The sequence below is a fragment of the Alkaliflexus imshenetskii DSM 15055 genome (genome assembly GCF_000517065.1).
GTDB classification, from domain to species: domain Bacteria; phylum Bacteroidota; class Bacteroidia; order Bacteroidales; family Marinilabiliaceae; genus Alkaliflexus; species Alkaliflexus imshenetskii.
Genome location: NZ_KI912105.1, coordinates 3,168,041 through 3,225,711 on the forward strand (window position 1 = coordinate 3,168,041; position 57,671 = coordinate 3,225,711).

Below are 57,671 nucleotides of genomic sequence, written 5' to 3' on the forward strand. Positions count from 1 at the left end.
AAATTCCCGGCGCGCCAGGCCGGTTAATAAATAGCCCATCTTATAATAGTCGGGCGTATAGTCTTTGTAGCTGCCAAGGTAGGCCTTGTCAAACGTATATTTATCTTTTTCAACCAGCTGCGCTTTCAGTTCACGGTTAAACTCAAACGAACGCCCTCGTCCGCTCTGTGTAAGAGTGGTCTCGGTAGCTACGGCATCTCCTTCCAGAAACCACATGGGCAGATGTAAGCCAAGTACGCCGCCTACAGCTTGTTGTCCAAATGGATAGGATAGTATCTTCGTGAACCCCTGGTTTAATTTGTCTATTTGTACCACATGACGGTATTCGTGAATGGCCAAATGTTCAAGCCAGTCGGTTGAGAGGATGTTTTGATGCGGCATGGCATAAAACTCGGTTCTGCGTGGTGCCCAGGTGACAAAGCCGTTTGAATAGGCCGTTTGGTTATGAATGAGTAAGTCAACCCTTCGTGGCGAATGGCTCATGGTACCTGAAATGCGGGGTGCCATACTGTCCATAAATGCCGCCAGACGCAGCGCTTCTGTTTTGAAGCTCTCTTCAAATACAATTCGAGCAACAGGCGTTTTAATCTGCAGCCATTTTATCCGTGCAGGGTCTGAACCCGAAATGTAGTATTGTGCTGATAAATGGGTTGATACAAAGAGAAGCAGAAGAAGCTTGATTAATCTCATAAGGTTTACTGACTGATTTATTTACGAAGATATTGATTATTGATTGGCCTGCCGTATTTAAAGTGTCAAAATTTACACCTGCCTGGCTTTAGTTCCGTGTCAAATAGAGCATTCGCATCGCCCGGTATCTCAAAATAGAAGCCGTAAAAAGTGAAATGTACTTTTCAGAGATAAAATAGACCGACTCTTTTTCTAACTTTCCCGTCAATTCGCCGTATTATTGTGGTTTAATCAAGGGGTGTTTTGAGAATGGATAAGCATAGAATGGTGATCTATCAGTTGTTACCACGACTGTTTGGTAACAGCAATCAAAATAGAAAAGTTAACGGTACTATTGATGAGAATGGTTGTGGTAAACTGGCCGATATCAATGATGGGGCGCTGCAATCAATTAAAGAACTCGGCGCCACGCATGTGTGGTTCACCGGCATCATCGAACACGCCACTTGTACTGACTACAGTAGTTTTGGCATACCAAATGACTCTCACGATGTGGTTAAAGGATTGGCCGGATCGCCGTATGCCATTAAAGACTATTACGATGTGGATCCGGATTTGGCAGTGAATGTGGATGCCCGTATGCAGGAGTTTGAAGAGCTTGTTGCCCGAACACACGCGAATGGTCTCAAGGCCATCATCGATTTGGTTCCCAATCATCTTGCCCGGAATTATAAGTCTGATTCGGCTCCTGATGGAGCAGTTGCTTTTGGTGCCAACGACGACCCTTCGCGCTCATTTCATAAAGACAATAATTTCTATTATCTGCCGGATACAGAGTTTGTTGCTCCTGTGAAAAACCTTTCAGACAACAATTGGCATGAGATACCTGCCCGCGCAACCGGCAACGATTGCTTCTCACCCGCTCCTGCTATCACGGATTGGTATGAAACAGTTAAACTCAATTATGGTATAGACTATTTGGGTAATACCCAAGCTTCATTTGATCCAGAACCGGATACCTGGCTGAAAATGCGCGACATTGTGCTTTTTTGGGCAGCAAAGGGAGTTGATGGTTTTCGTTGTGATATGGCCGGTATGGTGCCAATCGAATTCTGGCGATGGATGATTGGAGAGGTACGCCGTACCTATCCCGAACTGCTCTTTATTGCTGAAGTTTACAATGCCGACGAATACAACGATTTTATTTTTAAGGGCGGGTTTGACTATTTGTATGACAAAGTGGTGCTCTATGACGGTATACGAGCCGTTGTCGAAGGTAAGGCATCTGCATCATCCATATCATCATGTTGGCAAAAAACAGATGGCTTACACCATTTTTTGCTCTACTTTATGGAGAATCACGATGAACAGCGGCTGGCATCTGATTTTTTTGCTGCTTCGGCTGAAAAGGCGATTCCAGGAATGGTTGTAGCTGCCACCATGTTCAACAATCCTTTGTTAATCTATTTTGGTCAGGAGCTTGGTGAGCGCGGTATGGAGGCCGAAGGATTTAGCGGGTGTGATGGCCGAACAACGATTTTTGATTACTGGAGTCTGGAGCTCATGCATCAATGGAAAGGCGATGGCAGCTGGTCCGGTGAAGCGCTCCCCGAAGGGGCAAAGCACCTCAGAGGCTTTTACTGTAATTTGCTCAATCTAATTCAGGAGTATCCGGCGTTTTTCAAAGGCCGTTTTTACGACTTGATGTGGGCTAACAAAGAGAATGCTGCCTTCAACAGTGATGCAATTTTTGCTTTTTTGAGATACGATATGGGTCACGTTTATTTGGTGCTGGCCAATTTCAGCTCTCAAATGCAATCCTATAAGTTGCGCATCCCCTCGGATGCCATGAATCTTTCCGGAATGGATTCGGCCAGATTTTATTATGGAAAGGATTTATTGCAGATGAATAAAGGTATTCAGTTTCCCGGTGAAGTAGCCTTGAATGGCGGGTTTGGAGGCAAAATTGAACCTTTTTCGGCAGCAATTTATGAGCTGACCGGTCAGTTGGCACAGTGATTTCAGCATGAAGTGCTTACAACTGCTTTTCAGATTCCTCGTCATAAACCAAAAAGTGGTTATGTAACAGATGAATTTTACTTTACATTGGTACATTTTGTTTGTATATTCCATAGAGCTAATCCTGAAACCTTAAAGAAAAAGCGCCATGGGAAAAGTAAATTTCACTTTCAACATCACACTTGACGAGGACGAATTTATCAGAGTTGATGACCACCTCTTTACCACACGCGAGACGCTGAGCAGAGAAGAGCCAAAGGTTCATCTTATCCGACCAAAGTTTTTAGAGCTGCTTAAGGAGTTTGAAGGAAAACTCACCATGAAAATGGTTGACGAATGGATGCTCCTGTCGCGCGCGCTCGACCAGTGTTGCAGTTTCGAGAATAAATGGGACGACAAGAAAATTATCGAAGAGTTGATTAAAGGCCATGACCATCCGGTGAGCTGGTATGTGAGGAACTGCAAAGCGGCATAATCTGAGCCGGCTTTTAAAGCTGCTCTATTGTAAAGAATTAAAGCAGGATACACCAACATTTAATTGTTGGGTTGTCCTGTTTTTTTATGCACTTTTTACTTAGTTCATCTGTTTTATTGAGTTTTTTCCAGATTGTAATTCTGGAACTTATGGCTGTTTTTTCTATCCCTAATCATTGGTGTCCGGTTAAAATTTAATACTAAACAATGAAGTCTTTATTCATGAAGCTTCAGAGAGTTTTAAGCTTCAATGGGGCTATTTTTTCGCCTCAAGGAATTTCCGTTAAGAAAATCAATTTTATTGTCGTCAGAAATTCGGACTGTTTGAGCGTAGCGAGTTTCCGAATTTCTGACAATAGAATTGATTTTTAGGAAATTACTTGTAGCGGCGGCATTTTTTGTTTGCTTTTTTTGCTGTAGAAAAAAAGTAAAAGCCCGTGCGGCTAGAGCACTTAAAAGAAGGTTTGTTTTTTTGTCGGACAACAATGATCCCTAATCATAATGTAATGCCACGAACCTGCTTTTTAAGATGGATTTTTTGTGGTAAGTTTGCTGGTTACTATTTTATGCACATTAAGTTGGTCCCTAAATACTTGAAATTTTTTGGATTATGATTGATAGCTCACAGGTGGTTATTGAAAGTGTGGTGGTTCACCACATCGGTTCCCGTGCCGAAGGGCAGGAAGTACGATACTCAAAGGACAAGTTGCGCCTTCAGGATGAAGATTTGGTTGGAAACCTGCTCAAGACTTACTTCTTCAGCGCCTTTAAATCGGAAGCTTACTATAATTTCATTGGAGCTGAAGAGGGTGCTGCAGGGTTGATTTACCGCCTGGCCGAGGAGGTATTCAATGATGCATCAAACTTTTATAATGCCTCGTTACAGATGGCCGGCTTTCTGCATGAGCAGAGTAACCATCCCAAGATTCGGGGAGGTGAGTTTTATCTGGCGCTGTTCCGAAATTGCGTGGTCGATGGCGAAGTAGTGGATGCGTTGGGGCTGTTTAAATCGGAAAATAAAGAGACCTTCCTGAAAGTTTATCTCAAAGACCAAAATTTTGAGCTGGGGTCACATGATGGGATAAATATCCGGAAACTCGATAAGGGCTGCATCATTTTCAATACCGAGCGCGAAATTGGATATAAAGTGGTGATGGTTGACAACATCAATAAGGGTAATGAGGCCCGTTTCTGGAAAGAAGATTTCCTGGCACTCCAGCCACGTGAAGACAGTTACTATTTCACACAAAACTATCTCAATCTTTGCAAAGGGTTCGTGCAGGATGTTTATAACAAACAAAATCAGGTGGATAAGCCTGAGCAGTTTGATTTCTTGAATCGTTCGCTCGATTTTTTTGATAAAAAAGGGACTTTTAAGCAGGAAGATTTTGAACGTGAGGTGGTTCGGTTTCCCGAAGTATCGGAAGCATTTACCGATTACCGACATCAGTTTGAAGAGGAGAGGGGTATCCCGATGAACGACAGCTTTGATATCTCCAAAAGTGCTGTTAAATCTGAAAAAAAGTACTTTAAGTCGATTCTGAAATTGGATAAAAACTTTCATGTATATGTGCATGGCCGTCGCGAATTTATAGAGAAGGGCTTCGACTCCCAAAAGGGAATGAATTACTACAAGCTGTTTTATGAGCAGGAGATGTAGTTTGAGGTGGTTGTTTTTACAGTGAGTATCGCCATGTACACTCTGCCTTATTTGTCGATGCTTATACCGAAATGGGATGTTGCATTGAATATGTATTGTTTTGTGTAGCCTTATTTTTTAGTTTTAAATGAATATTATCCGGCAGATTTCTCTTAATCTGCGTTATCACCAAAATGGAATTTAAACAACATACTGCTTTCATTGAACGCATCACGTCGCAACTGGGCACTGATGCTACTGAGTTTCTTAACGCTTTATCGGCCGACCCTGCCATATCGGTGCGAAAAAATACAATGAAACATGCTCCGGTTGATTTAAGTGAAACGCACAATGTACCGTGGTGCAATGCAGGTGTCTATTTGTCTGAAAAGCCTGTGTTTACATTGGATCCGCTGTTTCACGCGGGATGTTACTATCCTCAGGAAGCCAGCAGCATGATCATCGATTGGGTGGTGCGTGATGTTTGCAAACTGCCCGAGAATCCGAAGGTGCTTGATTTGTGTGGTGCCCCTGGAGGTAAGAGTACTTTGTTGGCCTCCTGGCTAAGTGGCAACGGATTGTTGGTGGCCAATGAGGTGATTCGTAACCGGGCGGTTATTCTTTCGGAAAACATGATAAAATGGGGAGCACCAAATTGTATTGTTACACGTAACGAGCCATCAGACTTTGCTGTTTTAGATTCTTTTTTTGATTTGATGGTTGTGGATGCGCCTTGTTCCGGCGAGGGGATGTTTCGGAAGGACGTCAGAGCTGTGGAGGAGTGGAGTGAAGGCAATGCAGCCATGTGTGCGCAGCGTCAACGGCGGATACTGACCGAAGCGTGGCCAGCCTTGCAACAGGGTGGTTATCTCATTTACAGTACGTGTACGTTTAATCCTGCAGAAAATGAGGAGAATGTGTCATGGTTTTCCAACGAGTTTGGCGCCGAAGTACAAAGCGTTATTGCTCCCGAAGCATGGGGTCTTACTTCAATCGCCATCGGGAATGGGAATGGTCTGGCATTTTATCCCAACAGGGTTAAAGGTGAGGGATTTTTCATCGCAGTACTTCAAAAAACTGCGACAGATGCCAATACTGGTCGCAAAGAGCGGAGCCGCGACAAACGAAAAGGTAATGCTGGTAAATTACCGGTTGATGTGTCAGGATGGCTTCAAAATAGCCGGGAATGGTGCTATTATGAAGAGCGGGCTGGTTGGCGCGCGTTTCCCATGCATTTTAAATCTGAATTGCAGATGCTAAAGTCTGCTCTTGGCGTCCTTAATTATGGTGTGCTGTTGGGGCAGCCCATGAAAAACATGCTGATTCCGGCGCATGAGTTGGCGCTCTCTACAGCATTAAACAGAGATGCTTTTATTTTTGCTGAGTTACAAAAGCAAGAGGCATTGCGATATTTAAAGGGAGAGTCATTGTCTGGTCAGATGGTTGAAAGGGGGTATGTAATAGTTGCTTACAAAAATTTACCTCTTGGTTTTGTCAAGAATATCGGGACCCGTATGAACAATCTTTATCCATCCGAATGGCGTATTCGTATGGCTCTACCCGAATAGTGTGTTTGGTGTATATAAATTTTATACATTTGCGCCTCTTTTAAAGTGAGAATCTTAAAATTGGGATTCACAATGAAGGGTTTATATTAGGTTCATCCTTCTTAATCGTTTTATTTTAATTCCGTTCGGAAATGAACTTCCGGTTTATACTGAATATTTTTGGCCGGGTACTCACACTACTTGGTCTGTTTATGCTCTCCAGCATCATTTGGGCGCTTTTTTATCACGAGCATGTGGTAGATGAGCTGCTGCTCTCATCTGTAATTACGATGGCTACAGGAGGAGTTATGTATCTTTTTACGCTCCGAAACCTCAAAAAAGAGCTAAGTTTAAAGGATAGTTACTTTACCGTTACATTCACTTGGGTCATAATCTCACTTTTTGGTGCTTTGCCATATCTGTTTACAGGTGCCATTCCCAATGTTTTCGATGCACTTTTCGAGACGGTGTCGGGATTTACCACCACGGGATCGTCCATCCTGGTTGATATTGAATCATTGCCAAAGAGCGTGCTGTTTTGGCGAAGCCTCACCCATTGGATTGGTGGTATGGGCATCATCGTTCTGGTAGTGGCCATTCTGCCATTGTTGCGCATTGGTGGATATAACCTGTTTAAAAATGAAGCATCAGGAATCTCTTATGAAAAACTAACACCAAAAACGGCAAGTACGGCCAAAAGACTTTGGGGAATTTATGTGGTGCTAACCTTTATTTTAATGGGGCTGTTAATGTTAGGCGACATGAGCTTTTATGATGCCATGAACCATGCGTTCAGTACCATGTCAACCGGAGGGTTTTCTACCAAAAATGATAGTATTTCAGGGTTCTCGACATTTTCGCAGTACACAATTATCCTCTTTATGTTTTTGGCAGGAGCCAATTTTTATCTCCATTACCATTTTGTGAAGGGGCGTTTCAGGCGGGTATTTGAAAATGTTGAGCTCCGTACCTATTCCAGCATCATTGTTTTGGTGGCTGTTGGCATTGCAATCATCATTTACAGGGAGGGTGGATTGACCATTGAGAAAGCCCTTCGCGATGCATTTTTTCAGGTTGTCTCCATCATTACCACCACCGGATTTGCTACTTATGACTATTTGATGTGGCCTGTTCCGGCATGGACAATGATTTTTTTGCTGATGTTTGTGGGTGCATGCGTGGGCAGTACCGGTGGCGGGGTAAAAGTTATACGCCACGTGGTTTCTTTTAAAAATGTGTTTCTGAATTTCCGCCGTATGCTTCACCCAAACAGTGTGAGCCTCCTTAAAATTAACAATGAAGTTATTGATGATGACAAGGTTGTGAGCCTCATCTCATTTCTTGTTCTCTATATTTTTACATTCACCCTTGGCTCCATTGTGATGGTATTTTTGGGTGAGGATATTTTAACAGCAGTAGGCTCTGTAGCGGCCAACATGGGTGGTGTGGGGCCTGGTATAGGCTCTGTTGGGCCGGCCAGCAGCTACGCCCACATCCACGATGCCGGAAAAGTTGTACTCTCCTTTTTAATGATTATTGGCCGTTTGGAACTTACTACGGTATTGATTCTGTTCACCAGCCTTTTTTGGGATCGGTAGTTTTTTATTTTTCCGAGTCCTTCAAGCGCAGGTCAAATACATCTTTGCGTCGGTCTTTAAGGTTTCGCACGCTGCCATAGGTATGTAGTTCCGACAGCAGATCCAAATCCACGTCAGAAACAAGAATCATTTCGGTATTTGGTGTAGCTTCAGTTTTAACACCATTGGTAGGGAATGGAAAGTCGCATGGCGTAAACACAGCTGATTGGGCATACTGTATGTCCATGTTGTGCACTTTTGGCAGGTTTCCAACCGATCCGGCAATGGCAACAAAACACTCGTTTTCGATGGCACGTGCCCTGGCACAATATCTCACCCGACTGTAGCCGGTTTGAGTATCGGTCAGGAATGGCACAAAAAGAATTTTCATTCCCTGGTCGGCTAAAATGCGTGCCAGTTCCGGAAACTCTACATCATAGCAGATGAGTACACCTATCTTGCCGCAGTCGGTTTCAAACACTTTAACCTGATTGCTGCCTGTTAGTCCCCAAAACTTCACTTCATCGGGTGTTACATGAATTTTTTCGTAACTGTCAACGGTGCCATTTCTGCGACACAGATATCCTATATTATAAAGTGTGTCCCCTTTCATTAAAGGCATACTTCCGGTGATGATGTTTACGTTGTAGCTGATGGCCAGCTGCGTAAATCTATCGCGTATGTCCTCGGTATATTCGGCCAGTTTGCGAATGGCTTCGGGTTCCGAAAGGTGGTTGTATTTAGCCATCAGTGGCGCGTTGAAGAACTCGGGAAACAGAATGAAGTCACTTTTATAACCCGATACGGCATCCACAAAATACTCTATCTGCTCATACATATCCTCAGGCGTGGCATAATGACGCATCTGCCATTGTACCAGTCCCAGCCTTACAATTGATTTTTGTTGGCTTAGCGACTTTGTCTTTTTTGTGTAATAAATGTTATCCCATTGTAGAAGCACTGCATATTCTTTGGATTCTTTGTCGCCGGGAAGATAGCCTTTGAGTACCTTCTTAACGTGAAAGTCGTTTGATAGCTGGAATGTCAGGGTGGGGTCATAAAGCTCTTTAAACTTAACCTTTTGGATAAAATCCTTAGGCGAAAGCTCATTTGAATATTTGTAGTAGTTGGGGATTCTTCCGCCAAAGATTATCGCTTTCAGATTAAGCTGTTCACACAATTCCTTGCGGGCATCGTACATCCTGCGAGCCAGTCGCAATCCTCGGTATTCAGGTGTGATAAATACATCAATGCCATAAAGCACATCGCCTTTGGGGTTGTGGGTGCTGAAAGTATAGTTGCCGGTTATCTCCTCGTAAGTGTGTTCATCGCTAAACAATTCATATTTCACGATAAGTGAAAGCGCGCAGCCAGCTACTTTTCCGTCAACTACCACAGCAAGTTGTCCTTCGGGAAATATGTTGAGAAGCGTCTGTATGTGATGTTCCCTCCAATATGAACCGGGCCAGTTGCTATATGCCTCTGTCATTGATGTCTTGAGTTGCTGATAATCTTCAATGTTCAGGTTACGTAGCTCTACATTCTTTATTTCTGCCATAAAATTGTTTTTTCTATTATTCCGTTACCTTCTCTAAAGTAAATAAAATAAAGCTTTTTAGCAATTATAATTTGGGGCTCCAGCTTTCTATTATCGGTGAGTCACGTGATTATTTAAACGATTTTTCCGGATGGATATCTGGTATGTTTTTGGGAGATTTTCGTTTGAAGGGCAAATTTCTTCAATATTATTTTTGCAGATTTTGCCGGTGGTTGCATGCACATTCTGTTTTCGAATTGTATTATCTCTCTTCGATTTGGGATTAGTAATTATTGGTGATATTTTTTCTATGAGTGATATTTTCTTTGCCTGATTTTGATGATAATTATAAATTGAAAGATTCTTATATGTTGTTGTAGGATAATAATTTATAAATTTATGAAGCTGTATTATTACACAAACTGTAAAATTGTGTCAGTTTCTTAAGTCGATGTTTATGAGAAAATTTTGTACGAACCTATTAATCCTGCTCTTTATTGGGTGTTTTGGGGTTAACGCTCAAAGTGGACTCCCTCTCGTTTACGAGGTTGAGAACACTGGTGCGGGATGCGAAGTGCCACCTTTGCCCAGCCCATCCCATCTTACTAATAACCCAATGTTGCCCGACCCTTTTGCCTGGTCAGATGGCAGTGGCAGGGTTGAAACATTTGACCAATGGGCATGCCGCAGAAATGAGATTAAGAAGGAAATTGAGCATTATGAGATTGGCCTTAAGCCCGACCGGCCGGAGCTTATATCTGCAACTCTGAATGGTACCACCTTAACGGTTGAAATTACTGAAAACGGAGAGACGCTTGTGCTCACGTCATCAGTGGTGATACCTGCCGGAGATGGGCCTTTCCCGGTGGTTATAGGCATGAATACTGGAGTTGGTAGCCTACCTGCTGAACTCTTCGAAGGTGTTATTCAGATTCCATTTATGCACAACCAAGTTGTAACCAGTTCACATCAAGGGGTAAGGGATGATGATGCACCCTATTTTAAGTTGTATCCGAACCTTAAGCATGTGGGTTATTACAGTGCCTGGTCGTGGGGTATTAGCCGTCTTATTGATGGCATTGAGATGGTGCAGTGGCAACTTAAAGCAGACACTAAGAGAATTGCCGTTAGTGGTTGTTCCTACGCAGGAAAAATGGCACTTTTCGCTGGCGCTTTTGACGAGCGCATTGCTTTAACCATCGCACATGAGTCGGGAGGAGGGGGTGTAAACGCCTGGCGTGTGGCCGAAACATTAGGCAACGTGGAGAAATTGGGTAATACCAACTACTCGTGGTTTATGCAAAGTCTTAAAACCAACTTTGATGGCCGTGTGGGAACATTGCCTTATGATCATCATGAGTTGATGGCCATGATTGCGCCACGTGCCCTTTTGGTATTGGGTAACCCTCCATGGACCTGGCTTGGTGATGAAGCTGGTTATGTAGCCAGTCGTGCCGTAGAGCAGGTATATAAAGCGTTTGATATTCCGGATAGATTTGGTTTCGTGTTTAAATCGGCTCCAAACCATTGTGTGCTTCATCAAAACTCATTCCCTATTGTGCAGGCATTTATTGATAAGTTCTTGTTTGGCGACGAGTCTGCTGAAACAGAGGTGCGTTTGCATGACTTTCCAAATGTTGATTATCAAAAATGGATTAGAGAGTGGATGGTACCTTAACTTCGCCTCCTCTCATCAAGCGCAACGGCTTCTGAATTTACCTCTATCATATAAAAACAACCCCTGTCCGGCAATTCGAACAGGGGTTTGTTTATTTGTTCATGGGAATTTTGGGAATTTCTTGAAATCGGGATCTCTTTTCTCAAGAAATGCGTTTCGTCCCTCCTGAGCCTCTTCCATCAAATAAAACATAAGCGTAGCATCGCCTGCAAGCTCCATGATTCCGGTTTGTCCGTCAAGTTCGGCATTTAGTCCGCGCTTAATCATCCTAAGTGCCATTGGGCTGCGTTGTAGCATAATTTTACACCATTCGATGGTTTCTTCCTCCAGTTTTTCGAGGGGCACTACTTTGTTCACAAGACCCATTTGTTCTGCCTCAGCTGCCGAATACTGCTTACACAGGAACCATATTTCACGAGCTTTTTTCTGTCCCACATGGCGTGCCAGATAGGAGGAACCAAAACCGCCATCAAAGCTTCCAACCTTTGGGCCACTCTGTCCAAATATGGCGTTTTCACTGGCAATGGTAAGGTCACAAACCACATGCAGAACGTGGCCGCCACCAATGGCGTATCCATTTACCATTGCCACCACCGGCTTAGGCATGGAGCGTATGCGTTTGTGTAAATCGAGTACATTCAGACGAGGTACGCCGCCTTCATCTATGTAGCCGCCATGTCCCTTCACGTTTTGGTCACCGCCGGAACAAAATGCCTTGTCGCCCTCACCTGTGAGAATGATGACGCCCACATCCTGACGTTCGCGACAGATGTCAAAAGCATCGATAAGCTCTTTAACGGTTTCCGGGCGAAAGGCGTTGTAAACACGTGGACGATTGATGGTTACCTTTGCAATGCCTTCCCAGGTTTCGAGGCGTATGTCCTGATATTCTTTTTCTGATTTCCAATTGAGTGTCATAGTATGTCAGATTATGGTTTTACTTTTTGTTGTATGGTTAACAGCGTTTTGGATGAAAGGTTTCTTTTGTTGCTAAAGTTCGTTCTTCAGATATTTGAAATACTTCTTCAGCAATTTACCATTCTCCACATTGGGTGTAAACACTTCCAATATTGCAGGTTTATCGGAGGGTTCAAAAAATCTGTCAATGGCTTGTTTAAACTCCTCGTTGTTGTGACAGGCGCTATAATTCAAGCCAAAAGTATTGGCGATGCCTTCACATCTGGTGTCGTGCTTTGCTTCAAAGTATTGCTCCAGTTCATCGGTATCGGTAGGGCCGGGAATGAATCGGAAAATGCCACCTCCGCCGTTGTTTACAACCAATATTCTGAATGATGGGGGAAGGTATTTATGCCAGAGGCCGTTAGAATCGTATAAAAACGACAAATCGCCCACTATCAGCAATACTGGTTTTTGGGATGTGTAAGCAGCTCCGGCGGCTGTGCTTACGCAGCCATCGATGCCACTGGTACCACGGTTTGCGTACCATGTTTGCCCTGCCGGCCAGTCAAAAAGCTGGGCATAACGCACCGGCGTGCTGTTGCCAAGATGCACCTGCATGGGTTGAAATTGACATTCGCTCAGCGTTTTAAACATGGCAAGATCGCACCAGGCCAGTTTGTCGAAATATTGCTCGTGACGCTCGTTGGAGAATGATGCGCGTTTTTCCCATGTGTCGCGGAAGCGTTTTTCGCGTGTCTCCATTTTCTCGGCCACCTGCTTTAATATTTGTGGGGCATTGCCTTTTATTATGCGTGACAAAGCCTGGTAGGTGTCGGTAATCTCTTCCTGATTAGAAAAATGCCAATGTATTTGTGGGGCGCGGTTTCGCAATATTTTTTTTATCATTTTGGAAAGCACCGGAACATCGAGCGTGATAAGCAGATCGGGACTGAACATGAGTTGCTCATCTTCGGTAATGGTGGATACCACCCGATCCATATTTCCGATGAATTTCTCATTCTCCAGATTTGAAAGAGTTTCGGTAAGCACTACCACATTTTTGCCGGCCAAAAGGTCTAGCGCTTCGGCCAACTGTTGATTTTGATGCATGGCTCCTGTTAAAACCATCACCCGTTCGTAGCGCTCAATTTCGGTTATGAGGGTGCCAACGGCCTCATCTGAAAGGAGTGAGTCGCCGCTTATCACATCAATTTTTCTGGCTGTTTTTGGTGGATATACAGTTTTCCCATATAGGGGCTCACGCATTGGTACGTTGATGTGGATTGGGCCGGGTGTGGCTCCAGTACATTTCTGGAAGGCTTCATTGAGCATTCGGTTCATATACCATTCGTCATCGGCATGGCCTCCTGAAAGTGGAAGGGTGCACTGGTAACGAATGTAATTGCTAAATATGCCCGGTTGGTTAATTGCCTGGCCATCGGCCTGATTTATCCACTCTTTAGGCCTGTCGGCAGTTATAACAACCAACGGAATCTGCTGGTAATAGGCCTCTGCCACCGCCGGTGCATAGTTTAGTGCTGCCGTACCGCTGGTGCAAACCAACGCTACCGGCTTGCGCGTTTCGCGTGCCAATCCAAGGGCAAAGTAGCCTGCGCTGCGTTCATCTACAATGCTAAGACACTCAAATTTTCCACAGCCCGAAAACGAGATAATCAGCGGTGCATTGCGCGAGCCGGGGGATATAATTACCTGTTCAACACCATGAAGGTGACACAATTCTACCAACGCCTTTACAATAGGCTTATCCGAAATGGGTTTACTCATTATTAAAATTATTGATTGATGAGCCCGGTATGGGCTTCGTTCTTTACCTGTGAAATTACTGAAAGCAGGGTGCGGCTTTTTTCTTTTGTCTCTTTCCACTCTTTTTCTTCGTTGGAGCTGGCGGTAATGCCCCCGCCTACATAAAGAGTGGACTCATTTTTCGATACTTTCATGCACCGTATGTTTACAAAAAGATGCATCTCATTTTCGGCCACTGGGCCAATGAATCCCCCGTAGTAGTAACGTTTGTGCTTTTCTACACGCCTGATTAGGTTAAATGCTTGCTGCTTGGGTTCACCGCACAATGCCGGTGTGGGATGCAATTGTTCAACCAGCTGGCTCATACTGCCAGCCACACTGCTGTACGGAAATTGATAGCTGGTTTTAAGGTGCGACACATTTCCTGCATTTACAATCACCGGGCCATGTTTATCAACGGGAGCAATGCGGAATTGTTCCAGAATTTTATCGATGTAGTTGCTCACAATACCTTGCTCTTCTATCTCCTTTTCCGACCAGTTGTCTGTTTTTAGGCTTGCAGAATCTCGTGTTCCGGCAAGTGAAACGGTGGTGCATATACCAGCTGCATGTTTTAGCAGAATCTCGGGAGAGGCTCCAATCCAAATGTCTGTTTGTGGGGTAAACAGCAGATATACAAAAGCATTGGGCAGATGCCTCTGTAGCGATAAAAAGATGTCGGGAAGCAGTGATGTAAGATTTTCATCCAACACAATTTCTCTTGAGAGTATCACCTTTTCAACCGCCCCATTTTTAAGGGCTGTCATCATCTCCTTGAACTGATTGCTGTATGCTTCGTATCCAAAATTGTCATCCTCCTCTTCGATGTTGAAGTTGAGCTTGGATGCCTTTTCTGTTATGGATTTAAAAGTTTGTTGAGAGCTGACATTGAACCACCAGCCGGGTATTTCTGAATCGTTAAATGGGAATACTACAAAAGATTGGTTCGAGGGGGGTGTGTCAAGCATCGCGAAATGAAACTCAAGAGCCTTGTCAATTTCCAGACAAGTGATGTCAGATGCATTGGGCAAGCGAAAAACTGTGAAGCTTTTCTGCTCGCTCAGGTGTCTGTCAATCTGGTTTTTGAGTTCTTCTGTCATGCTTCTTTTGGTGTCTCAAACCTATGAAAAAAGGAGTACAAAGATAGCCAAAAAAAAGAAGGTTTTTAGTTCATCTGCCAATGAGTGGATGTTTGTTTTTTTGATGCCATGTTTGCAAAAAAAAGGGAGCTGAAAAATCAGACTCCCTTTTTTGTACTATAATTTATGGATGCTTAATCATGGTGTTCGTGATGGTCGTCCTCAACTTCGAAAGTGATAAATGCCTTGTTTTCATTGCCGGCTTTATCGGTAACATAAATGCCAAGATGGTAATCTCCATGCTCTGCATCATGCGGAATCTCTATTTCGAGAATCAACACATACTGTTTGGTTCCTGACTCAATGGAGCCCTCTTTGTGAAAGTGCCACTCTTCTTCTTCGTGACTGTGTTCACCGCCATGTTTTAATCTGATAACCTGACTATGCGTATGGCCATCTGAATTGTGGTGAATATCCACCTTCCATGATGCCAGCTCTTCATTGTCGGTAAGTATGGCTCTCAGCTCGAAGGTATCGCCAGGGTGAAAATGTTCATCGTCATCAGGGGTAACAATTTCAATCTCGGGTTTGGTTGTATCAATGTTGTCATCGTCGCTGCAAGCCGAGAATTTTACTATTGCCAAAAGTGAAAGGAAAATATATTTCAGTTTCATTTTATTGTTTTTTTAGAATTTATAATGGTAAATCACATTAAAGCCACATAGGCACTAAATTGTTGTTGAATAAATCATGTTTTAATAAGAGGAAAGTGTTGGTGGCCCTCTCAGCAAATAGTGCGTTATTCGATAGAGTTTGGTTGTTTCAATAAGTCGCAGGGCGATGGATTCAATTTTGCTGCACAGATAAGGTCTGAATGAGAAAGAGGGCAGGTCGAAAGGCAGAAACTGTAGGTTTTCGTAGGGGCAGCTGGCTTCCTCCTCCATGCAGTCGTGGCCGCACTCCTGATGCGACTCCTTTTCGGTGTGAAAGAAAGAGAAATGCACTCCTTTTCCCACTTCCGTTCCTAAAAACGAAAATGCGATAATCAGTACAACTATTTCTCTTCTTTTTATCATGCTGTTAAAATGTGATGTTTAGCATTACCTGAATGTTTCTGCCTGGCTCCGGAATCTCAAGTTTCCGATAAAAACTCATGTGGTTGTAGTATTTTGTGTTTAGAAGATTGTGCCCCTGAATGTTGATGCTGGCCGGAAGCTTACCGATTGTGACAGGGATAAACATCCTGGCTCCAAGCAGAATGTATCCCGCTGTTCTCTCCTCGTTTCGCGAAATGCGATTTTGATTGGCTACTGCCTTGCTGTTAACCATCAGTTGAACACTCTGCTCTTTTTTCGCTGGATTTAGTGCGTATGAAATCTCAGTGAAAAGATTGGCCGGAGGCGAGAATGGCAATGGATATGCAGCGACATGCTCATCCGGTTTTTGACGGTTGTAAATCCATTCGCCATTTATTTCGATGCTCCAGTGGGATGATAAATGTTCATTGTATGAGATTTCCATCCCACCAAGAAGTGCTTTCGATTCCATATACCGGTAAATTTGCCCGGTATGCGGCAGGTGACTCCATTCGGCAGTGGGGCTCAGGAAAATATAGTTCGAGAATAAGTAGATGTATGGTGATATCAACAATTTACGTTTGTCGGCGGTAATGGTTAACTGAGCATCGGCAAATAAACTCTGTTCGGGATTTAGATGCTGGTTGCCAGCTTCGTGTCTGAAAGAGCCGTGGTGCACACCATTGGCCGAAAGTTCGCTCGCGGTGGGTACTCTGAAGCTCTTTCCAAAATTCATTGATAAACTCCAAAATGATGCGGAATGATACCTAAACCCAGCCAGCCAGCTGATGTTGTCAAAACTGCGGCTCACTTCCATCGCCCGTTGCGCATAAAAGGCCGATGTTTCCTCGTTCACTCCTCTGGCAAGCATGTAGTTGTAGAGAATTGGGTCATAGAATGCCTCCGTTTCAACGTTTGCGATGTCGTAACGCATGCCCGCGTTAAAGTGCCAGTTTCTGTTCAGAGCAAAGTCGTGTCGCACATAGATACCGGTTGTATACCGGTCATAATTTGGTAGTAGAAATCCGTAGCCTCCGGTTCGGTTGTGTTGCCACTGCCATTGAGTACCAGCGGTGAGGGTATGTTGGTTGGTTAGGCGGAAGTTCCATTTTGCGTTGGCACTCAATGTTTGCAGCTTAAACTCCAGCTCCAGGTCAGGATCAACAGCAGGGGGTGTCAGATTTCCGAAGTGGGTATGAAATTGCGACCATTCCTGACGCAGGTTTAGCTGATATCCTATGTCTGCGGTAATTACCGAGTGTGGTGTTTGAATCATTGTGTTGGAAGTGGCTTTCCAGTGCTCCACGCTTTGATATGGCAACTCTATGTTACGGTAGTTGCCGTCGTCTTTCACTCTGTTGTTATCGGGGATGCCATGTGCCCCGGGAAAAAAACCTGATTTTTGCCACACACGACTGGTCGAAACACTGCTTCGCCAGTTTTCGCCAACAAGACCGCCCTGTAGAAATAAGTCCTGCTCTTTGCCGGCACTGTTTTTTAAACGCCGATTTTCGATAGGTACGCGTCTGGTAAGGTATAGGATGTTGTCGGTTGGCACCCGGTAGTCGCCATAATCGAGCACTGAAATACGTCCTTTAAAAAAATAACTGCCATTGTTTTGTTGTAAAAGCAACGAACTTCCTGCCGTTTCGTTAACACTTTTACCGAGAAGCTGCCATGAGCCTGAGAATCCGGAAGGTGGCACCCGGTTTGAGCTTATCTCCAACACGCCGCCTATGGCATCACTTCCATGTTCTATGGATGCTGCACCTCTGATTATTTCAACTCTTTCGGATAAAAATGGGTCTATTTCCAATCCGTGGTCGGCACCCCATTGCTGTCCCTCTTGTTTCACGCCATTGTTAACCACTACCACACGGTTAAATCCCATTCCACGAATGACAGGTTTTGATGCCGAGGCACCAATATCCATTGTGTTGAAACCCGCCTGACGATCGAGCGTTTTAACCAGCGTGCCATTTATTTGTTGTGATAGCTGATTGCCCGAAATGGTTTGCCGCGTAAGATTCGGCGCTGTGTTTAGCCGGGTTCCGTTTATCGCTACTTCGTTTAATTTGACATCCTCCGGGCTCAGTTTTATCCTTAGGTGGTGATGTCCTGAAACAATTAAAGTGGTGTCAAATGGCTGGAAACCTATAAAAGTTACGTTGATACTGGTTGATGATGCCGGTATCTGGTTGAATATAAAACGTCCGTTGGCATCGGTAACGGTAAATCCGGATTCCGTTTTCACATGACAGCCGGGCATTGGGCGATTGTTTTCGTCCAATACCAGACCTGCAATATGATATGATGTCTGTCCTTTTGCTAATGTAAACAAAAGGCAAAGCATCAATATGAAAATGTGGCGCATGTGGTGCTTAAAAAATGTTGTGAATCAGAAGGCGTGAAAAGCCATCTGGCTGAATGCGTTTTGCTTGAAGCTTTGTGCTGACGATTTTTTTCCGATGACAGCAGACAACACTGCATAGTGCCTAAATAGGCAACAAGTCATCAAATCAGCACTAAAATGCTTGCTTCGAAAAAGCGGTTATGTGGCTATACGCGAGTTGTTGCAGGAGGGGCGCGTAATTGTTTTTGGCAACCTTCAAAATTGCTGTGGAGTGATCGGGTTGGAGCAATGATTTCATCTTTTGGAAGCATCAACGGCTTGTGGTTTTCATTCACCACATTATCCGGAAATAAAACAAATTCGAACTCGCATAGATGGCAATGAACCAGTTGATCATCGTCAATGGTTGTGTCGGCATCGGAATTTGTTTTTGAGGGAATTTCGCAATGGTGGGAATGACAGCACGATGTGTGTTGTGCATTTTCATTTGTATGATGCTCAATGCGGTGCACAGACTGATATGCCAGTGTCCATAGCAGCAAAGCTGCCATTAGGGGGGCAATATTTTTCAGGTGTTTACGCATTTTAAAATCATTCTAAACAACAAAACTAATAAATAGACTCGAAGGTTCACCATGGTTAAGCATTTTTAACTGCTCCTTTCAATCGTTATTCACAGTTTTAAAACTGCAATTCATCGAAAATAGGTTTGCCGATATGGATTGAAAATTTAATTTTGATTCATAATTAACGTAATCATGGTTATTTAAAAACATATCAAACATGAAGAATTGTAAGTCGTCCGGCCGTTATGGTTTTGGCATTGTGGTGTTACTCACTGGCTTGGTTCTCCTGGGAGGCAACCTTGGATTTATCCCGGCCAATATTTATGACGTAATCATCAGCTGGCCTATGATACTTATAGCCATTGCCCTTGTGAGTTTTATCAATGGGGAATTTATTGGAGGGCTGATTTTATCGCTTATTGGTGGTTATTTTATGGCGGTGAGTCACATCGATAATTTTTCTGCTTACAACATCTGGCGCTTTTGGCCTGTGTTGCTTATTCTGCTTGGTTTTGCCATTTTAAAGGGTAAAAAACCCAAAAAACCGGCTATGGTTTATCACTCCAACTCCGAAGATTTAATTGATGAGGTTGCCATTTTCGGCGGTAACGTTACACGCATCGAATCCAAAAAATTTAAAGGTGGCTCCATCACTTCCATCTTTGGTGGAAGCGAAGTAAATTTTGTGGATGCGTCATTGGCAGATGAAGGTGCTGTTATCGAGATGACTGCCATATTTGGTGGAGTGAAATTGATTGTTCCGCGCGATTGGCACATAAAAATAGAAGTGGCAAGCGTATTGGGCGGCTTCACCGATAAGCGTGTACCCGGAAGCGAGCATGGCGACAAATCAAAGGTGTTAATTATTAAAGGGGTTACCATTTTTGGTGGTGGAGAACTTCTTAGTTATTGATTTTAAACTCTTCAACCAATGCTACATCCGGTATTGGCCCAACGGCACTCTACCCTGCTTCTTGTCGGATTCTGGGTAACTCATGCATCGGTTATGGCCATTTTGTTGCATGTGTATGGCGACCTTCCCTGGTATGAAAGTGCTGTGGATGGCGCAGTGTACAATGCAGTTCTGGTGGTGCTGGGTTTTGCTGTCTGGTTTCCGGTTGGTTATGCGCGCCGAAACTGCACTGTGCCCCGATTGGTGCTCAACAATATGATGGTAGGTGGCGGCGCAATTGTCATCTGGCTGGTGGTGTCAGGGGTTGTGTCCCGACTGTGGCTCGGCGATAATCCTGAGTATGTAGCGCTTGCCTCACGTATACTGCCATTACGGGTGGTTTGGGGTATCGATCATTTTGCAATGATAATGGGCATGTATCACTTTTTTGTGTTTTATCGCGACCTTGAACAGAAACGGTTGCAGGAAGAAGTGTTGAAAAAGCAAATCAAGGAGTCGGAACTGAAATCTCTCAAAGCACAGCTAAATCCGCATTTTCTCTTTAACAGCCTAAACTCGGTAAGTGCACTCACCATCACAAACCCGGAAGGTGCCAGAAATATGATAAACCAGCTTTCGGAACTGTTGCGTTATGGTCTTAAAAACAAGCATACCGATTTAATATCTGTTCGCGATGAGTTGCAAAATATACGCAGATACATGGACATTGAGAGGGTTCGGTTTGGTGACTTGCTTATTTATGAAGAGGAGGTTGATGAAGCGTGTCTGGATTTGAAGCTACCGGCAATGATTCTTCAACCATTGTTCGAGAATGCCATCAAACATGGTCTTTATGAGAGTTTAACTCCGGTAACTGTGAAAGCAAAATTTGCCATGAGCCACGATTCACTTGATGTGCTGCTTGTAAACAATTGTGATGCATCTGATGGCTCGCCGACAGGTGCCGGTCTGGGTATTAAAAATACTGTTAACATCCTGCGAAACCTCTATAATCGCGAAGGATTGCTGAAAACCATACCTTGCGATGGTTTTTTTGAAGTAAGACTAACCATCCCTCAAACTTTGTAACGATGTCTGATAGCTCAAAAAATCGAGTGTTAATTGTAGATGATGAAATGCCGGCTCGCACCATTATCAGAAGTTACCTCGAGCATTTTTCGGATATTGAGATAATTGGCGAGTGTGCCAATGGATTTGAGGCTATGAAAGCTATCAGGGAGCTGAATCCCGATTTTATCTTTCTGGACATTCAAATGCCAAAGGTGAATGGCCTTGAACTGCTCGAAGTATTGGATAATGCACCTTATGTAATTTTTACAACTGCCTACGATGAGTATGCGCTAAAAGCGTTTGAATTAAATGCGGTAGATTATCTGCTTAAACCATTCTCCAGAGAGCGGTTTGGACAAGCTGTGGAAAAGGTGCTCGATAAAATTCGTAAAGGTGAACCCAACGACAACCTGATTCATCAAAAGATACGCGCTGAAAATGCCGAATTGCTAAACCGCATAGTGGTGAAAAAAGGTAGCAGCATGTCTGTTATTCCGGTGCAGGAGGTGCTCTTTTTCGAAGCTCAGGAGGATTATGTGATGGTGCATACTACGCAAGGGCGTTTTATGAAGAATCAGACCATGCACTTTTTTGAAAGCCATCTGCCCGATGATACTTTTGTACGCATACACCGTTCCTATCTGGCAAATGTTGAGAAGATTACCCGCTTAGAGCCATACGATAAGGACAGCTATATGGCACTTATTCCTCCTGACCATAAACTTAGAATCAGCCGTGCCGGATATAAAAAACTAAAGGATCGGCTCGGATTTTAGTGTGTTGACCTTATTGGTGTAAAATGCTACATTTAGTGGCAGGTTTGTATCTTGTGTTTTGATGGTTATATGGTTGAACATGAATAGATATACTTCTCTTTTTGTGGTTGCTCTTATGCTTTTCTTTGATTTAAAAGGTCAGGAGAATGCAAAAACGGGCTGGAATTTCGGCGTGCTACCCGCCATCTCTTTCGATTCTGATTTAGGCTTTCAGTATGGTGGTTTGGTTAACTTTTTTGATTACGGCGATGGTGCTCGTTATCCGGTGTATAACCATTCGCTCTATTTTGAACTGTCCCGCTTTACAAAGGGGAGTGGTATATATCGTTTTTATTATGATTCAGACAGATTGCTGAAAGGTTTAAACGTAACTACGGATTTATCCTATATCCCTGAACAGGCTTATGATTTTTATGGCTTCAATGGCTTTGAATCGGTGTATAACAAAGTGTGGGAAAACGATGCGCATGAGGATTACCGAACCCGCATGTTCTATAAAATGCAGCAGAATCTGTTTCGCTTCAAAACCGATATACAGGGTGCCATTGCGCAAGGAAATTTCAGGTGGATTGCCGGATTCAACCTGCTCAATTTTAGAATTGGGTCGGTGGATGTTGACAAGTTAAACAGGGGTAAGAAGGATGCGGACAAACTGCCGCCTGTATCTGAACAGCCTGGATTGTACGAGAAGTACATTAATTGGGGGCTTATTTCTCAAAACGAGGCCAATGGCGGCTTTATACCTGAAATAAAGGCAGGCTTGGTTTATGATACCCGTGACAACAGACCCAACCCCATGCGTGGCATCTGGACCGAAGCTGTTCTGGTGGGGGTGCCCGAATTTTTAGGCGCCGAATCGGGCTTCACGAAAATATCCATCACGCATCGTCAATATTTTACCTTGATTCCCGATGACTTGTCGTTTGCCTATCGGCTTGGATGGCAGCAAACGCTCTCTGGTCATGTGCCATTCTATTATCAGTCGCAAATTGTTACCTCGGTTATGTCAGGAGCTTCATCTACAGGTTTGGGCGGAGCACGCAGTTTGCGAGGCGTGAAGCGCAACAGGATAGTTGGCGATGGGATGGTTTTTGGCAATTTTGAGATGAGATGGAAACCGGTTTATTTTCATCTGTTCGACCAGGCGTTTTATCTTGGCGTAAACTCCTTTTTAGACGTTGGCCAAATTACTTCTCTTATTGAAGTGGAAAGTCGTTTACCCCAGATTGCCGAAGATGTGACTGATTACTTCCGTTTTGGAGCTGAGGATTGGCACATGAGTTATGGTCTTGGCATACGTGTGGCAATGAACCGCAACTTTATTCTTGCAGTGGATTACGGTCGCGCTGTAGATAGTCAGGATGGCAATTCAGGTGTATATGTGGGGCTAAATTATCTGTTTTAGCTCCAGTTCTGATGTGTCGGATTTGCCGCCAGGCAAACCTGCATCACGCAAAAATCGTACATGTTCTTAGTTAGAACAGCCCCACAGCATTTCGGAGCGATGCCTTAAACATAAGCACCCCTTTCTGCGGATTGCTAACCCTGTACCGCTCTTTCAGAATGGCTTCCGGACGAGCATATTTTATTTTGTGAAACAGATTGAGGTAGTACCTGTATGCCAGATAAACACCTAATCGCACTTGTGGTTTCAACTGCACAATGCCTTTGAAGGCTTCGTCAAAATCAAACTGTATATCGGCTTCAATTTTGCGTTTTGCTTCTGGTGTGAAGTTTTCAAAATCGATGTCTTTAAAATAGATACGCCCTTTGTTTTGATAGTCATCCTGCGCGTCACGCAAAAAGTTTACCTTCTGAAAAGCTTCACCAAGTTTGCGTGCCGGATATTTCAATGATTCATAGGCATCATCATCATTCACATAAAAAACCCTCAAACACATTAATCCCACTACCTCTGCTGAACCAAAAATATACTTCTCCAAATCCCGTCTTGTGTAGGTTTTGTAATTCAAGTCCATCTCCATACTATCGAGAAAAGCCGTGATTAAGGTGTGATCGATGCGGCACTTGTTAACAGTGTTCTGAAAACTGTCGAGAATAGGGTTGAGGCTTATTCCACGTTCAATGGCTTTCCAGGTGTCGTCCCTAAACTCGTTTAACAGTGTGGCGCGATCGTGTTGCAGGAAGGTGTCCACTATTTCATCTGCATATCTTACAAATCCATATATGCTGTAAATGTGGTCTCTGTATTGTTTGTCGAGCAAACGAACTCCGAGCGAAAATGATGTGCTGTATAGCCGCGTTGTGTTTACGCTGCATCTGAGATTGTTTTTTCTGAAAATGTCCATGGCTTTTGGTTTTTAGGTTCTCAGGCCAAATCCGAGAGGATTCGTTCTGTGGTTAATTTGCTGCTGATGATGGTCATTGGCAATCCGGTGCCGGGAATTGTAGACGCACCAACGTAATACACATTGTTCAGTTTTTCGTCTTTATTTGCCGGTCTGAACCAGCCAATCTGATTCAGATCATGCGCCAAGCCCAAACCGCTGCCTTTATATAGATTAAACATGTTTTCCCAGTGTTCTGGCGAGAGGATGGTTTTACTCACAATCATTTCGTTAATGTTATAACCGCTTCGTTGCGAGAGGTCATCGATGATGTTTTGCGCAATCTCTTCGCGATCGTTCCAATCGGGTTTAAAGCGACGATCGGGCGATGGGCAAAGTATAAATAGGCTTTCGTGACCTTCGGGTGCATAGTCGGGATTGTTCCGCGAGGGCACATTTACGTAATAATAGGGCTTGCGGAACGACACCTGGTTTTTAAAAACACCTTTGGCATACTCGTCAAAGTTGTTACCCAAAAAATAGTTATGATGTTCGAGATTGTCAAGTTTTCCTTTTATTCCAAGATAAATTGTGAGCGGCGCCATCGTCCATTTCATTTTCTCGAGCCGCTGGTCGTTGTACTTTGGTCTGTTGAGCACCTTTCCTCTGAACCAGGCTGCGTCGGCGTTGATAACAAAAAGGTCGGCCTTCCATTCTTTTCCTGTTTGGTCGATAAGCGATGTTAGCGTTTTTTTGTTTTGAACTGTACTTGTTATTTCAGTGTTAAAATGAAATTTCACACCTTTGTCTTTAAGTGTAGTTTCAAGACTTTCAACAATTTTGTACATCCCGCCCTTTACATTGTGGTAGCCATCGTGACGCATTTCAATGTAATTAAGCAACGAAAAAACTGCTGGCGTATCAAAGGGCGTTGCGCCTAAAAAAAATCCAACCAGCGAAAACACCATTCTGGCTTCCTTGGATTCAAAACTGTTACATAACTCATTCCACATAGAGCGCATAAGCAGCGGACTGTGTTTAAGCGGCACTTTTGTGAGTTGTAAGAGGTAATCGCCAAATGAGTTAAAGTTACGATGTACTATGCGATTCACTGTATCGTGATAAAGTGTGCCGGTCTTATGCAGATGAGCAAGCATTTTTTTACGAAAGTTGGGTTCAATGCCTTCAAATTGTTCGGCCAGTTTATCCAGATCTTTGTATATGGTAAATGGTTTTGACAGGCCATCAATACTTACCGTAAATAGTGGCTCCAGTTCAATAAACTCAAATGGATATTTTATTCCGGTACTTTCTACCAGCTCGTCAAACTCATAGCTCATGCTGAAGAAGGTTGGTCCCAAATCAAATTTAAAACCATCCTTTTCCAATAAGTTGAGTCGGCCACCTGCTCTATGATGCTTTTCAATAATCTCAACTTCAAATCCCAGCGACGAGAGTCTGAGAGCTGTGGCCAGTCCGCCAAGTCCCGCCCCAACAATAAGTGCCTTTTTTGAGTTCATAAACGGGTATTAATATTTGTGTAAGTTAACAGTAAAAACTGATTGAATAAAGGTATATTTACAAATAGGTAAACTAATTTCCCAATAAAATGTTTAACTAAATCAGGAAAAAGATTAAACAGCCCTAAGAGATTATCTGTTGGTTAGGCGGTTTTTGATTGAGTTTTAGTCAGTAGTCTTATTATCAATGCGATATTAAAAACATGTGTTTATGAGCGATGAAAAACCTGTAGCTTGTGTGATTGGCGCCGGAATAGGTGGCATTGCTGCTGCTTTGCGTTTGCGAGCCCGTGGTTTTTCAGTAACCGTAATTGAGAAGTCGGAGAGTCCAGGAGGTAAGATTGCAGAGTTACGGCATAATGGATATCGTTTTGACATGGGGCCATCGCTCTTTACCATGCCGCTTTTGGTGGATGAGTTGTTTGGTCTTTTTAATAAGCGTCTGGCTGATTATTTGGGAGTTGTCTCTTTACCCGTTACATGTCGTTACCATTTTGCCGATGGCCACTCGATAAAAGCCTGGAGTGACAAAGTTCGATTTCTGGATGAACTTGCCGGATGCAATGTCTCGCGTGAGGCGGTTGAATCCTACCTTGAGAAGCAGGCCTTTTTGTACACACATACCGCCGATTTTTTTCTGTTCAATTCCATTCATAAACCATCCACATATATTGGCCCGGCAGGGCAAAAGAGCTTAAAGGCATTGCATCGTTTAGATGCATTTACCACCATGCACCGGCGTAACACCCGAACTTTTGGCCAGAGCAATCTTGTACAATTGTTTGATAGGTACGCTACTTATAATGGTAGTAATCCTTATCGGGCTCCTGCAACTCTAAATATGATTGCGCATCTGGAGCACAATACTGGAGCTTATTTTCCTAAGGATGGCATGTTTGGTATCGTAAATGCGCTCATGAGGCTGGCTCACGAAGAGGGTGTTCAGTTTGTTTTTAATACGGCTGTGACTGGTCTGGTTACATCCGGTCGCAAAATAACTGGTGTACGTACCGCAGATTGCACTTTACCTGCATCTGTAGTGGTTAATAATACCGACATTACACTATTCTACCGTGACATACTGCCACGTAAATCCCGTTTCAATAAATTAATGAAGCGTGAGCGGTCATCTTCCGCACTTATTTTTTATTGGGGAATGAAACTATCTTCTCCTTTGGATGTTCACAACATATTGTTTAGTGATGACTACAAGGCTGAGTTTGAAGGGTTATTTGATACAAAGAGATTTGCCGATGATTTAACCGTTTATATATTCATTAGCAATAAAGTGGTTGATGCAGATGCACCCGAGGGTTGCGAGAACTGGTTTGTGATGGTAAATGCACCCGAAAATTGCGGACAGGATTGGGAAGATGAGGTTTATCGTGCCCGCTTACTTATTGTTAAGAAAATAGAGCGGATGCTGCACATTGATGTGGAGAAGCACATCGAGTTTGAGCATGTTTTAACGCCAGAGGCCATTGAAGAGCGCACTGGTTCTGTTAATGGCTCAATTTACGGACACAGCAGCAACTCTCCATTATCGGCTTTTATGCGCCATCCCAATTTTAGTCGTGAGTTTAGCAACCTGTTTTTTACCGGTGGAAGTGTGCATCCTGGAGGTGGTATTCCCCTCTGTCTGGCTTCAGCCAAAATAGTGGATGGCCTTATTGATGGGTTGCGGCTTTAAATCAAGAAAAAATTTTATGAAATCGTACGGAACTAAAACAATCTTTGCATCAGGTTTTATTGCTGTTTCAATACGTATTGTATTTTACTTATGACTTTAATTTTTTTATATGAGTTTGATTGTTAATCATCTGAAAAACCTCACGGAGAAGGAGACTCAAAAGTTTCTCGTAATTTATTATCTGGTTGGCATAGCTGGTTTTCTTGTGCCCTTTACGCGACCGCTATTTGAGTTGCTTATTCCTTTGTCGGTTGTGATTAATTTAGGTTTGCTGATGCTTTTTCATAAACCCCACAACAGGTTGCATACTTTGGTTTTTATTGGTGTGGCACTTTTTACGATAGCAATAGAGGCCATTGGAACCAAGACTGGGTTGCTGTTCGGAAGTTATTTTTACGGCCCCTCGTTGGGTTTTAAGGTGTTTGATACGCCTCTGTTAATTGGGGCTAACTGGCTCGTACTGATTTATGGCGCCACTGCCATAGTGCGCTCTTTCGATGTGCTTAAAAAATGGGTCCCATTCTCGGCAGCAGCCCTTATGGTGCTTTTTGATGTGGTGATGGAGCCTGTAGCCATGAAAACCGGAATGTGGGGCTGGGCTCATGACGTAATTCCGCTGCGCAACTATCTGATGTGGTTCATTGTGTCCGTGATTATTGCAGGGATATTTGAATTGCTTAACGTGAAAACCATTCGGCCGGTTGCTGCCTGGCTTTTTGGAGTGCAGTTACTGTTTTTCCTGGTGCTTAACATCTTTCTGTAATACTTATTTACCATGCTTCCTGCCCGTCACCACTGGTTTGTTGATAAGTTTTTTGATGCTTACATCCGTTTTCTGTTGAATAGACATTTCAGCAAAATAGAGGTGGAGGGTATTTGGCCAGTCACTGATGAAAGCCAACTGGTTATTGGCAACCATGTGAGTTGGTGGGATGGCTTTTGGGTCTATTATCTCAATAAGAAGTTACTGCGCAAGCGGTTTTATGTGATGATGCTTAAGCAGCAACTTGAACGAAATAGCATTTTGAGTCGTATTGGTGCATTCTCGATAGACCCTGGTAGCAGATCGGTGGTGAAGAGTCTCGCTTACGCTTCTGATAAACTAAAGGAGGCAGGGAATTTACTGGTGATTTATCCGCAGGGGGTAATAACATCTGTCTATGCAGGCGTTCCTTCCTTTAAAAAGGGTTTAGACCACATCATTTCCAAATCGGGCGTGAAAAGCGTACTCTTTTATGTGGCGCTTACCGATTATTTCTCGCAGAAAAAGCCTGTGCTCACCTTTTATATTGGTTGTTGCCACGTAGATGGTGTTGCGCATGTTGAAGATATGTACCGCGAGTTTTATCATGCCGCGGTGGCCAGACAGGCGCAAAGAATCAGTTGATTTAACCAACCATAATTAAATGACAGGCATCTTTTTTTATATCTCCATGTTACTGATGGCCATGTTGCTTATCCGCTTTTTGGTGGTTTGGGTAAATTATGTCTCCCAGCCATTTTTGCCTACGGTAAAAGGTGATGCTTCGCAGCCCATGGTATCCATTCTTATTCCTGCCCGTAATGAGGCAGCCAATCTTCAAGTACTTTTGTCTGCACTAAAAGAGGAAGTTTATCCAAATCTTGAAATCATTGTATGTAACGACAATTCCACCGATACCACCGCTGAAGTGTTGGAGTTGTTTCGGCCTCAAATTTCGGTGCTTAAATGGTTCAATGGAAAAGAGCTGCCCCAAGGGTGGGTGGGTAAAAACTATGCATGTCACCAATTAGCTCAACAAGCATCGGGGCAGTATTTACTTTTTTTGGATGCCGATGTGCGCATTGGTGCCGGAGTGGCTCAGCGTGCTGCTGATTTTATGATGCGCAAAAAGTTAAGTTTACTCTCTCTGTTTCCTCAGCAAATTATGCAAACGGCAGGTGAAAAGGTTATTGTGCCACTTATGAACTGGATTTTGTTGTCCATGTTACCATTGATAGCAGTCCGGATACCCTGGTTTAGTTCTCTTGCAGCAGCAAATGGTCAGTTTATGATGTTTAGAGCCGATGATTACAAGCGTTATCAGTGGCACTTAAAAGTGAAAGGCAACAATGTGGATGACATTTTGATTGCACGGCTAATGAAAAAGATGCGTTTGAAAATGGCCGTTTTGGTTGGCAATGGGGATGTGTTTTGCCGTATGTATGGCAATAAAGATGAGGCTGTTGCAGGGTTTGCGCGTAACATCCATCATTACTTTAGTGGTAACAGAGTCTGGATGCTCTTTTTTGTGGCAATGGAGTGGTTGCGATTGCCCTTGCTGGCAGTGATGCAACAGTGGACTTATTTTGCAGTAGGTGTGGTCATGGTTTTTATGATGAAAGTAATGGTGGCGCAAATCAGCCGACAAGAGATCAGGATGATTATCGGAAACCACTTTACCCATCTTTGGTTTTTATGGAAACTGGCCAAGGAAAACCTCACTTTATCGCATCGGGGAATGATTGAGTGGAAAGGACGCCAGTATCAGATAAAATAAAACTGTGAAACCAGGTTTAAACCCAATTTCACAGTTTGTGTATAAGAACCAAGTTCTTAATTGTTATTTCCTGAAAACATCCTTCACTTGTAATTCGGTAATTGAGCCAAACTGTGCTTCAAGTGCCTTCATGTCTATCCGCTTTTTATCACCTACAATAACAACTGTGGCAGGCCTGTTTTTCATGTAATTGGCGTGAAATTCCTCGATTGTGTCAAAGGCAGCATCATCAATCTGAGCATGGAAGAACTTATTGGGGTCACTGCTAAACCCTCTCTGTTTCCACATGGGAATTTGATGTGATAGGCTTCTGAATGGCGGCCTGGATGACCCAATTGTAAGCTTCAGATTGTTTCTGATAAATTCAACACGTTCCGGCTTCAATGGTAATTCGGATGTCAACGAGGTAAAGGCATCCAACGCTTCAATGGTTTTGTCGGCCTGAGTAGACATAAATCCGATGTATAGTCCCGGGTTGGTTCTGTCGTATGGCAGACCATACCTTCCGGTAGCCGCATAGGCCAATGAACGAAACTCTCTGATTTCCTGAAACACGATGGAGTTCATGTTGGCACTGAAATATTCGTTAAACAGAAGGCATGCAAATTCATCCTCCTGATTGTTTGTAGTTGCCGGTATCAAAATGTTTATCCTGCTTTGGACAGCTTTCTTGTTGTTTATAAAATATACAGTGGGCGTCTCAGGCAGTTCTGGTTTTAACGAGAACCACTGTTCAACAGGTTGCAGGTTGTTTATTCCCGTGAATTTTTCAAGCAAGAGAGTTGCCATTCTTTCGTGCCCGATAGTGCCTGTGTAGTGAAAATCAGCACTTCGTTGCATGGCTTCTCTAAGAAGGTTCGAGAGCTGCAGGGGTGTGCTATTTTTAATCTCTTTGTAAGTTGTGTATTGCATAAACCTCGATCTACTGTTGTAGAGGGCATAATCTCTAAGTGCAGCATGTTGATTCCACATGTCCTTTTGCTGCAATTTTCTTTCCGTTTTGCGGCTATTGGCAATTTTCTTCTTCGCTTCATCTGTTAAAACGGGGTTCTCCAGCAGTGTATTTACCAGTTCGAGGGTTGGTTCAATGTTCTGCTCAAGGCCTGTGAGGGTTATTGTAAAGAAGTTGTTGTCTACCGATGCATTTATTTCACCACCCAGTTTTTGAAGCTCTTTTCTGAACTCAGAAAAACCAAGTACGCCATTGCCGCTATTGTCAAAAACATTGGCAATAACATTCATCTCTGGTCGTTCAATGGTGCCTTGCCTAAATTTTATCTGGAGGTCGAATATTTTATTGACGTGGTTGTTAACATAGTAATAGTCTGCGTTTTCGGCAAGTTTCCCGTAGTGATAGTCCACATTCTCTTCAATAAATTTCGGAGCGGCATCAATCACTCTTATGGAATCAAGCTGTAGGGCATATTCCGATTTTTCCTCGGTGTTTTGTGGCGTAATGGGCTTGTAGGGAGGCTTTTCTACCTTATCTTTTTTGGGGAACCCCATTCGTGAGTGAAGTACGAGATGGTTTTCACCAAAGTATTGTGATGCAATGCGCATAACATCTTCACGGGTAATGCTGTTAACCTGTTCGCTATAGGATAACACATCATCCCAGCTCTGGTTGTGCAGATAGAGATTTAGTATGGCATAAGCCCTGCTTTCGGGCTCTTCAATTTCCAACTGTTTTTCTTTTATCATCGAAGTTTTAACGGCTTCAAGCAGATCATCGTCAAACTTTCCGGTTTTGAGTTTTTCGAGTTGGTTGAAAGCCATTCTTTCAGTTTTTTTGAGTGACTGGCCAACCAATTTGGGTACGAATATTAAAAAATGGCCACCAAGATCTTCAAAGTATAGCCCTTGTATGGTGCTTTCCAGCCATTTGTTGTTATTGGTGAGTTCGTCGAGCAGTCCTGTTTCTGAATAGTTTGAGAGCAGGTTACTACATACATCCAATGCCACCCTGTCGGGATGCCCGTCTGGTACGGTATGAAACCCGATAACACCAATTTTGATTGGCATTAATCGTTTTTTTACCTGATGGCGTCCTTTATATGGTGTGAGTTGGTATGTTGGGAGCTCTGGCAATGGTTTGTATTGCAGTCGGCTAAATTTTTCCTCAATCATAGGGGCAGCGCTGTCGGGGTCAAAATTCCCTGTAAGTATCAGCGCCATATTGTTGGGTACGTAATACGTCTCAAAATAGTCGCGCATTTTACTCAACGAAGGGTTCTTTAAGTGTTCAGCCTTTCCGAGTATGGTATGATCGCCGTATGGAGTGCCCGTAAAGAGCTCTTTTAAAAGTGTTTCAATAAATGGCGTACCCATATCATCGGCATACATGTTTTTCTCTTCGTATACTGTTTCCAGTTCACTCTGAAACATCCTGAATACGGGGTTGATAAACCGGTGACTGTATAGCTCAAGCCATTTTTCCATTTGCCCGGCAGGAAATGAGTTATAATAGGCAATGCAATCATAAGAGGTAAAGGCATTCACGCTGGAGCCACCCATCTCTTGTATGATGCGGTCCAATTCGTTGGGAATTGCAAATTCAGCTGCCTTGAGTGAGAGCTCGTTTATTTTCAGCTGTATTTGTCTTCTCTCAGTAGCATCGATGGTTTTTCCAAGCTTATCGTATTCAACTTCAATGCTGTCCAGATAAATCTTTTCTGTTTGATAATCGATGGTGCCCAATACATCGGTACCTTTAAACATAATGTGTTCAAAGTAGTGGGCTATGCCGGTGGCATCTTTTGGGTCGCGTTTGCTGCCACCTTTTACAACTACCATTCCGTAAACCGTTGATGCTTGTGAGTCAGGGTTCAAGAAAATTGTGAGTCCGTTTTCAAGTTTGTAGCTGATAAGATTCAGAGAGGTGGATGTGGATGTTTCGCTCCATACAGGGAGCCACAGCAGCATTAGGAGAAGAAACGTGCCGAATGTCTGTTTCATAATAGATAAGATTAGGGTTTGTAAGGTCGGCAATATTTATTGCGCCTGAAAAATTTATGTTATATGTGATATAAATGTAATACTTTCTGACAATATGCGTTGAAAACTTTATGAGATTTCATCGTTGAGACGGCATTTTTCTAAGATATGCCATAAACAAACCTATTTTTGTAAAATCTTGAGCCTGTTGTAAGCCATTTTGAGTTTTAGATTGTTTTAATGGTATCAACATCTTGGGCTATTTTGCGCCACAACAAGAATTGTAACAATGTGGAGAACTGATGTCCGAAAACTGGTGGCAGCTGTTTGGGCAGTTTTTCGATGTAGTATGTCTGTTTTTAGGAGGGTGCATTTGATACAACTTTCACTATTATGGAAAAGAGCAATCGACAAATACGTATTGGTTTTATTCTGATTATGTTTATTCTGATACCTGACGTTATCGCCGGGGCTACAGTGGAACAGTTAAATAAACGATTTACCAACTATTTTATCTCCGGTGATATTCCCGCCTGGAAGACATTGGTTGACAGTCTGCGTCTTCATAGGTTAAGTGCTGATAAAGAAAAGGTGCTTCTCTATGCAGAATATGGTTTGGTGGGCAATTACGTGGGGGCTCGCCGCACCGACGAAGCAAGGGTTGAACTTGGTTTTTTTGAGAGTCGCATTTCTGAGGCGCTGCGTCGCCGTCCCAATGATGCGGATTTGCACGCTTTTGCCGCTGCATCTGTGGCATTTAAAATAGCATTGAGTCCTTGGAGGGCGCCCTTTTTGAGCCGGAGCCACAACGACAATGTGCAGCGGGCCGTGCAGCTTGGGCCTGCATTAGGTCTTCCGCTAACCGAGCAGGCCAATTCGCTCTATTTCAGACCTGCTATTGTTGGTGGCAACAAGTCAGAAGCTTTGAAGTATTATGAGGGGGCTTACAGGTATTATAAAACTCACATGCCGGATCATTGGATGTGTTACAACGTAGGTGCCTGGCTCGGACAAGTTTATGCCAACCAGGGTATGACGGCAAGGGCCGAAGCAATATATCTTGAGTTGCTTCGAAAAGCGCCCGGATTTAAATGGGTGAAAGATGAGCTTCTGCCTGACCTGAAAGCTGGAAAAGTCCAGCAAAATGCGTTTTTTGAGGGGGTTGAATAATTTTTTGATATTGACGAAAGGTTAAATTATTTTGACGAAATAGTTAAAATCGCTGACGAACGAAACAGAATTGATTTCTTCTCGTAGAAAATGGAACTAAAACCTGATGCTATGAGAAGTTCTACAATTTCTGCCAACATTATCGTTTATATTGCTTCTGCAATACTCCTGATTTTTCCTGTGCTTTCGCATTCAGAAAACTTATCTGAGGCTTCAGCATTAACCTGTACTGATTGTTTTACTTCCGAAATTGTTGATGTTTCGACGCGTGACAACTGCATCACCATCACCATACAAGTTGTAGCTGAACCCGGCTGTAGATTTGCCTTATCGCATTTAATGGTCGCCGTTCCCTGTGGTGTAGTAACATCTGCTCAAAATACCGGAAACTGGAAAATGGAGCTGAATGTGACTGATCCAACTACGGGTATAAGTGGCTTAAAAGTTGACGACATAAAAGGTTTTGGCGAAGATGGAGAACCTGGCTCATTTCAGGTGACCTATACAGTCTGTGCCATCGACAATCTATGCCTTGATTTGATTGAGAATGGAGTGTATCGTTTAGCATATAAGGCTGCTCGATGTATCTTTTTTGAGGAGATTCAGCCGGATGTGATTGTGGTACCATTTGAGGCTGCAATTGCAGCTCAACCCGTTTCCTGCTTCGGCTACTCCGATGGTGCTGTCGAAGTCTCTGTAACCGGCGGAACAGCGCCATACTCCTTTTATTGGACCAATGGTGCCGAAACCCAACGTATCGAAAATGTTGCTGTTGGAAATTACTCCGTTTTAGTGCGCGACGCTTCAGGGAATGAGATTCTCCTGTCTGAAGATGTTACCGGACCTTCACGCATAATCATATCCGGACATATTAACCATGCCACTTGCGCCAACTCCGATGGAGCCATTAACCTTAATGTGACAGGTGGATTGGGCGGTTACACCTATTTATGGGCTCATGGCTCGCAAACAAGGGATGTTGAAGGCCTCCCATCGGGAAGTTATAGTATTACTGTTACCGATGCAGGAGGTTGCCAATCCCGAATTCCTTTCTTTATAAATAGCCAAAGTCCTATAAAAATTAATGCCGTTACAAACACTGTTGAGTGTCATGAACGTGCATCCGGAAATATTACCCTTGAGGTGTTTGGCGGCACCGAACCTTACACTTTTGAGTGGTCAAACGGTGCCAATACAAAAGATATTTCAGGTGTTGATGCCGGTACATACAGGGTGACGGTTACCGATGCAGCCGGATGTACCTTGATACGTAACGTAACAATAAACAGAAAAGTGTTTTACATGTCGGCCGCTGTAACTCCGGCAAATTGTGCCGGCGAGGGTGGTACAGTGGTGCTTACACCAAATAATGGTGCCGGCCCTTATGTGGTAGAATGGAGCAATGGCGCTTCCGGACTCGAGCTTCATGATGTGGATGCAGGGGCATATTCGGTTTTGGTGACGGATGCCAATGGCTGCCGCATTTTGCAACAGGTGGTAGTTGCTTCAAGCTCCAATTTGAAACTAAATGCTTCCGTATCATCTTCAGGCTGTAGTCCTGTTGATGCTGTCTATAACGTTGAATTAAGCGCTTCCGGAGGAGAGGGTTCTTATTCCTATTTTCTGGATGGCCAAATAGTAGAGCAATCTTTCACTCTAAACTCTGAGGGCGTGTACCATGTAGAAGTCAGGGACGAGTCTGGTTGCTCTGACGGGAAAGATATCGTTGTTGCCTATAAAGAGCAGATTCTGTCGCTTAATGTAACAATTAACAGCACCGACTGCATAACCACTGGCCTGACATCTGCTACGGCTCAAGTATCTGGTGGTACTGCACCGTATGTGTTATACTGGAACGGGTTGGAGGGGGCATTCAACAGAACCGATTTGGTACAGGGCAGTTATTTGGTAACTGTAGTTGATGCCAATGGTTGTTCTGTATCAACAACAGTAGAGGTTTATTGTGATGACAACATGGACAATGACAATCAGGATAACGATGACAATCAACAAAATCCTGACGGTAATAATCCGAATGATGGTGACGCTGACGATGGCAGCCACAATCAGGATGGCGACAACTCTGACGGTAACACCATTGAAGGAAATCCGGGAGATGGTAACAACAATGACAACAATGACAACGATGACATTGATAACAATTGCATCATTGGTTGCATCTTTATAGATAAGCTTGTGATTACCGAGGTTGGTTCAGACTGCTTTAAATATGAATACACTTTTGTCACAGATGGATCTTGTCGCTACGCCTTATCACATCTGGTCATCGATTTAAATGGTAATGTGGCTTATAATGTCTCAAACTCGCGGGGCTGGAAGTTAGAGGTAAACTCAACAGATCCAAAATCTGGTTTGCGCGGCATCAAAGTGGATGACATCTCTGGTTTTGGGAAGAAAGCAGGCGACCGATTCACTGTTTCTTTTGAAATGTGCAATGCCATTGGATTTGATGCTGAAAGTGTACTGGTGGCTTTAAAGGCCGGACGTTGTCTCGAAATATCAAATCTTGTCATAAGTACAACCATGATGGTTGAGCCTGGCAATGTGAATTTGAATGTTTTTCCAAACCCATCTGTTACAGATGTTTGGTTTGAGTTTGTTTCCTCGGCAGATACATCCGGTTCTCTCGTATTGTATAACGAGAATGGCACTGCTGTAGCGCGTTTGTTTGATGGAACTATTAAGCGTGGTGAAACCTATCGGGTGAAATATTCCGGTTCGGCCAGCGATTCACGAATCATCTTTTATCAGTTCATCACCGGAATTGGTAAACTTGATGGAAAGTTATTAAGGGTTAAATAAATAGGGTTTAGTTTTTGTTTGTTCTTGTTCAGGGAAAGGTTTTCTCAGCAGATGGCGGGGTTTAGCAGGTATAAAACTGTCCGCAGCTGTTGAGGAGACCTTTTCAGTTTATGCCGGACATCCCACTTATTTTTTCCAAAATGGCTTGTCGTTGAATTTTTCCCGATTCAGTTCTCGGAAGCGGATTCAGAACATAAATTCTGGCGGGGATTTCGAATTTTTCCAGTTCTGTTTTGATTGCTTCCAATAGCTTTGTTGGGTTTGGAGGTGGATATTCCATAACCAGCACCACCTGCTGTCCCAGCGATGGGTGAGACACCGCTGAGATGACAAATGGGATATCCATGAGCGGCCTGATTTTTTCTTCTATCCGCTCTGGCGATATCTTTATGCCGCCGCTGTTGATGATGTTATCAACACGTCCCAAAATATTAAAACTTTTATCTGGATGAATAATTACTAAATCGTTGGTTACTATTTTATGCTCTGATATGTCCGGCACATGCAGTATCAGGCAACCACGTGCATCTTTTTCGGTGGATATTCCCTGAAGGGGCACAAAGCTGCTTTGCTTTCTGTCTCCGTTAATTTGTCGCAGTGCCACATGGGAGAGGGTTTCAGTCATGCCATAGGTTTCAAACGCTTCAAATGGCATGTTTTGCAGTAATTTATCCAGCGTCTCATCTACCTTTCCACCGCCTATGATTACTTTTTGCAGGTGATGAAGTCTTGGTGAATGCGACTGAATTTCGTTGAGCATTTGCATGGGTGTGAAAGCAGCAAAATCAATCCTCTGGTTAATGTTTTTTAGTGGATGCCCCGATGGTTCAGTGGTAATTAGGTTGAGGCGTCCTGCCAAAGCACGTATTACCATCATTTTACCGGCAATAAATGATACCGGAAGGCAAAGCAATGCCGACATGCCGGGTTGCAGTTCAAAGAATTGAATGGTGCGTAAAGCAGATGAGAGCATCGACTTTTTCTGCACCTGGATTGGTTTCGGAGTGCCGGTAGAGCCGGATGTGGTAACGGTAATAGATGGAGAATCGTTCCACCATTGGCTCAGGAACATTGAGAGTTCCTGGTGTCCACTTGCTGAAAGCTCTGTAATACTAGTGGCAGAATAACTCTTTCCATTGATGATGATGGAATGGTATGTTTGATTGTCGGTCATCCTTTGGCTAAAATACAAACATTAAAATAACGCCAATAAAGATAGCAATACCGAAACTCAGCAGTGTGCCTACCACCACATATTCCGATTTAAGCGTGTCTTTTTCGCCAAAACGGAGGATGGATTTGGCTGCAATTAGCAGACCAACCGCCTCAAAGCGGCCAATTAGCATAAAGGTTAGGGTGAGCAGTCTCTCCATATTGCCTATAAGTTTTCCGGCGTTGGGTAGCTCTTTGGATGAGCTCTCAGTTTTTGGCGCTGAAATGCGATAAAGGTTGAACAACTCGCGGATGAGTATGTTGGCGGGTTTGGTGCAGAACAAAAATGCAAAAACAATAAAAAGTGTGCGTTCTGAAAATACAATTCTAAACCAGGGTTCTATGGGAAAAGTGTTGCAGTACCACCACGTTACACCAACCAATACACCAAGGTGTAACATCTGGTCAATAAAAAACAGGTAACGCCTTACTTTGTAGCTTCGGCTGAGCATACTTTTAAGCATGTCGATGATGGCGTGAAGCAGGGTTATGGTGCCTGCTGCAGCAATAAATTGCCATTGAAACGACAAGAGCCACGATGTGATGAACACAAGTGCCAGATGCATCAGAAAATACCGGCTTCGTATACCTGAACTGTTTTTGTCTTCCACCCATTTGTCGGTTTGAAAGAAAAAATCGGCAAGTAAATGGGCAATGAGCTGTAGGGTTAAGAGTTGCAGGAAATTCATTTTGGGAGGTTTTTGATGGCTTGGTTAAACCGGTTAACAGTTTTTTCGATGGCATTCCATCCGGCACTTCTCGAATGCTGATTCACTGTGGCCTGGGTTATTTTTAGCTGGCTCGCAATGGTTTCTTCGTTGAGCCCCGTTAGTTTTAGCGTAAGTACTTCACATTGCCGGGCAGTACATTTGGCAAGCAGCACATCAAGCAGAGCCAGCACCGGCTCAAATTCATCTACAACGGGGCGTATTGTGGCATCAATAAAAAGTGTGGATTTGATTACCATGCGTTCGCCGTGTGGATTGCTCTGGCGACTTATAAGACGACCGGAGAGGTAAATGGCTTCTCCATCGATGATGCCTTTTCGCGGATTAAAACGGGTGATGGGGCCAAGGCCAATGGCAAGCCGTATGCCGTGCATTCGAAATAAGGCAATCTCTCTTTTTTTCGATTTGACATCGATTGGATGCGATTTGATGAAGCACTTGATTATCAGTGCTACACGCAGCGCTTCTTCCGGGTCGGGAATGTAACATTCAAGGTAGTCTCCCTTTATGACACGCGCATAAATGCCAAACTCTTTTTTGAGCAGTTGTATGAGTTTTTTCAACCGCTTTTCGAGAGCTGCGCGCCCCTTGGTACTTAGCGCAGTAGATGCAATTATGTCGCCAGATATGGTGGCTTTCATGGTTATTGGTTTTCGGGATTTAAATATAGTGAATTGACCGGATATTTGTTTGATGTGTTGATATATAACTATAGAGTGTGTATGGGTAATGTGGTTGTGTCATGGTTTGAAATAATTCAGTTTCTGTTTTAGCGTTATGCAACGCAGGGGTGAAAACAAATATAGCTAATTATACCTTTAATTTATAAATACATGCGAATATAACTATAAATGTAATTTAAAGGTATATTTACCTATAAAATACATTTATTGGTAAATAGTACTGTAACTTGTATTTATAGATGATTTAAGTTATAAATTATATGTTGACTTTATTATTTTTTATTTTTGGCTTACTTGTGTTGATATAATATTTTGATAGTGTATGTTTTGAATATTGATGTGTGTTTTCTTTTTAGGGCGTGTTATGGCCACAACTGTTCAGAATATGTTACACAATATTTATATTTAAACAGATTCTAAATTGCATACTTGGGCTTGTTTTGTATTTTTTTATATTCATATATTTGTTGCATCAACATGTAAGACAGGGGTGCCTATAAGCGGCTGAGATCATACCCTGGAACCTGATACGGATAATACCGGCGAAGGGAGTCTGTTTTCTTTCTGATTGTTTTTCCACTGTTTATCTGTTGATTTTTTTGGTGCTTAGAGAGTTGTTTACCAATGTCTTTGGGCAAAGTGTTTTTTGCTGCTGCGTGAGGGATAGAAGCGAAAACCCCGAATCCCGCCTTTTTTGGCGGGAGAGGAGTTGTAGCGGATAGCCCGGTCCGCTTCTGCGGACACGCCCTGAAAATGGATGTTTTATTTAATGCTCTGAACTTATGGTGTTTAATGTAAATGGGGAAGTTCGGGAAGTGGATGCCAATACGCTGAATGAACTTGTGTTTGTTTTAGGTTTACCTGTTGAGGGTGTGGCAGTTGCGGTGAATGGCCGAATTGTATTGCGCTCGCAATGGGATGATTTTCGGTTGCAGGGTGGTGAGGAGGTGATGGTTATTGGTGCAACCAGAGGTGGTTGATAGTTAGTGTTTTATCTGTTTTGAGTTAAGTGGATTAATTTGGAAGATATGCAATATATTGTGAATGGTGAACCGCTGAAGGGTTCAAGAAAAATATATGTGGATGGCAGCTTGTTCCCGATTCGGGTGGGTATGCGCGAGGTAGTGCTTTCTACAGGTAAATGTCCGGTTACAAATCCGGATGTGGTAACGGTTTATGATACCTCGGGGCCATTTGGTGATGCAGGCTCTACTGTGGATTTAACACGAGGGTTATTGCCATTGCGTGAAGATTGGATTGCGGCGAGAGGTGATACCATTAAGTTGGAGGGTTTGAGCTCCGAGTACGGAAGGGCACGGCTGGCAGATGAAGCACTCAACCATCTGCGTTTTGGGCACGCGAACAAAAAGCCGCGTAAGTCGGCTGGAAAGCCGGTGACGCAAATGTATTATGCGCGCCAGGGCATTGTAACGCCCGAAATGGAGTATGTGGCCATACGTGAAAATCAGCGACTTGAGTTGCAAGGCGCACTGGATTATACACCGATTACGGCTGATATGGTGCGCGAAGAAGTGGCAGCGGGACGGGCCATAATACCTGCCAATATTAACCATCCGGAGTGCGAACCCATGGTTATAGGCCGTAAGTTTTTGGTGAAAATTAATGCAAATATTGGCAATAGTCCGGTGGCTTCTGACATTGCATCGGAAGTGAGTAAATCGGTGCATGCCATACGCTGGGGTGCCGATACGGTGATGGATTTGAGCACTGGTGCCAATATACATGAAACACGCGAATGGATTTTGCGCAACTCGCCTGTTCCCATAGGCAGCGTGCCGCTCTATCAGGCACTGGAAAAAGTTGGTGGAAAGGCTGAAGACCTTACATGGGACATTTATCGCGACACGCTTGTTGAGCAGGCAGAGCAGGGGGTGGATTATTTTACCATTCATGCGGGACTGCTGCGTGAGCATATTCCTCACACGTTTAACCGGATGACGGGGATTGTGTCACGCGGTGGATCAATCATGGCTAACTGGTGCACGGCTCACCGAAAGGAGAACTTTCTTTATACGCACTTTGATGAGATATGTGACATTTTAGCGGCTTATGATGTGGGCGTTTCATTGGGCGACGGTCTGCGGCCGGGGTCGCAGTATGATGCCAACGACAAGGCGCAGTTTGGGGAGTTAATTACATTGGGTGAATTGACGCAAAGAGCCTGGAAAAAGCACGTGCAGGTGATGATTGAAGGGCCTGGACATGTACCAATGCACCTTATTGCCGAAAATATGGAGATGGAGCTGCGCCATTGTTTTGATGCACCTTTTTATACTCTGGGGCCGCTGGTTACGGATATTGCACCTGGTTATGACCACATAACATCGGCCATAGGTGGTGCCATGATTGCTCAAATGGGGGCTTCGATGTTGTGTTATGTTACGCCAAAGGAGCACTTGGGACTTCCAAATCGTGACGATGTGAAAACCGGGGTAGTCACATTTAAAATTGCTGCTCATGCTGCTGATATTGCCAAAGGGCACCCGGGAGCTCTGTTGCGCGACCACGCAATGAGTAAAGCCCGGTATGAGTTTCGTTGGCGAGACCAGTTTCACCTGGCTCTGGATCCTGATACGGCGTATGCATTTCATGATGCCACTTTGCCTGATGAAAATGACAAGTTAGCCCACTTCTGTAGTATGTGTGGCGAGCATTTTTGCAGTATGCGCGCCAATCGTAAAATACGTGAGGGTAGCGAAGTTTAATTCAATTTATTATATCGCCAAAATACAGATGCCATGCTGATTGTCATTACGCATCCAGAAATAGCAAGTGGAGAGGCTTGTGCCATTGAGGCTCTGATTGAGGCCGGCGCTACTTATGTGCATATTCGCAAGCCGGAGGCTACTACAGAGCAGGTGTCCTGTTTGGTTGAATCCATATCTCCTGCTAGTTATTCTGCGCTTTCAATGCACTACCACCACCAATTGGCTAAGTTATTTTCGCTGGGAGGGATGCATCAAAGTAAAGGTTTTATACTTCCAGATAGCGTGGGATTTAGGTATAGTGGTGGTTGTCATTCCATTGAGGAGTTAAATGCTGATTGGGAAGGGTTTAACTACCTCTTTTTAAGCCCCATATTTGATAGCATCTCAAAGAGTGGTTATTTGTCTGGTTTTGATGCTATGGATATCAGTACGTTAATGGAGAGCAGAGCGAAGTCAGCACCAAAGTTGATTGCATTGGGAGGTGTAAGCTACAACAATGTGGATTTGGCATATTCCATGGGCTTTGATGGCGTGGCTTTGCTGGGTGGGGTGTGGGATATTTGTGAAGGAAAGGTGAATCATGCAAATACGGTTAAACGATTTAAGCAGATAAAGTTACAATGGGAAAGCAGGTGCCTGTAGTTCTCTCCGTTGGAGGATGGGATCCTTGTGGAGGTGCCGGACTGGCAGCTGATATAAAAACTTTTGAGGCCAATGGCGTAAGGGGTATGGGTGTTTGTTCGGCAATTACCTCACAGGTAGAGGATAGTTTTAATTCGCTGAAATGGGTGGACTCTGACTTGGTGCAATCGCAAATTTGTACCCTTCTTGGCAATTACCATTTTGACGCTGTAAAGTTTGGAATTATTGAATCGATAGACCAGCTTTCTAGGTGGATTCATATTCTGAAAAAGACCAATGATTCTGTTAATCTTGTATGGGATCCGGTGTTGAAAGCCTCTGCCGGTCATGACTTTCATGCCAGGATAGATACCGGTCGCTTTTTTGACCTTATAAGGCAAATAACTTTACTTACGCCCAATTTGCATGAGGCAGAGAGTTTGTTTGGTTCCACGGAGCCCATTGCCATACAAGAGATTATCCGCAGAAATGCTTCTTGTAAGGTGCTGCTGAAAGGAGGACACGCGGGTTCTCACGCAAATGATGTTTTAATCGATGCTGAGGGGATTACCGTAATCGAAGGCGTTCGATTTATCAACAGTAATGGAAAACATGGCAGCGGATGCGTGTTCTCTGCCGCTGTGTGCGCTGCGCTTGCCAAAGGCGCATCTCTGTCCAATGCCTGTGAGTTGGCCAAACGGTACACCGAGTCTTTTATCCTTTCTGATGATGGGTTGTTGGGATGGCATTTGTTTGGATGATGTGATTCATCGAGGCTGTTAGAAATTTGCATTAAATCTGTTTTAAAGATTTTTGAATATTAGATACTTAGAATGATAAATATGATTAAACCGCAAATAAGTTCGATTTTATAATCTTTCACATCTACTCTATCTGTCTAATATCTAAAAGTCTTCGCGTCTATAACATGTTTTATAAATTAAGTTTAAACAGTTAGTTAAACTATCAATTTAAATAGTTGCTTATGCGAAATGAACGGTATAGCCCCTTGATGTTTGTCACTCCTGAAAGCCCACTGCCTGATTTGCTACTGCTCATTAAGGCGTTTCTGGAGGGTGGCGGACGCTGGGTTCAGTTGCGGATAAAGAATAGCGTCCAATCAGATTGGGTGTATGCAGCTACCCAGGCGTGTGCGTTGTGTCATGGTTTTGGTGCTACCTTCATTGTAAATGATAACCCTTATGTAGCACTGGCCTCCGGTGCCGATGGCCTGCATTTGGGAAAGTACGACATGACTGTGGCCGATGCCAGAAAAATTGTTGGCAATGAGATGATTATTGGCGGCACGGCCAATACGCTGGATGATATGTTGGCTCTGGCAAATGTTGAAGTGGATTACATTGGTCTTGGCCCGTTTCGTTTCACCAGTACTAAGAAAAATCTCAGTCCAATAATCGGCATAGAAGGGTACAGCCACATTATGAAAGCTTTCAGGAGCCGTGGCAGCAAAATTCCGGTTACTGCCATTGGCGGTATTCTGCCCGAGGATGTGCCTGATATTGTGGCAACCGGGGTGGATGGCGTAGCGGTTTCAGGCTGCCTTGGAACCATATTCATGGCTGAAGAGAATACCGCACGCCTTTTTAGTTTGCTTTCAGAAGTTGCAGTTAAGTAGTTGGTTCAAATTGACATACAGTAAAGAGAATAGTTATATGAAGCCATTAATTATTGCAGATAGAACATTTAGTAGTCGGTTGTTTACCGGCACAGGAAAATTCAGCTCCAACCGGATTACTGCCGAGGCTATCAGAGAGAGTGGTAGTCAGTTGGTTACGGTAGCTCTAAAGCGAGTGGATTTGGATGCACCTCACGACGATTTGCTTGAACATCTGAAGATGCCCGGGTTGAATTTACTCCCAAACACATCGGGTGTGCGAACGGCAGCTGAGGCGGTATTTGCAGCGCAGCTGGCCCGTGAGGCGCTTGGTACCAATTGGCTTAAGCTGGAAATACATCCCGACGCCCGTTACCTGTTGCCCGACCCGGTTGAGACGCTTAAAGCCACAGAAGAGCTTGCTAAAATGGGTTTTGTGGTTCTGCCATACATCCATGCCGACCCTGTTTTGTGCAAACGTCTCGAAGATGCGGGTGCCGCGGCTGTTATGCCACTTGGCTCGCCCATCGGCAGCAACAACGGCCTTCTAACAAGAGCGTTCTTGCGTATTATTATTGAGCAATCAAACGTGCCGGTTATAGTTGATGCGGGCATTGGAGCGCCGTCACATGCGGCTGAAGCTATGGAGCTGGGTGCCGATGCCGTTTTAGTGAATACTGCCATTGCCTCGGCTGTTAATCCTGTGAGTATGGCAAAGGCATTTAAAATGGCAGTGGAGGCTGGTCGCGCTGGCTATGAGGCCGGGTTGCCGGCATTGTCAAGAGGTAACGAGGCTTCGCCTACCAGCCCGCTCACGGCTTTTTTATCGTCGTTATAATTCTCTGTTTCTTATCTATCAATTCGTTGTATATGTCGTTTTACAATCTTTATAGTGCATATAACTGGGATGAAGTGGCTGCCTGCATACAGACCAAGACGGAGGCAGATGTGCGCGTTGCTATTGCCAAAGATAAGCCCGGTCTGGAGGATTTTATGGCTCTGGTGTCACCGGCAGCAGACGCTCTCCTCGAAGAGATGGCACGCAAAAGTTACGCGCTTACACGGCAGAAATTTGGTAAGGTGATGCAGCTATACATTCCCCTCTATCTTTCAAACTTTTGTGAGAACAGATGCGTTTACTGTGGCTTTAGCAATTCAAACAGGTTGAGGCGCAAGGTGCTTTTGCTGGATGAACTGGAGCAGGAGGTGAGTATCATACGGCAGCAGCCCTTTAAGCACATTCTTTTGGTTACGGGTGAGGCCCCGGTTAAAGCTGGTACCGATTATTTTATTGCCGTAATTAATCAGCTAAAGTCATCTTTTAGCCAGATATCGCTGGAGGTGCAACCGCTCTCAACTACTGAATATGAGTTGTTGGTGAAACAAGGCTTGTATGGGGTTTATGTCTATCAGGAGACCTACAATGAAAGGCGTTATTCTAATTATCATCCTGCGGGTCGCAAAGCTGATTTTCGTTATCGGTTGGAGACGCCCGACCGACTCGGCGCTGCCGGCGTTCGAAAAATTGGAATCGGAAACCTCATTGGATTGGAAGAGTGGCGCACTGAGGCTTGGTTCACGGCGCTTCATTTGCATTATCTTCGCAAAAAGTATTGGCGGTCAAAGTACTCTATTTCGTTTCCAAGATTGCGGCCTTTTACCGGTGAGGGGTTTCAGCCAAATTATGAAACTACGGAGCGCAACCTGACGCAACTCATTTGCGCCTATCGGATTTTCGACCATGAAGTGGATTTGTCTCTTTCCACACGTGAGCGGCCAATGTATCGCGACAATGTGATGTCGTTGGGCATCACAGCCATGAGTGCCGGAAGCAAAACCGGACCAGGTGGTTACTCCAATGGTGAAGCGTTAGAGCAATTTGCCGTTAACGATAACCGCTCTGCCGATATGGTGGCCGATGTGATACGTTGTAAAGGTTATGAACCGGTATGGAAGGATTGGTCTATGTTCTTACAGATGGCATGATTGCAACTTCCGGGCGGGAGTTGATTGTATCCTGATAGGGTAGATTTTTCTCTATATAATCGGTTTTGGATTTTTTTTATGTGTATTGATAAATCAATTGGATGATATGCGTTACGCTCGTCACATGTTGCTTAATGGGTTTGATGCCTCGCACCAACAGCGTTTGGCCAAATCATCGGTAATGGTAGTAGGTGCAGGAGGATTGGGTTCTGCATTGCTGTTATATCTTGCTGCTTCGGGAGTTGGGCACCTGGGAATTGTCGATTTTGATGTGGTTTCAGAGAGCAATCTTAATCGCCAGATTCTGTATCATCCCGGGGTTATTGATAATCTGAAGTCGCACGAGGCAGCACGCAGGGTACGTGAACTCAATCCCGATTGTAAGGTCACAGTTCTAAACCGCAAGATTACCGACGACAACGCCGTGGATTCCATTAGAGGGTTCGATGTGGTTGCCGATGCCACAGATAATTTCATTGTGCGCTATGCCATCGATGAGGCATGTCGAAAACTTTCTACGCCATTTGTTTACGGAACCGCGGAGCAGTGGGGCGGGCAAATTTCCGTGTTTCATTTTAACGGGGCTGCCGGATATCGTGATTTATATCCCGAAAGTCCTCCGCAAAGCCTCCAGCCACCGGGAGTGATGGGCCCGATGCCAGGATTTATTGGCACGCGTCAGGCGTTAGAGGTAATAAAAATCATCACTGGTCAGGGCGAAGTGCTAGCTGGTAAACTCATGGTTTTTGATGTGTTGAACAACCGAAACCATGTTTTTGAGATAGGGTGAAGCATGGCGTTTGCTCGGGTTTTGGCTTCAATACATTTTTTTTGGTATTTTTGATGATGTTACATCATTGTTACAACCATTAGGCTATGACAACAAAATATCAATACCAACTGGAGTTTAAAGTACGCGATTATGAGTGCGATTTGCAGGGAATTGTGAATAACTCAGTGTATCAGAACTATCTGGAACATACCCGGCATGAATTTCTACTGAGTATAGGACTCGATTTTGCCGAGCTTTTTAGCCGCGGCATTGTGGCAGTTGTGGCTCGTGCCGATTTGTCTTACAAAACGCCTCTGAAAAGCGGCGACAAGTTTGTGGTACGCCTCCGCGTTGAGCATGAAGGGGTGAAGTACATCTTTTATCAGGATATTTACCGCCTGCCCGATGAGAAACTCTGCCTCAAAGGCATCATTACCACTACAAGTATTGTGAATGGACGGCTGGCCGTATCAGAAGACATCCGCAACGCATTGCAAAACGCAGGAACGCTTTAGTTGCCAATCATCTTAAGAAGTTGTGCCATAATGAATCCCAAATAATTCCCTAAGGCAAAACCTATGATGCCGATGGTGAGACCGGGTACAATCAGTTGACGGTTCTTCAATGCTCCTGCCACCACTGGTACAAATGGCGGACTGCATATTAACGCGGTGGATGTGATTATTACCGTGTCAGTATCAATTTTAAATAATTTTGAGAGGATTACCTGAACCACAAGTGATCCAAATACCACCCAGGCCACATATAAAATCACCTCCAGAGCAGCCGTCATTAAAATCTGAACATTTGCCATTGATGCAACCACAATGCTGAATACCAGAACAAAGTACATCCCAAATTCAAAGGTGCGTGGTGTGGCGTTTATTTTTGGTGTTATCGATAAGGTGAGTGATAGTGTGGTGATAAGTAGCATAATTATGGCCATCTGCATACTCTCCGGAACCAGCAATGACACCGCTACGGAGGCTCCCACAACAAGTATAGCTGCCAGAAGTGCTTTCAAAAGTGGAGGTATATTTACCTTCTTTAGAAGTTCTGCATAATGGTCTGATGTGTCATTTGTTTGTTCAGCTTGGGCTGATGTTTCTGAGATGGATGGCCTCAGAACTTTTGCAAAAACCTTTTGCCCCAGCGATACCAGAAACATAAGGTAGAAAACCCCAACCAGTAAGTCGGCCGAATGGGTTACCAGATAGAGTGATTCGTCCACATCCAGAATCATTTTCAATGCTGCCAGATTTGGGGTTCCGCCTGTATAAACCCCAACAAGCAGTCCGCCTACTTTCCATGCTTCCGGAATAGCTTCCCTGAAAATGAAATATCCTGCAGTTATCATCATGGTTACGCTGGCTATTCCAATCATCAGACTAAAAAATGATTTTCGGGCTAGTTTGGATACCTCTTTTAAGTTTGTTGAGAATAGCATTAAGGGAATTGCCAGAGGAATGGTCACACTGATAATGAGATTCTGCACTGCAGCGCCACCTGCAGGAATGAGGCCTGTATTTGCAAGTATCAACCCCAATGCATATGCCACCACCACCGCGCCAATCTTTTCCAGAGATTTAAAACGATGACAAAGGAACAGTACAAGGATTGGCGCTAAAAAATAGAATAATATAAGGAGCACCAGCATAGCCTATTTTATGTATAAAATTTGTGCGGTTAATTTAATAGTATCACAAAGTGTCAAACAAAACAGGTTAGGTCACAATCAATCGCAAAAGTGGAATTAATATAGCCGTAGCCAGTCCCATTAAGCCAATGCTCAGGCCGCTGATTGCGCCTTCGATGGCCCCTATTTCGATGGCACGTGCTGTGCCTATGCCGTGAGCGCTGCTGCCCATGGCCAATCCACGGGCTATTTTACTTCTGATGCCGGTTTTATTCAATACAAAAGGACCAACAACTGCACCAAAAATTCCCGTAACCACAACCACCACAGCTGTGAGGGATGGCAATCCGCCAAACCTTGCCGATATGGCAATGGCAATGGGTGTGGTCACAGATTTTGGCTCCATGGAAGCGATGATGATTTCATCTGCACCCATCCATCGGGCAATGAACACCACAGATACAATTCCTATGACACTGCCTGTAACGATGGCCGTAAGTATTGAAAGCATATTTCTGCGTATCAGTTTTACCTGCTCATACAACGCGTAGCCAAGCGCCACCACCGATGGCCCTAACATGAAATCAATTAAAAAACTACCCTGCTCAAAAGCGGCATATTCAACTTGTAACAGCGACAGAATGGCAATGATGACCAGAATGCTGGTGAGCACAGGGTGAAGCAGGCTCAAACGGGTCTTTTTATAGAGCCATACTGCCGCCAGATAGATGCCAATCACAAATGTTAAAGTGAAGGGCTGCATGGTAAATAGTGTATTCATCATTTCTTGCGTTCAAGTAGTTGTTGAATCCAGCCCACAGAAACCATCACCAATAGGGTGCTTATTACAATTGTGGTGACGATGGCTGGCAATGCCCCACTGAAATAGTGTGTGGTGGCCATCAATCCCACGCCTACCGGCACAAAAAAAAGTGCCATGTTACCGGTTAAGAATATGGCCACTTGCCTGACTTTCTCGGGTTTTACCCATCCGGCCAACAGGCTGACGAACAGCAGAACCATGCCAATAACGCTGCCGGGTATCAGTTCTCCCATCACCATGCTAATAACTGTTCCCAGCGTGTAAAACAGAAAAATGATAAATATGCCGTACATATTTGTTTTATTGATATTTGGTTGTTAATGATTATATGCTGAGTAACTTCTTACTTTTTGTCTGAATTGTTGGTTTGATGTCTCATGCAATAAGTGAATTTTCAGATTGTAAGACTTGTGTGACTTTTTCAGAATAAGTTTGCGAGGATGATTCACACGTTTAGGAAAACCTGTCTCACCTGTCTCATATCTCACAATCTTACATCTGTTTTTCTAACTATCTAAAGTCTAATCATCTTACATCTAATCATCTTTTTTCATCTCTCTTTTTAATGATATTTGCAAAGAGAATGAAAAAATGTGAAATGGCCGATTTTTTCGTTTTTTTTTCAGCATTTTTGAATATCAAACATCGTCAGTTATGCACATTTGTTTCATCATTGCAATGGAGGCCGAAGCCGCTTCTCTAATAGAAAAATTTTCACTGGATGAGGTAACTCATTTTGCATCCGGACTGCCTATGTGGGCCTGGAGCGGATTGCAAGGTGCTGACCAAATTTCTGTGGTTGTGAATGGCAAGGATGCCGATTACAATCTGGATTTAATTGGAACGCAAGCGGCTACCTTGTCAACCCATCTGGCCATAAACCACTTTAAACCCGATATGATTATCAGTGCCGGAACAGCAGGTGCTTTTCAAAGCAAAGGCGCAAATATTGGAGACGTCTATTTGAGTTATCCGCATGTGGTATTTCACGATCGTCGTGTGGACATCCCGGGTTGGGACAAGATGGGTGTGGGGCGTTTCCCTGTGTATGATGTGCGCGAAATGGCACTTACCCTGAAATTGAAAACGGGTGTGGTCACAACCGGAAACTCGCTCGACATGCCCGAAACGGATGAGGCAACCATCCGGGCAATAGGAGGAGAAATTAAGGAGATGGAGGCGGCTGCCGTGGCCTGGGTGGCGTCGTTGCATAAGGTGCCAATGTTTTGTGTGAAATCCGTCACCGATTTGGTTGATTCAGCACATCCCACCCACGAGCAGTTTTTAAGTAACCTGCGCCTGGCAGTGGAAAGTCTCACAGAAGTTTGCCTGAAAGTAGTTGGGTATATACTTGTACATAAGCCATAAATATCTGTTTTAAACCTACTCTTTGCATTCATTAACACCCTTTGCAAGGTTTCACCACATTTTATGGGTAACTTTGTGGCCTTTTTACGGCTGTTTTGTAAATATTGTTTATAATCAGACGGTTACATTCTTACTCATTCCAAGGAAGTCAATAAATGATTACAGTATCCAATCTCGCCATTCAGTTTGGCAAAAAGTTTCTTTTTCAGGACGTTAATGTGAAGTTTACTCCCGGCAACTGCTACGGCATCATTGGTGCCAACGGGGCCGGAAAGTCCACGTTTCTCAGGCTTATAAGCGGAGAGCTTGATTCTACCCGCGGCTCTGTGTTGCTTGCACCCGGCGAGCGTCTGTCGGTTTTGCGTCAGGATCACCATGCTTTTGACGATTTTAATGTGCTCGATACAGTGCTCATGGGGCACGAAAACCTTTGGCAAATCAGTAAAGAGAAGGATGCGCTTTACGCCAAAACGGAATTTACCGAAGCGGACGGCATTCGTGCATCCGAATTGGAAGAGCGTTTTGCCGAAATGGACGGCTGGAACGCCGAAAGTGATGCAGCGTCATTACTCAGCGGCTTGGGCATCAGGGAAGAGCTGCACAGCCGCCAGATGAGCGAACTCAATGGTAAAGAGAAGGTGAAAGTGCTGCTGGCACAGGCATTGTTTGGAAAGCCCGACAACCTGCTGCTGGATGAGCCTACCAACGACCTCGACCTTGAAACCGTGCGCTGGCTCGAAAACTATCTGGCCAATTTCGACAACACACTGCTGGTGGTGTCTCACGACCGCCACTTTTTAGATTCTATCTGTACGCACATTGTGGACATCGATTTTGGAAAAGTTCAGCTGTTTGCCGGAAACTATACTTTCTGGTACCAGAGTAGCCAGCTGGCTCTGCGTCAGCAATCGGCTCAAAACAAGAAGGCCGAGGAGAAGAAAAAAGAACTTTTGGAGTTTATTCAGCGATTCAGTGCCAACGTGGCCAAGTCGCGACAGGCCACAAGCCGTCGTAAAATGCTCGAGAAGCTTAACGTGGACGAGATTCAACCCTCTACACGCCGCTATCCAGGTATTATTTTTACGCCAGAACGTGAAACGGGTAATACCATTCTTAATGTGAATGGATTGGCTAAAAAGAGCGAAGATGGCACACATCTGTTTAAAGATGTTACATTTACCGTTGAGAAGGACGAAAAAGTGGTTTTCCTATCGCGTAACCCGCATGTGACAACCGCGCTTTTTGAGATTCTGAGCGACAACGATCAGCCCGATGAAGGGCATTACAAGTGGGGAGTGACCATCACCACCGCTTATTTGCCAATGGAGAACAGCCGCTTTTTTGAAAGTAAGCAGACGCTGGTAGAGTGGTTGAGTATGTATTCGGCAGATACCAGTGAATCATTTTTACGCGGTTACCTCGGAAAAATGTTGTTCTCAGGAGAGGACATCTACAAAAAGGTGAACGTGCTCTCTGGGGGCGAAAAAATGCGCTGTATGATTGCGCGCATGATGCTTCGCAATGCCAACGTGATGCTGCTCGATAATCCTACGAACCACCTCGACCTGGAAACCATTCAGGCATTCAACAACACCCTCACAGGCTTTAATGGAAACATTCTGATGAGTTCGCATGACCACGAATTTATCAACACTGTTTGTGACCGTATCATTGAGATTACGCCCAACGGAACCATCGATAAGCTAATGAGTTATGACGATTATGTGAACGATGAAGGCATTGCAGAACTGCGACGCCAGTTGTACGGTGATAAATAGAGATTGTGAATTGGCACCCCTATAGTGTCATCAAATATCAAAAGCCGGGATTCCAATATTGGAATTCCGGCTTTTTGAGTTGAAGTTGTATTCCTGATTTAAATTAATGGATTTTGTATGATGGAAGAATTTAATTAGATCGTAAAGCGTATTAGAATTTCTCTACTTTAATGCATCTAAGCGCCTGATATTTAAATGTATAAAATCCAGTTGTCTAATATCTAGTTATCTAACATCTAATTATCTAACATCTTTTCTCTACAATATAGCCGGCTCAAATACTGGTGCGAGCGCATTTATGACCATTTCAGGTGCTTTCATGGGTTTGCGGGTGTTTGCGTCCACAAATACTACGGTGGACTCTGCGCTGCAAACCAGCTCGTTACGTTCGTTTCTAATCTCAAATGTGAAGTTAAACCTCACGGCGGGCATTTCATGAATGATGGTGGTAATTGTCAGAGGCTCGTCGTAGTGTCCGGGTCGATGGTACTTGAGGTTCATTCCAATAACGGGCATCATGATACCAGATGCTTCCAGATTTTTGTCGTTTATACCAAACTTACGCAACAGTTCAGTTCTGGCCTGGTGGCAATAAGCCACATAATTGGCATGGTACACATATCCCATCTGATCCACTTCATCGTAGCGTGGCCTGATAACAAAAGTGTCTTTCAGCATAATGTTGTTTTGTTCTGATAAAGCTCGTTGCCTATTGGTGAATTGCCATTTAGTTGCTATGGCTGTTATGTTTTCTGTTATTAGAAATTTGCGTTTTTGTATTTTTGTGGTGCTGTTTTACACCAAATCATCCATTTTTAAAGTGCGCAAAATTAGTCAAATAAAGGTGTGTGATACTCGCCTGAAGCGTAAAAGTTACGAAAATTAGCCATTTATTGAGTTCTATTTATTTATTTTTGTGCCCATACATTTCTGGTTTTCGTTTCAAGCTGACAATCCTCACCCCATAACAGAGTCTAAATGGGCATATTTGTGCCTGCAAAACATTACAATATGACATCTACCACCAAAAAGAAGAAGAGTTTTTTTGACTATTTTCTGAATTTTCTGGAAAGGGGGGGGAATGCCCTACCACATCCGGCTACTCTTTTTGCCTTGTTTGCTCTTAGTGTACTGGCACTTTCAGTAATAGGACATTGGCTCAATTGGCAGGCTGCTCACCCGGCAACAGGTGAGATGATACAAACGGTAAACCTGCTGTCCAAAGAAGGGTTGAGCCGCGTGTTAAACGAGATGGTGAATAATTTTACCTCTTTTGCCCCCCTTGGAATTGTGTTGGTAGCCATGTTGGGTATTGGCATTGCAGAAACGAGTGGCCTCATTGGGGCATTTATTCGTATGCTCGTACTGTCGGCTCCCAAGCGCATCCTTACTTTTGTAATTGTATTTGCCGGCATTATGTCCAATGCTGCCAGCGACATTGGCTATGTATTGTTGATTCCGTTGTCGGGCGTCATCTTTCAGGCCATGGGCAGACACCCGTATGTGGGAATGGCTGCTGCTTTTGCCGGTGTTTCCGGGGGGTTTAGTGCCAATCTTATCATAGGCACCATCGATCCGCTTGTGGCTGGCCTTTCTGAGGAGGCAGCACATATTTTAGACCCATCCTACCACGTGAATCCCACGGCCAACTATTATTTTATGGTCGTCTCCACATTTTTAATTGCATTTGTGGGTACATGGGTTACCGAGAAAATCATACAGCCACGCTTCGGGCTATATGAAGGTGAGGTGAAGCAGGAAGTGATTGAGCCGCTTTCAAAGCAGGAAAAAAAAGGAGTGCTATGGAGTTTGGCCGTAATGGTTTGCTGGATTGCTGTGATATTACTCGGGCTTTTGCCATCCGACGGTATTTTGCGAGGCGAAAACGGTGGTTTGTTGTCCTCACCTGTTATCAGGGGCATTATAACGTTCTTGTTTTTAATTGCCGGAAGCATGGGGGTGGTTTATGGTGTTATTGTGGGTAAATTTAAGAGTGATACCGATGTGGCCAACGGCATGGCGCAAAGTTTAAAAACATTGGCCCATTATATTGTTTTGGTGTTTTTTGCAGCCCAATTTGTTGCCTATTTCCGTTGGAGTAATCTGGGCGTTATCATGGCCATCACGGGCGCCGAGACTCTGGTAGAGGCAAATATGGGCGTAATTCCATTGATGATTCTCTTTGTGCTGCTGGCTTCCATGGTCAATATGCTTATGGGCAGTGCCTCGGCCAAATGGGCCATCATGGCACCTATCTTTGTGCCCATCTTTATGTTACTTGGCTATTCACCGGAGTTGTCGCAGGCTGTTTACCGTATTGGCGATTCTGTGACCAACGTCATCTCGCCCATGATGAGCTTCTTTGCGCTTATCATTGCCTATTTTCAAAAATATGATAAGAATGCCGGATTGGGAACCATCATTGCCACCATGATTCCTTATTCCATCGCATTTTTTATCGGATGGTCAATTTTATTGATTGTTTGGATACTTACTGGTTTGCCGCTTGGCCCGGGCGCAGAGCTTTTTTATGAATTACCCGCAGCCGTTGGCAATTGATGTTACAAATCAAAGTGGTAAGATTCGTTTAGTGTGTCGCCATTGAGCCATTTTTGGATGAGTGATGCATCTTGAATAAAATCATGTAGCATCCATTCCAGTGGAGCCTCTTTTGAGACGATCTTTTTTTCATCCAGCGCGGTGACAAAACCATGATTGAGGTGACGACCGGCGTCGAGCATAAAACCAAACAGCGCAGGTTTCACCTTTGGATTGGCAGGTGTGTTGTACTTTTGTATGCAGGTTTTAACATCCGACGAGAGGTATATGCGACAAGCCATTGGGCGCACCTGATAGATCGAACACGCACCGTTTTGCAGCAGGGGGCAAGGCTGGTTCACAGTAAGAAGTTCCTTGCCTGTTAGCGCGCGCGTGTAGGCCGATTTTTTTGCAGCCTTTTCTGTGATGAGCGCTATCGTTTCTTTAGAGAAGCGTTGCCTGATGTATTCGGCTATGATAAGTATTTCGTGCGTGAGGGCAAATACCGGTTGATGACAACACCAGGCACAGCCCATTTTGCAGTCCACCGATACACCGTTGCGGTTGCATCGTTCCAGAAAGGAGGATGTCAATAGATCAATCTGCTCATAAAGCTGCTGTGTGGTGTGTGTGATGGCAGACATATTTGATGCATCTGTTATGGCATTGCCAAGGTTGTAGCCATCGTTAAAAAAGAGTTGTTCGTAAGAGTTGTTTGTCTCAGCCATTGTAATACATTTGAATTGGCCTGAAAGGTAGTAAATCACCAACAATTTGCACACATTTACATCAAACGATACGGGATAAAAAACAGGGACTGCCCTATGAAGACAGTCCCTGCGCAACACCCAATTAAAAACCCTCTAACTCTAAACAAACCTCAAATTAAAAAGACAAATCTTCTTCGCCGGCAACAGGTACTTTTTGCTGCACCTCGTAAATGTGGCGCACGCATTCGCCTTTGCTGCCAAATGGTGAACTCATGGCCAACAGATGCCCTTCTTTGCTGCGCAAATGAAAAACATATCTGCCGCTCTCTGTTTGCCACTTATCAAATTCAATATGGCCGGTGACTTGACGCCGCAATACAGCAATGCCATCCTTACACTCAGTTTTGGTTTCAAAGCGCGGACTCCACAATACAGGACGATCCGCGGAATCCTTCAAGAAGAACTGGTATCCTCCTTCCGATTTTCTGTTAATTACAAACTTCATCATTTTTTGTTGGATAAGGGATTGATAAACAAACTCACTGGTAATACATACAATGATTGTTGGTAATTGATCTCAACAAAAACCTATGATTGGCTTTCGCTGCGGTTCTGATTTCAATAACCTTTATTCGTTAATAAATTTATATTATGCTATAAACCTGTCTCGGTTATTATATAACTTGTTTGGTAAAGCCCCTTAATTCGTTCGGATTTGGTTTAGTCGGTTTGGGATATCATTCCTTATTTTGTTTTGCCTGTTTTTATAGGGCATGTTAATCTAAGTTAATACAATAGGTGACAATTGTCAATATCCAATGTCAACTATTTTTATTTTGAATAATCGATTTTTTATTATCGGACTCATTTTTTTTCTTATGAAAAAGAATCATACTGTTTATTGATGCAGTATTATGTGTGGTATGTACATTAACTGTCAAAACGATTGGTAGTAGGGCTTTTTAATACCTTTTTTAAGTTGAGAACTGCTGAAGAACAGAGTCACTTTTTAGTGCCAAACACCGAGAAAATTTGATATAGCACCATCTCCTTCTATAATCTGCATGTATGGTTTTAATTAAAATGATGCTTCTTTTTATTGGACAACTATAAAAATTAATCATATTTTTGCTTCAAATATAATCCGGTATGCCATGTATTTCTCTTCAAACTTACGACTCCTGCGAAAGCGTAAAAGTCTCACACAGGACGATCTCGCCTCCATTCTTGGAATTAAGCGGCCAACATTAAATAATTACGAGAATCAGATTTCGATGCCGCCAGTGGATATGCTGGTTAGGTTCTCCGACTATTTTGGCATATCCATCGACACTTTGGTTCGGATTAATTTGGAGTTACTCTCCGGCTCTCAGTTGGGTGAACTTGAAAATGGCTATGATGTATTTGTGCGAGGCGCCAGGCTTCGCGTACTAACTGCCACGGTTGGCAACGACAACGAAGAGAACATTGAACTGGTACCCGAGAAAGCAAAAGCCGGCTATCTTACCGGGTTTTCTGATCCTGAATACATCGTGTCGCTGCCGGTTTTCAGGTTGCCATTTCTCGATAATGCCCGAAAGTATCGCACGTTTCAGATAAGCGGCGATTCCATGCTGCCCATTCCACCGGGTGCTTATATTACCGGTGAGTTTGTACGCGACTGGCTCACAATTAAGGATGGACAAGCCTGTATTATCTTCACTTTGAACGATGGATTGTCGTTTAAAATAGTGGAAAATCATATTAAGGAAAAAGGTGTGCTCCGATGCCATTCGCTCAACTCGCTTTTTGAACCATACGATGTGTCTGTGTCCGATATCCGTGAGATTTGGAAGTTCGTTCATTTCATAAGCTCCGAATTGCCATCAGGGCATATTGAATTGGATCAGATACTGCGCACATTAAACGGCA

50 protein-coding genes and 1 riboswitch (2 of these 51 running past the window's edge) are annotated in these 57,671 nt (G+C 43.8%); of the genes, 29 read left to right on the plus strand and 21 right to left on the minus strand.

The window, feature by feature from the left end; genetic code table 11:
• Positions 1-690: the 5' portion of a TolB family protein gene (locus ALKIM_RS0113375; RefSeq protein ID WP_044117950.1), read on the minus strand. It extends 2,277 nt beyond the left edge of the window; the window shows 690 of its 2,967 coding nt (coding positions 1-690); the start codon lies at positions 688-690; the stop codon falls past the left edge of the window.
• Positions 691-939: 249 nt separating this feature from the next.
• Here ALKIM_RS0113375 and ALKIM_RS18595 point away from each other — a divergent pair, with 249 nt between their 5' ends.
• The 5 genes from ALKIM_RS18595 to ALKIM_RS0113400 all read left to right on the plus strand — a co-directional run bounded on the left by ALKIM_RS18595 (position 940) and on the right by ALKIM_RS0113400 (position 7,907).
• The gene (locus ALKIM_RS18595; RefSeq protein ID WP_044117951.1) at positions 940-2,649 is read left to right on the plus strand and encodes an alpha-amylase family protein; all 1,710 of its coding nucleotides are present in this window, start codon (positions 940-942) and stop codon (positions 2,647-2,649) included.
• 148 nt (positions 2,650-2,797) lie between these two features.
• Positions 2,798-3,124 carry a hypothetical protein gene (locus ALKIM_RS0113385; RefSeq protein WP_026475085.1) on the plus strand — a complete coding sequence of 109 codons (327 nt, stop codon included), beginning with the start codon at positions 2,798-2,800 and terminating at the stop codon, positions 3,122-3,124.
• 609 nt (positions 3,125-3,733) lie between these two features.
• Positions 3,734-4,783, plus strand: a complete 1,050-nt coding sequence (locus ALKIM_RS0113390; protein ID WP_026475086.1) for a nucleoid-associated protein — start codon at positions 3,734-3,736, stop codon at positions 4,781-4,783.
• Between the two features lie 173 nt (positions 4,784-4,956).
• The gene (locus ALKIM_RS0113395) at positions 4,957-6,330 is read left to right on the plus strand and encodes a methyltransferase RsmF C-terminal domain-like protein (protein WP_044117952.1); all 1,374 of its coding nucleotides are present in this window, start codon (positions 4,957-4,959) and stop codon (positions 6,328-6,330) included.
• A 131-nt stretch (positions 6,331-6,461) separates the two neighbouring features.
• The gene (locus tag ALKIM_RS0113400; protein ID WP_026475088.1) at positions 6,462-7,907 is read left to right on the plus strand and encodes a TrkH family potassium uptake protein; all 1,446 of its coding nucleotides are present in this window, start codon (positions 6,462-6,464) and stop codon (positions 7,905-7,907) included.
• Between the two features lie 4 nt (positions 7,908-7,911).
• On the opposite strand, the gene ALKIM_RS0113405 is transcribed toward ALKIM_RS0113400, so the two are convergent.
• Positions 7,912-9,444, minus strand: a complete 1,533-nt coding sequence (locus ALKIM_RS0113405) for a bifunctional GNAT family N-acetyltransferase/carbon-nitrogen hydrolase family protein (protein WP_026475089.1) — start codon at positions 9,442-9,444, stop codon at positions 7,912-7,914.
• Positions 9,445-9,880: 436 nt separating this feature from the next.
• Here ALKIM_RS0113405 and ALKIM_RS0113415 point away from each other — a divergent pair, with 436 nt between their 5' ends.
• A complete protein-coding gene (locus ALKIM_RS0113415) occupies positions 9,881-11,101 on the plus strand; it encodes a glucuronyl esterase domain-containing protein (protein ID WP_026475091.1) in 1,221 nt (406 codons plus the stop codon).
• 99 nt (positions 11,102-11,200) lie between these two features.
• Here the strand turns inward: ALKIM_RS0113415 and menB are convergent, their stop codons facing one another.
• The 7 genes from menB to ALKIM_RS0113455 form a co-directional block, all read right to left on the minus strand.
• Positions 11,201-12,019, minus strand: coding sequence for a 1,4-dihydroxy-2-naphthoyl-CoA synthase (menB, locus tag ALKIM_RS0113420; RefSeq protein WP_026475092.1), 819 nt, complete (start codon positions 12,017-12,019; stop codon positions 11,201-11,203).
• A gap of 72 nt (positions 12,020-12,091) precedes the next feature.
• Positions 12,092-13,786, minus strand: coding sequence for a 2-succinyl-5-enolpyruvyl-6-hydroxy-3-cyclohexene-1-carboxylic-acid synthase (gene menD, locus ALKIM_RS0113425; protein WP_026475093.1), 1,695 nt, complete (start codon positions 13,784-13,786; stop codon positions 12,092-12,094).
• A gap of 8 nt (positions 13,787-13,794) precedes the next feature.
• Positions 13,795-14,904, minus strand: a complete 1,110-nt coding sequence (locus ALKIM_RS18600) for an isochorismate synthase (protein WP_052345567.1) — start codon at positions 14,902-14,904, stop codon at positions 13,795-13,797.
• A gap of 173 nt (positions 14,905-15,077) precedes the next feature.
• Positions 15,078-15,557: a DUF4625 domain-containing protein gene (locus tag ALKIM_RS0113440; RefSeq protein ID WP_026475094.1), complete on the minus strand. Its 480-nt coding sequence runs from the start codon at positions 15,555-15,557 to the stop codon at positions 15,078-15,080.
• A gap of 81 nt (positions 15,558-15,638) precedes the next feature.
• A complete protein-coding gene (locus tag ALKIM_RS0113445) occupies positions 15,639-15,959 on the minus strand; it encodes a hypothetical protein (RefSeq protein ID WP_026475095.1) in 321 nt (106 codons plus the stop codon).
• Between the two features lie 4 nt (positions 15,960-15,963).
• Complete coding sequence (locus ALKIM_RS0113450) at positions 15,964-18,300, minus strand: TonB-dependent receptor (protein ID WP_162148822.1); 2,337 nt, start codon at positions 18,298-18,300, stop codon at positions 15,964-15,966.
• Between the two features lie 218 nt (positions 18,301-18,518).
• Positions 18,519-18,896, minus strand: a complete 378-nt coding sequence (locus ALKIM_RS0113455; RefSeq protein WP_026475097.1) for a hypothetical protein — start codon at positions 18,894-18,896, stop codon at positions 18,519-18,521.
• 199 nt (positions 18,897-19,095) lie between these two features.
• Here ALKIM_RS0113455 and ALKIM_RS0113460 point away from each other — a divergent pair, with 199 nt between their 5' ends.
• The 4 genes from ALKIM_RS0113460 (at position 19,096) to omp85 (ending at position 23,022) form a co-directional block, all read left to right on the plus strand.
• On the plus strand, positions 19,096-19,791 hold the full coding sequence (locus ALKIM_RS0113460) for a LiaI-LiaF-like domain-containing protein (protein WP_044117953.1): 696 nt from the start codon (positions 19,096-19,098) through the stop codon (positions 19,789-19,791).
• An 18-nt stretch (positions 19,792-19,809) separates the two neighbouring features.
• Positions 19,810-20,859, plus strand: coding sequence for a sensor histidine kinase (locus ALKIM_RS0113465; protein WP_026475099.1), 1,050 nt, complete (start codon positions 19,810-19,812; stop codon positions 20,857-20,859).
• Between the two features lie 2 nt (positions 20,860-20,861).
• Positions 20,862-21,617, plus strand: coding sequence for a LytR/AlgR family response regulator transcription factor (locus tag ALKIM_RS0113470; RefSeq protein WP_026475100.1), 756 nt, complete (start codon positions 20,862-20,864; stop codon positions 21,615-21,617).
• Positions 21,618-21,696: 79 nt separating this feature from the next.
• Positions 21,697-23,022: an Omp85 family outer membrane protein gene (gene omp85 / locus ALKIM_RS0113475; RefSeq protein ID WP_162148823.1), complete on the plus strand. Its 1,326-nt coding sequence runs from the start codon at positions 21,697-21,699 to the stop codon at positions 23,020-23,022.
• A gap of 70 nt (positions 23,023-23,092) precedes the next feature.
• On the opposite strand, the gene ALKIM_RS0113480 is transcribed toward omp85, so the two are convergent.
• Both ALKIM_RS0113480 and ALKIM_RS0113485 read right to left on the minus strand, forming a co-directional pair.
• Complete coding sequence (locus ALKIM_RS0113480) at positions 23,093-23,926, minus strand: phytoene/squalene synthase family protein (protein ID WP_026475102.1); 834 nt, start codon at positions 23,924-23,926, stop codon at positions 23,093-23,095.
• Positions 23,927-23,946: 20 nt separating this feature from the next.
• Positions 23,947-25,425 carry a phytoene desaturase family protein gene (locus ALKIM_RS0113485; protein WP_026475103.1) on the minus strand — a complete coding sequence of 493 codons (1,479 nt, stop codon included), beginning with the start codon at positions 25,423-25,425 and terminating at the stop codon, positions 23,947-23,949.
• 211 nt (positions 25,426-25,636) lie between these two features.
• On the opposite strand from ALKIM_RS0113485, the gene crtD reads away from it, so the two are divergent.
• The 4 genes from crtD to ALKIM_RS18610 all read left to right on the plus strand — a co-directional run bounded on the left by crtD (position 25,637) and on the right by ALKIM_RS18610 (position 29,634).
• The gene (gene crtD, locus ALKIM_RS0113490) at positions 25,637-27,115 is read left to right on the plus strand and encodes a 1-hydroxycarotenoid 3,4-desaturase CrtD (protein ID WP_026475104.1); all 1,479 of its coding nucleotides are present in this window, start codon (positions 25,637-25,639) and stop codon (positions 27,113-27,115) included.
• A gap of 109 nt (positions 27,116-27,224) precedes the next feature.
• Positions 27,225-27,878 (plus strand): carotenoid biosynthesis protein, encoded by a 654-nt coding sequence (locus ALKIM_RS0113495; protein ID WP_044117954.1) that lies wholly within the window; start codon positions 27,225-27,227, stop codon positions 27,876-27,878.
• Positions 27,879-27,890: 12 nt separating this feature from the next.
• Positions 27,891-28,502 (plus strand): lysophospholipid acyltransferase family protein, encoded by a 612-nt coding sequence (locus ALKIM_RS18605; RefSeq protein WP_052345568.1) that lies wholly within the window; start codon positions 27,891-27,893, stop codon positions 28,500-28,502.
• 19 nt (positions 28,503-28,521) lie between these two features.
• The gene (locus ALKIM_RS18610; protein WP_052345569.1) at positions 28,522-29,634 is read left to right on the plus strand and encodes a glycosyltransferase family 2 protein; all 1,113 of its coding nucleotides are present in this window, start codon (positions 28,522-28,524) and stop codon (positions 29,632-29,634) included.
• Positions 29,635-29,697: 63 nt separating this feature from the next.
• Here the strand turns inward: ALKIM_RS18610 and ALKIM_RS0113510 are convergent, their stop codons facing one another.
• The gene (locus tag ALKIM_RS0113510; protein ID WP_084555888.1) at positions 29,698-32,589 is read right to left on the minus strand and encodes a M16 family metallopeptidase; all 2,892 of its coding nucleotides are present in this window, start codon (positions 32,587-32,589) and stop codon (positions 29,698-29,700) included.
• Between the two features lie 372 nt (positions 32,590-32,961).
• Between ALKIM_RS0113510 and ALKIM_RS0113515 the strand changes: the two genes are divergently transcribed.
• Positions 32,962-33,738, plus strand: a complete 777-nt coding sequence (locus ALKIM_RS0113515) for a tetratricopeptide repeat protein (protein ID WP_026475107.1) — start codon at positions 32,962-32,964, stop codon at positions 33,736-33,738.
• Positions 33,739-33,849: 111 nt separating this feature from the next.
• Positions 33,850-36,561 carry a SprB repeat-containing protein gene (locus tag ALKIM_RS0113520; RefSeq protein WP_162148824.1) on the plus strand — a complete coding sequence of 904 codons (2,712 nt, stop codon included), beginning with the start codon at positions 33,850-33,852 and terminating at the stop codon, positions 36,559-36,561.
• 103 nt (positions 36,562-36,664) lie between these two features.
• On the opposite strand, the gene ALKIM_RS0113525 is transcribed toward ALKIM_RS0113520, so the two are convergent.
• The 3 genes from ALKIM_RS0113525 to ALKIM_RS0113535 are packed head-to-tail and all read right to left on the minus strand — an operon-like array spanning position 36,665 to position 39,142.
• Positions 36,665-37,735, minus strand: coding sequence for an AMP-binding protein (locus ALKIM_RS0113525; protein WP_026475109.1), 1,071 nt, complete (start codon positions 37,733-37,735; stop codon positions 36,665-36,667).
• A gap of 7 nt (positions 37,736-37,742) precedes the next feature.
• Positions 37,743-38,462: a DUF3307 domain-containing protein gene (locus ALKIM_RS0113530; protein ID WP_026475110.1), complete on the minus strand. Its 720-nt coding sequence runs from the start codon at positions 38,460-38,462 to the stop codon at positions 37,743-37,745.
• Positions 38,459-39,142: a LuxR C-terminal-related transcriptional regulator gene (locus ALKIM_RS0113535; RefSeq protein ID WP_026475111.1), complete on the minus strand. Its 684-nt coding sequence runs from the start codon at positions 39,140-39,142 to the stop codon at positions 38,459-38,461. Before ALKIM_RS0113535 ends, ALKIM_RS0113530 begins: the two co-directional genes overlap by 4 nt.
• A gap of 518 nt (positions 39,143-39,660) precedes the next feature.
• Positions 39,661-39,752: riboswitch (TPP riboswitch) on the plus strand.
• A gap of 214 nt (positions 39,753-39,966) precedes the next feature.
• Between ALKIM_RS0113535 and thiS the strand changes: the two genes are divergently transcribed.
• From thiS to ALKIM_RS0113580, 9 genes are all read left to right on the plus strand, one after another.
• A complete protein-coding gene (thiS, locus tag ALKIM_RS0113540) occupies positions 39,967-40,164 on the plus strand; it encodes a sulfur carrier protein ThiS (protein ID WP_026475112.1) in 198 nt (65 codons plus the stop codon).
• A gap of 48 nt (positions 40,165-40,212) precedes the next feature.
• Positions 40,213-41,910, plus strand: a complete 1,698-nt coding sequence (gene thiC, locus ALKIM_RS0113545) for a phosphomethylpyrimidine synthase ThiC (RefSeq protein WP_044117955.1) — start codon at positions 40,213-40,215, stop codon at positions 41,908-41,910.
• 33 nt (positions 41,911-41,943) lie between these two features.
• Entirely contained in the window at positions 41,944-42,555 is a 612-nt protein-coding gene (locus tag ALKIM_RS18615) for a thiamine phosphate synthase (protein ID WP_052345570.1), read from the plus strand.
• Positions 42,534-43,295 carry a hydroxymethylpyrimidine/phosphomethylpyrimidine kinase gene (locus ALKIM_RS0113555; protein ID WP_026475114.1) on the plus strand — a complete coding sequence of 254 codons (762 nt, stop codon included), beginning with the start codon at positions 42,534-42,536 and terminating at the stop codon, positions 43,293-43,295. The genes ALKIM_RS18615 and ALKIM_RS0113555 overlap by 22 nt, the downstream gene beginning before the upstream one ends.
• A gap of 224 nt (positions 43,296-43,519) precedes the next feature.
• Positions 43,520-44,170, plus strand: a complete 651-nt coding sequence (gene thiE / locus ALKIM_RS18620; protein ID WP_084555890.1) for a thiamine phosphate synthase — start codon at positions 43,520-43,522, stop codon at positions 44,168-44,170.
• Positions 44,171-44,207: 37 nt separating this feature from the next.
• Entirely contained in the window at positions 44,208-44,987 is a 780-nt protein-coding gene (locus ALKIM_RS0113565) for a thiazole synthase (RefSeq protein WP_026475115.1), read from the plus strand.
• Positions 44,988-45,019: 32 nt separating this feature from the next.
• A complete protein-coding gene (gene thiH, locus ALKIM_RS0113570; RefSeq protein ID WP_026475116.1) occupies positions 45,020-46,135 on the plus strand; it encodes a 2-iminoacetate synthase ThiH in 1,116 nt (371 codons plus the stop codon).
• A 106-nt stretch (positions 46,136-46,241) separates the two neighbouring features.
• Complete coding sequence (locus tag ALKIM_RS18625) at positions 46,242-46,925, plus strand: HesA/MoeB/ThiF family protein (protein ID WP_044117957.1); 684 nt, start codon at positions 46,242-46,244, stop codon at positions 46,923-46,925.
• Between the two features lie 86 nt (positions 46,926-47,011).
• On the plus strand, positions 47,012-47,422 hold the full coding sequence (locus tag ALKIM_RS0113580) for an acyl-CoA thioesterase (RefSeq protein WP_026475117.1): 411 nt from the start codon (positions 47,012-47,014) through the stop codon (positions 47,420-47,422).
• Here the strand turns inward: ALKIM_RS0113580 and ALKIM_RS0113585 are convergent.
• From ALKIM_RS0113585 to ALKIM_RS0113595, 3 genes are all read right to left on the minus strand, one after another.
• Positions 47,419-48,558, minus strand: a complete 1,140-nt coding sequence (locus ALKIM_RS0113585; protein WP_235714416.1) for a DUF819 family protein — start codon at positions 48,556-48,558, stop codon at positions 47,419-47,421. The genes ALKIM_RS0113580 and ALKIM_RS0113585 overlap by 4 nt on opposite strands.
• A gap of 73 nt (positions 48,559-48,631) precedes the next feature.
• Positions 48,632-49,327, minus strand: a complete 696-nt coding sequence (locus ALKIM_RS0113590) for an LrgB family protein (RefSeq protein ID WP_218916709.1) — start codon at positions 49,325-49,327, stop codon at positions 48,632-48,634.
• Positions 49,324-49,659 carry a CidA/LrgA family protein gene (locus ALKIM_RS0113595; RefSeq protein WP_026475120.1) on the minus strand — a complete coding sequence of 112 codons (336 nt, stop codon included), beginning with the start codon at positions 49,657-49,659 and terminating at the stop codon, positions 49,324-49,326. Before ALKIM_RS0113595 ends, ALKIM_RS0113590 begins: the two co-directional genes overlap by 4 nt.
• Before the next feature lie 361 nt (positions 49,660-50,020).
• Here ALKIM_RS0113595 and ALKIM_RS0113605 point away from each other — a divergent pair, with 361 nt between their 5' ends.
• On the plus strand, positions 50,021-50,734 hold the full coding sequence (locus tag ALKIM_RS0113605) for a phosphorylase family protein (protein ID WP_084555892.1): 714 nt from the start codon (positions 50,021-50,023) through the stop codon (positions 50,732-50,734).
• Between the two features lie 155 nt (positions 50,735-50,889).
• A complete protein-coding gene (locus ALKIM_RS0113610) occupies positions 50,890-52,512 on the plus strand; it encodes an ABC-F family ATP-binding cassette domain-containing protein (RefSeq protein ID WP_026475122.1) in 1,623 nt (540 codons plus the stop codon).
• Between the two features lie 258 nt (positions 52,513-52,770).
• Here ALKIM_RS0113610 and ALKIM_RS0113615 read toward each other — a convergent pair whose 3' ends face one another.
• On the minus strand, positions 52,771-53,190 hold the full coding sequence (locus tag ALKIM_RS0113615; protein ID WP_026475123.1) for an acyl-CoA thioesterase: 420 nt from the start codon (positions 53,188-53,190) through the stop codon (positions 52,771-52,773).
• A 333-nt stretch (positions 53,191-53,523) separates the two neighbouring features.
• On the opposite strand from ALKIM_RS0113615, the gene ALKIM_RS0113625 reads away from it, so the two are divergent.
• Positions 53,524-55,071: an AbgT family transporter gene (locus ALKIM_RS0113625; RefSeq protein ID WP_026475124.1), complete on the plus strand. Its 1,548-nt coding sequence runs from the start codon at positions 53,524-53,526 to the stop codon at positions 55,069-55,071.
• 2 nt (positions 55,072-55,073) lie between these two features.
• Here ALKIM_RS0113625 and ALKIM_RS0113630 read toward each other — a convergent pair whose 3' ends face one another.
• The gene (locus tag ALKIM_RS0113630; protein WP_044117958.1) at positions 55,074-55,778 is read right to left on the minus strand and encodes a YkgJ family cysteine cluster protein; all 705 of its coding nucleotides are present in this window, start codon (positions 55,776-55,778) and stop codon (positions 55,074-55,076) included.
• A 157-nt stretch (positions 55,779-55,935) separates the two neighbouring features.
• Entirely contained in the window at positions 55,936-56,268 is a 333-nt protein-coding gene (locus ALKIM_RS0113635) for a YegP family protein (RefSeq protein ID WP_026475126.1), read from the minus strand.
• Positions 56,269-56,914: 646 nt separating this feature from the next.
• Here ALKIM_RS0113635 and ALKIM_RS0113640 point away from each other — a divergent pair.
• Positions 56,915-57,671, plus strand: the 5' portion of a protein-coding gene (locus ALKIM_RS0113640; RefSeq protein ID WP_026475127.1) for an XRE family transcriptional regulator. Its footprint extends 41 nt past the window's final position; the window shows 757 of its 798 coding nt (coding positions 1-757); the start codon lies at positions 56,915-56,917; its stop codon lies beyond the right edge, outside the window.

Excerpts from the sequence above, each read along its gene's own strand:
- ALKIM_RS18595 (WP_044117951.1), top strand. The coding sequence starts at position 940 with ATGGATAAGCATAGAATGGTGATCTATCAGTTGTTACCACGACTGTTT.
- ALKIM_RS0113385 (WP_026475085.1), top strand. The coding sequence starts at position 2,798 with ATGGGAAAAGTAAATTTCACTTTCAACATCACACTTGACGAGGACGAA.
- ALKIM_RS0113390 (WP_026475086.1), top strand. The coding sequence starts at position 3,734 with ATGATTGATAGCTCACAGGTGGTTATTGAAAGTGTGGTGGTTCACCAC.
- ALKIM_RS0113395 (WP_044117952.1), top strand. The coding sequence starts at position 4,957 with ATGGAATTTAAACAACATACTGCTTTCATTGAACGCATCACGTCGCAA.
- ALKIM_RS0113400 (WP_026475088.1), top strand. The coding sequence starts at position 6,462 with ATGAACTTCCGGTTTATACTGAATATTTTTGGCCGGGTACTCACACTA.
- ALKIM_RS0113405 (WP_026475089.1), bottom strand. The coding sequence starts at position 9,444 with ATGGCAGAAATAAAGAATGTAGAGCTACGTAACCTGAACATTGAAGAT.
- ALKIM_RS0113415 (WP_026475091.1), top strand. The coding sequence starts at position 9,881 with ATGAGAAAATTTTGTACGAACCTATTAATCCTGCTCTTTATTGGGTGT.
- menB (WP_026475092.1), bottom strand. The coding sequence starts at position 12,019 with ATGACACTCAATTGGAAATCAGAAAAAGAATATCAGGACATACGCCTC.
- menD (WP_026475093.1), bottom strand. The coding sequence starts at position 13,786 with ATGAGTAAACCCATTTCGGATAAGCCTATTGTAAAGGCGTTGGTAGAA.
- ALKIM_RS18600 (WP_052345567.1), bottom strand. The coding sequence starts at position 14,904 with ATGACAGAAGAACTCAAAAACCAGATTGACAGACACCTGAGCGAGCAG.
- ALKIM_RS0113440 (WP_026475094.1), bottom strand. The coding sequence starts at position 15,557 with ATGAAACTGAAATATATTTTCCTTTCACTTTTGGCAATAGTAAAATTC.
- ALKIM_RS0113445 (WP_026475095.1), bottom strand. The coding sequence starts at position 15,959 with ATGATAAAAAGAAGAGAAATAGTTGTACTGATTATCGCATTTTCGTTT.
- ALKIM_RS0113455 (WP_026475097.1), bottom strand. The coding sequence starts at position 18,896 with ATGCGTAAACACCTGAAAAATATTGCCCCCCTAATGGCAGCTTTGCTG.
- ALKIM_RS0113460 (WP_044117953.1), top strand. The coding sequence starts at position 19,096 with ATGAAGAATTGTAAGTCGTCCGGCCGTTATGGTTTTGGCATTGTGGTG.
- ALKIM_RS0113465 (WP_026475099.1), top strand. The coding sequence starts at position 19,810 with ATGCTACATCCGGTATTGGCCCAACGGCACTCTACCCTGCTTCTTGTC.
- ALKIM_RS0113470 (WP_026475100.1), top strand. The coding sequence starts at position 20,862 with ATGTCTGATAGCTCAAAAAATCGAGTGTTAATTGTAGATGATGAAATG.
- omp85 (WP_162148823.1), top strand. The coding sequence starts at position 21,697 with ATGAATAGATATACTTCTCTTTTTGTGGTTGCTCTTATGCTTTTCTTT.
- ALKIM_RS0113480 (WP_026475102.1), bottom strand. The coding sequence starts at position 23,926 with ATGGACATTTTCAGAAAAAACAATCTCAGATGCAGCGTAAACACAACG.
- ALKIM_RS0113485 (WP_026475103.1), bottom strand. The coding sequence starts at position 25,425 with ATGAACTCAAAAAAGGCACTTATTGTTGGGGCGGGACTTGGCGGACTG.
- crtD (WP_026475104.1), top strand. The coding sequence starts at position 25,637 with ATGAGCGATGAAAAACCTGTAGCTTGTGTGATTGGCGCCGGAATAGGT.
- ALKIM_RS0113495 (WP_044117954.1), top strand. The coding sequence starts at position 27,225 with ATGAGTTTGATTGTTAATCATCTGAAAAACCTCACGGAGAAGGAGACT.
- ALKIM_RS18605 (WP_052345568.1), top strand. The coding sequence starts at position 27,891 with ATGCTTCCTGCCCGTCACCACTGGTTTGTTGATAAGTTTTTTGATGCT.
- ALKIM_RS18610 (WP_052345569.1), top strand. The coding sequence starts at position 28,522 with ATGACAGGCATCTTTTTTTATATCTCCATGTTACTGATGGCCATGTTG.
- ALKIM_RS0113510 (WP_084555888.1), bottom strand. The coding sequence starts at position 32,589 with ATGAAACAGACATTCGGCACGTTTCTTCTCCTAATGCTGCTGTGGCTC.
- ALKIM_RS0113515 (WP_026475107.1), top strand. The coding sequence starts at position 32,962 with ATGGAAAAGAGCAATCGACAAATACGTATTGGTTTTATTCTGATTATG.
- ALKIM_RS0113520 (WP_162148824.1), top strand. The coding sequence starts at position 33,850 with ATGAGAAGTTCTACAATTTCTGCCAACATTATCGTTTATATTGCTTCT.
- ALKIM_RS0113525 (WP_026475109.1), bottom strand. The coding sequence starts at position 37,735 with ATGACCGACAATCAAACATACCATTCCATCATCATCAATGGAAAGAGT.
- ALKIM_RS0113530 (WP_026475110.1), bottom strand. The coding sequence starts at position 38,462 with ATGAATTTCCTGCAACTCTTAACCCTACAGCTCATTGCCCATTTACTT.
- ALKIM_RS0113535 (WP_026475111.1), bottom strand. The coding sequence starts at position 39,142 with ATGAAAGCCACCATATCTGGCGACATAATTGCATCTACTGCGCTAAGT.
- thiS (WP_026475112.1), top strand. The coding sequence starts at position 39,967 with ATGGTGTTTAATGTAAATGGGGAAGTTCGGGAAGTGGATGCCAATACG.
- thiC (WP_044117955.1), top strand. The coding sequence starts at position 40,213 with ATGCAATATATTGTGAATGGTGAACCGCTGAAGGGTTCAAGAAAAATA.
- ALKIM_RS18615 (WP_052345570.1), top strand. The coding sequence starts at position 41,944 with ATGCTGATTGTCATTACGCATCCAGAAATAGCAAGTGGAGAGGCTTGT.
- ALKIM_RS0113555 (WP_026475114.1), top strand. The coding sequence starts at position 42,534 with ATGGGAAAGCAGGTGCCTGTAGTTCTCTCCGTTGGAGGATGGGATCCT.
- thiE (WP_084555890.1), top strand. The coding sequence starts at position 43,520 with ATGCGAAATGAACGGTATAGCCCCTTGATGTTTGTCACTCCTGAAAGC.
- ALKIM_RS0113565 (WP_026475115.1), top strand. The coding sequence starts at position 44,208 with ATGAAGCCATTAATTATTGCAGATAGAACATTTAGTAGTCGGTTGTTT.
- thiH (WP_026475116.1), top strand. The coding sequence starts at position 45,020 with ATGTCGTTTTACAATCTTTATAGTGCATATAACTGGGATGAAGTGGCT.
- ALKIM_RS18625 (WP_044117957.1), top strand. The coding sequence starts at position 46,242 with ATGCGTTACGCTCGTCACATGTTGCTTAATGGGTTTGATGCCTCGCAC.
- ALKIM_RS0113580 (WP_026475117.1), top strand. The coding sequence starts at position 47,012 with ATGACAACAAAATATCAATACCAACTGGAGTTTAAAGTACGCGATTAT.
- ALKIM_RS0113590 (WP_218916709.1), bottom strand. The coding sequence starts at position 49,327 with ATGATGAATACACTATTTACCATGCAGCCCTTCACTTTAACATTTGTG.
- ALKIM_RS0113595 (WP_026475120.1), bottom strand. The coding sequence starts at position 49,659 with ATGTACGGCATATTTATCATTTTTCTGTTTTACACGCTGGGAACAGTT.
- ALKIM_RS0113605 (WP_084555892.1), top strand. The coding sequence starts at position 50,021 with ATGCACATTTGTTTCATCATTGCAATGGAGGCCGAAGCCGCTTCTCTA.
- ALKIM_RS0113610 (WP_026475122.1), top strand. The coding sequence starts at position 50,890 with ATGATTACAGTATCCAATCTCGCCATTCAGTTTGGCAAAAAGTTTCTT.
- ALKIM_RS0113615 (WP_026475123.1), bottom strand. The coding sequence starts at position 53,190 with ATGCTGAAAGACACTTTTGTTATCAGGCCACGCTACGATGAAGTGGAT.
- ALKIM_RS0113625 (WP_026475124.1), top strand. The coding sequence starts at position 53,524 with ATGACATCTACCACCAAAAAGAAGAAGAGTTTTTTTGACTATTTTCTG.
- ALKIM_RS0113630 (WP_044117958.1), bottom strand. The coding sequence starts at position 55,778 with ATGGCTGAGACAAACAACTCTTACGAACAACTCTTTTTTAACGATGGC.
- ALKIM_RS0113635 (WP_026475126.1), bottom strand. The coding sequence starts at position 56,268 with ATGATGAAGTTTGTAATTAACAGAAAATCGGAAGGAGGATACCAGTTC.